We start from the raw sequence: 57,058 nt of genomic DNA on the forward strand, positions 1-57,058 counted from the left end.
TCGGAACTGGACGGCCTGACCCGCGACCTGGCGACCCTCGAGTCCCTCGGCGGTGAGGTAAGCCGGACCATGCTTAAAGGACTCGAGATCCGTAAAGCTAACCTCGAGGCCAGGCTCGGCGGGGTGCTGTACGCCATCGAGAACCGGCAGGATACCGGTATCAACTTCCAGGAAATGAACGTCGGGCACCTTTTCGTCGATGAATCGCACAAATTTAAGAACCTGACCTTTACGACCCGGCATAACCGTGTTGCCGGATTAGGAAATCAGGCCGGCAGCCAGAAAGCGCTCAATATGCTCTTTGCCGTCAGGACGCTTCAGGAAAGGTTTAACAGCGACCTGTGCGTGACCTTTCTTTCCGGTACACCGATTTCCAACAGCCTGACCGAGCTCTACCTGATCTTTAAATATCTCCGGCCGAACGAACTGGAAAAGCAGCAGATATCCAGTTTTGATGCCTGGGCTGCGGTTTATGCGCGGAAAACCGTCGATTTTGAATTTACGGTCACCAACGTGATCAAGGCGAAGGAACGTTTTCGCCACTTTATCAAACTGCCGGAACTGGCCCTGTTTTATAACCAGATCACCGATTATAAAACGGCGAAACACATCAAACTGGATAAGCCTGTCACCGAAGAGTTGCTGGTCAATATCCCGCCGACACCCCAGCAGCAGGACTTTATCAAACGCCTGATGCAGTTCGCCAAAACAGGGGACGGCACCGTGCTCGGGCGCAGACCGCTTAACCGTGACGAGGAAAAGGGAAGAATGCTCCTGGCGACGAACTATGCCAAGAAAATGGCCGTTGATATGCGCCTGATCGATGCGGAGCAATATGGCGACCATCCGGGCAATAAGATCAGCGTCTGTGCCCGTAACGTTGCTGCCATCTACGGGGAAAGTCAGGAGCACCGCGGTACGCAGATCATCTTCAGTGACATCGGCACGCCACGCCCGGATGGTTTTAATGTTTATGACGCGCTGCGCGATAAATTGGTCGCCGAATTCAATATTCCCGCTGTCCAGATCGCTTTTATCCACCAGTGGGAAGGGAAAAAGCGGAAAGAACTCTTCAAGCTGATGAACAGCGGGATGATCAGGGTGCTCATCGGCAGTACCGAAAAGGCCGGGACCGGGCTGAACGTTCAGGAGCGTATCGTCGCTATGCACCATCTCGACATTCCCTGGAAACCTTCCGAACTCGAACAAAGGGACGGCCGGGGGGCGCGTCAGGGCAACTGGCTGGCCAAAATGTTCTTCGGCAACAAGGTCCGCACCTTTATCTACGCGGTCGAACAATCGCTTGATAACTACAAGTTTAACCTGCTTAAGAACAAGCAGCACTTCATCACCCAAATGAAGAGCAATGAGCTGAGCCTGCGCAAGCTGGACGAGGGCGCAATGGATGAACAAAGCGGGATGAACTTCTCCGAATACATCGCCATCCTTTCCGGCGACACGACGTTGCTGGAGAAAACACGAGTCGAAAAGAAGATCGCGGTGCTCGAGGCCGACCGTTCCGCGCATCATAGGGAAGTTGCCCGCAGCCGTTATCTGCTGGAAGACCTTGAGAAAAAGGAAAAGAGTACTTCGTCAACGCTCGAAATGGTCCGTACCGATGCCGCCATGTATGCGAAGGCTTTGCAGCATAACGCCGATGGCGTCAAATTGAACCCGGTCGTGCTGAAGGATATGCCCGGAACAGATGCGGTGGCGGTCGGCCAAAAACTGATCTCCCTGTACAAGAACTATGAACCGGAAAATTATGAGGCCCCACAGCTGCTGATCGGGGAACTTTACGGCTTTAAACTCTTTGTCCGGCGGCAGTATACGCTGGACGATGCTTTTTCAGGCACGGCGACACAACTGTATGCGGAAAGCCCCGCAACGGGCATCAAATACATGCAGAACTCGGGTGCGCCGACACTGGATAACCCGAAACTCGCTGCGCGGTATTTTCTGAATGCCATCGACAGGGTTACCGGTATGGCCGAGAAATATGAAAAGGAACTTGGCCGGATCAGGGAGGAGATACCACAGGTGCAGGAACTGACCACGAAGACTTTCACTAAGGAATTTGAACTCACCACCCTGAAAGCGGAACTGGCCGGGCTGGAAGACCAGATCAATCAAAATATCAGGGAGCGCGAAAAGGCAGCTAAAGCCGAAACGATGCCTGAACTGGAAGAACAGCCGGAAATGGTAATCGAGGTTCCGTCCTCCCTCAAACGTTAATTTTTAGAATAATTTATGGATGTCGGTAGTGATTATTATGGCCCGTTTCCCGTATTGGAACTGGACGGCACGCAGTTTCTGATCGATGCTTTCCGGCATGAACTGATCGAGCTGGGCAATGAAACCAACCGAATGGACTGGTATCATGACATGCTCTACCGGAATGATCACGTGGAATTACTGTATGATTCACATACGAAAAATGTCTTTGCGGGCGACCGCAGCCGGCTGCCAGACCACGTGAAACTGTACTGGCTATACCCGCTGGACGCCCTTGACCCGGATGCGACCAGGGCGCGGCTCGACAGGGTAGTGCCGGGTTGGGAGGAGAACTTTCCGCGTGATCTGCCCATCGTGCAGATCGCAGGACAGGATTTTTTCGCGGATGCCCGGCGCAAGGAATTTCGGGATACGGAGAATCCGTGGAAAAGCATACCGTTCAGCGAAGTACTCCTGGTTGACGGGAACCCCGGCATTTACCTCGATACCCGCGTGATGCAGGTGCCCTTCCCGCATATCTTTAACCCCTTCGAACAACCGGAATGCTTACCGGAGCATATCGTTTTTGCAGCAGTTCCCGATGCAAGGGCCCTTGCGCTGTTAGTATCTGACCAGTATACCTTTCATTATACCGGGAGCTTCTCCGGTGAACAAAGTGCCGGACGGTTCTCGCGTTAGCGGCCGGTGCTTCTCATACAAGCCGCGGGTGTGTGCCTGCGGCTGCCTCATTTCAAATTCTTTTTATGGAGGAAACCAGGGATCAGCAGAAGCTCCATGGCTTCCTGCAATGCGGGATCTACGTGTCCATCGCACTGGAAGCCGCTGTTTTGATTTACCGTGATGCCCCTTTCTGGGGCATTTTTTATTCCGTGATCCTAAAGATCTCCCGCCTGCCGGTTTATCATGAATTGATTTATAGTAAGCTGTCCACTTTCTTACTCATTTGTATCGTGAGTGTGGGGACGCTGGCAAAAAAGAAAACCGACCTTGACCCCAAAAAACATATCGTCTATCCTTTAGCGATTGGTATGGTTTTGTTTTTTGGGAGCCTGCTTTACCGGGGGAGGGATTCGCCGGTGGTGCTGCCGGGTACCAGGCTTTATGACCTGCTCTATATGAGCTGTTCTTTTTTGGGGGCGCTGCTCTGCAGCGTGGCGATGGATAACATTTCCAAGATCATCCGTTCGGGGCTGGGTAAGGATAAATGGAATACCGAAGCGGAAAGCTTCCTGCAGCCGCAGAAAATTAAGGTGACCCCTTATTCGGTCAATATTCCCATGCTGTTTTATTTCGACCAGAAGGTACGGCATGGGTGGATCAATATCTGCAATGTGTTCCGCGGTACTATGGTCATCGGAACTCCCGGATCGGGCAAAAGCTTTTCCATCGTCAACCCGTTTATCCGGCAACTGATCGCCAAGGAATTTGCCGTATGCCTGTACGATTTCAAATTTCCTGACCTCGGCCAGATCGCGTATTTCCATTACCTGCTGGCCAAAGGACAGGGGAAGATGAAAGGTTACAGCTTTCATGTGCTCAACCTCAACGACGTGGAAAAGAGCAGGCGGATCAACCCCTGGCGGGCCGATTATATCCGCTCGCTGGCGGATGCCTCCGAAACCGCCGAAGCGTTGGTGGAGGCGCTTAAAAAAGGGGACAAGTCCGGGGGCAGCGACCAGTTCTTTACCCAGTCCGCCATCAATTTCCTGGCCTCCTGCATTTATTTCATGAGCAAGTATGAAGGAGGTAAGTATTCCAGCCTGCCCCATGTGCTTGCCCTGCTTAACCGCTCGTACGAGGAAATATTCAATACGCTCACCTCCGAGCCGGAACTGCGTGCGCTGCTTTCGCCCTTTATGACGGCCTTCAACGCCAAAGCTTTCGACCAGCTCGAAGGACAGATCGGTACGCTGAAAATATTTATCAGCCGCCTGGCGACGAAAGAAACCTTTTGGGTGTTCTCGGGCGACGACTTCGACCTGAAGATATCTGCCAGGGAAAATCCCGGCGTTTTGGTGCTGGCCAATGACCCGAATACGCAGAACATCAACTCTGCCTGCTATTCCATCATTATTAACCGGCTGACCAAACTCATCAATACCAAGGGCAACCTGCCCTCGGCGCTGATCGTCGACGAGGTGCCGACGCTTTTCGTGCACAAGGTGGAAAACCTGATCGCCACCGCACGCAGTAACAAGGTGGCGGTGCTCATGGGACTACAGGAACTTCCGCAGTTCAGCCAGCAATATGGTAAGGACACGGCAGCCACCATCACCGCGGTCATCGGCAACGTGCTTTCCGGTTCGGTCCGCAACAAGGAAACGCTGGAATGGCTCGAGCGCCTGTTCGGTAAATCCAAACAGTTAGGGGAGGGGCTCTCCATCGACCGCAACAAAACCTCGACCTCGTTCAACGAGAAACTCGAAGCGCTCATCCCCGCAGGCAAGATCGCGTCTCTCAATGCCGGGGAAATGGTGGGCGTCATCGCTGCGGACGCCCAGGAGGTGTACACCGGGCAGTTCGAAACTTCTGCCGTGAACTGCCGCATCAACCTCGATATGAAAGCGATCGGCGAAGAGGAGAAAAATTACAAGCCCCTGCCCAGCTATTATGACTTCGGCGGAAAGACCGACGAAAAATTACGTCAGAATTATGACCGCATTACCCGCCAGGTACAGGAAATGGTACTGGCATTTAAACCGCCGGCACCGGTAACTCCTGCCACCGCCTTTAACAAAAGACCTGATGCAAAATCAAAAAAACCTGTTTAACCTGCCGGACTGGGTCGTCGTCGACCCCGCGCTGGCGGACGATCCCCGCCTGAGGGCCGGGGAAATAGGTCAGCTGACCTATGCCATTGTCAATTTCGATGAGTTCTATGTCGGATTCGAGGATGTGAAGGTCCGTGTTTACGGAGCGGCCGATTTGTTGATGGTCAAAGACGCCAACGCGCTTTTTCAGTATGTCGAGGATTTCGGACCTACGCTCAACGAATACGAGACCAATGCCATCCTCAACGCCGCCCTTCTCGAGATCTATGCCGCAGACTCCGGCTACCAGAAGGAAGCCTTGAAAATTGCCCTGCAATACCCCTCGCTCACCGATGCCATGCTGATCAGCTTTGAAAGCAAGCTGAAGCTCGGCAGAGGGGCGAAAACAGGACGTTGATCGTAGCCCGGCTGATTTTTTAATACCCATCCCCAAAACTTTAATTGAACGTTCATGAACACGGAAAACTTAGACGGTACACTTGTTCTTGTTAAACCGGAACCCCATAAAGGAGAAGACCAGTATCGCATCGGGGTGTTAACTTATGCCTGGTGGAGGGAAAATCCTTACGTCCGTTTCCTGGACGGTGGCAGCATGGATTACAAAGCCGGCCATGTGATGATGTTCAAGAGTAAATACCAGCTCTACGAGCACATGACGATTTATGGTTTGGCTATGAAACCCGAAGAGCTGATGCCCATGTTCAAGATATTCATGCTGTTGGAAAAGTGTTCAATCCAATCGCTGATCTGGGCTATGGAAATTGTGCGTGACCATCCAAACCTGCATCACCGCATACTGGACCTCATCAATTTGGAACAAACGATCATGCCTGACAGGGGAATGGGCCTATCGTAATCATGCTGATTTGCCGGCACATAAATCCCATATGCGCCGAGGTGAAATGCGTACATCAATTTAACCCAGGCCCGCGTAACGGGCGATAAACCAATGCCGGAGCTTGCCTGCACCGGCCGATCAATCATTTAATTTTTTATGAACAGAGAAAATTTGCAAGCCAGCATCGTCATGGTGCATCCCGACCTGCAGAATGATGTCCTTAAAAATCAGGGTAAGATCGCCGTCGTCAATTACGACCGTGACCTGAACAATGACATCTATGTGGCTTTCGAAAACGGCCAGGAAGCTGTCTATCATCCCTCGGAGTTGCTGGTCCTGAAAGACAAGCAGGAGGTGTTCAACGACCTGACGGCCAACGGGTCGAAAATGGAGCCGAATGATTTCAGAGCGCTCTACAAAATTATGTTGTTACAGGAACGTAACACGCCCCAGGCGAACTGGGATGCGCTCCTCATCGCCCGCGATAATCCCGGCGTATGGGAGCACGCGCTCGAAACTCCAGGCCGGAAGAACAGCGTGGAACTGAACAAGGCCTTTACCCGATGAAGCTGCTCATCAGCCTGTGCCTGGTCTGCCTGCCCCTCAAATACCTGCGGCTGAATTCACCATTCGGTTACCGGAACCATCCGCTCACCGGTATACGGAAGCTGCATGACGGCGTGGACCTGCGGGCGAGAGCGGACACGGTTTACGCCATTATGAACGGTCAGGTCAGTGCGACGGGTTACGCAGATAAATTGGGGATTCATATCCGCTTGCAGCATGGCGCCACGCAATCCGTTTACGGCCACCTGAGCCGTGTTCTGGTCAGCCCGCAGGATTCGGTTTCCGCAGGCGAGCCCATCGGCATTACCGGTACGACCGGCCGCGTGACCGGGGAGCATCTCCACTTCAGTATCCTTTACTGGGGGCGTTATATCGATCCCATTCAATTCTTATATCAAACCATTTTACACCATGGAAAAACCCAGAAATTATAAGCCCTTCTATCTCCAGGTGGCGGAGAAACTGACCGCTGCCCTGAGTGCCGGAACCTCGGCGTTTCAACAGCCTGTCAAAGAGAACGGACAGCCTGCCTATATCAAACCGATCAACCCGACGACGGGTAAAGGTTACAGCGCCCTGAATGCATTGGCACTCGCCCTCAAAGGACATGAAGACCCAAGATGGATGACAGCTGAAGCTGCAAGGTTTGCCGGTTACCTCGTCAAAAAGGATTCCAGGGGCACCATGATCACGTTCCCCAAAACCAGCGACATCCAGGCGATCCGTAAACCGGACGGTTCCAAGATCACTGACGAGGCAGGGGTGACTCAGACCCGTCTTGTCGAATATGAGAAACCCGAAAAGGGCGTTGCTTTTTTGTTCAACGGTTCGCAGATCGATAAGATCGAGCCGCTGGAAGAATTCCTCGCTAAGGAGGCGGAAGGTCAAACATTATCTCCCATCGAACGTGCGGATCAGCTGATCAAAGACAGCAAGGCCGTCGTCATCGAAGGAGGGCAGGAAGCTTATTACGATGCTAAACGGGATGCCATCTTCCTACCCGAAAAAGACCAGTTCCCAAGCGAGACCGCCTATTACCAGACTGCTATCCACCAGCTGGCCCACTGGACCGGCCACGAAAGCCGTCAGAACCGGCCGATGGAAGGTAAATTCGGTTCGCAAGAATATGCTAAAGAGGAGTTTCGCGCCGCCATGGCTGCCATGATCATCGGCGCTGAGCTGAAGCTGGGGCATGATTTCGGGCCGCACAAAGCATATACCGGTCAATGGGTAAAAATGCTGAAAGAGGAGCCTTACGAGATCGCCCGCGTGGCGAAGGATGCCCAGCGCATCGCGAATGCTGTTCTGGGCGTTGGGAAAAAGCAGGAAGTGGCACAGGAAGTGGTGCAGGGCGAAGCCCCGGCCGTGAGTACGACGCTGAAAAAGGGCGATGCCGTCGTGCATAACAATACTACCTACACCGTGTTGGCCAAGAAAGGCAAAACCCTGGATATGGAAAAAGCCGATACCGGCGAAAAGTTCAAACTTAAACCCACCGATGCCCTGTACGGAAAATTGGTGGAAGCCAAAAATAACCCCGTAGAAATACAGGTCGCTGAGGAACAGGACCAAGAGCAGGAACAAACCCGGGAACAGGAACAGGTTCAGGAACAATCTTATTCAAGAGGACGATAAACGATGAGATTTCAAAGATTCAAAGAAAAGGAACTGCCCATGCAGGACCTTGAAACGATCGGGCTGGCCGCAGGCGGTCAGCTCCTGTTAAATGTCGACGACCTGAAAGCTTTGCTTTCCGGGGGACGGACCAGCCTGATGCAGCTCAATAACCTCGAGGCCGAGAACATAAAGATCAAGTCCCTCGATGCCAAGTTATCCCTCCAGCCTGATGGTAAAGGCAAGGTCAACCTGCTGATCCACCCGGTGTACCGCAGGGCCGTTAAGCCCGACTTTATCAGTGAGGAGGATGCCCTTCAATTGCAAAAAGGTGGACTATCGAACCTGTTGAAAGTGTCGACAGACGGGCAGGGGCGCCGTAAAGAATTATTGGTGGAATATGATGCCGATACCCGGGAGTTCATTGTTTCCGATGTCGAAAAGATACTGGCCCCCGATATGGTGAACGGTGACTTTTTGACGCCGGCCCAAAAGGAAGCATTTCGTAAAGGTAAAGAAGTGCAGATGCCTGATCATACCGCATTCGCCTACACCGCGGTCAACGCGCAGGGTATCAGGGCCAATAAGCTGGCATTGATCGCCTCAGTCCTGATCGACGGCGGCCTGAGTTATGCCCTGTACAAAGGATTGAACGCCCTGTTCAACCAAAAGCATGATGCTGATGCTGGAAAATTGAGTGCGGGCTACGATAACGCTGTCCGGGATATGGAGGAACAGGTCAACTTTCATCATCAGGAAGCACCGCTCCCTAACCGCATCACCCGCTGATGAATGAGCTCTTGACCAGGCTTGGAGTGCCACCGGCATTACAAGCCTGGTTCAATTGTGAACAGCATACCACTTTCGATTACGGCGGCGCAACAGAAATTTTTGCGGCCGGGTTTCATAAGGTGCCGACCACGCCCAACGTATGGCTCGCGGGAAACCGTTCCGCATCCGAAGTGGTCATCACGCATTCGGCGATGGAGGCCATCGCTTACCTTTCTATTCACCTCGATCATTACCCTGACCTCGATAGGGTAGCATTTATTGCGACCGGCAATCTCCCCAGCGCCGGTCAACTGCAATGGATCAGGTCCAACTTCAAAAGACGAAAATTTACCTTAGTGTTCGGGAGTGATCTCCTAGGTACCGTTACGGACATCAAAGTAGCAGCAGCCCTTAAAGGGCGCTCCGCTAAACTGTTCCTGAAAGATGACAGCATCCTATGCCAGACAAATGGACTTAGCCACAACATTCCTTTTTCAAACCTGAGTTTACATGTCTTTGAAAAAGACTTTGGGCTCAGAACAGGCAACAGGACAAGGAAACCAAAACATTTTTTAAGCTTTTTAGATCAGCTTCAAAGCGACCGTTTAGATACCTTGATATAATCAAACACTTAAATTATACGTTGGAAAAAAATCAATAATCCGGCCTTAAATACTTGTTTTTGGCTAATAAAATTAGTAAATTTAAATACCATGAAAACACTCCTGCATCTTATTGCCACATTCTTTATCTCCACACTTGCGCTATGGGGAACCTTAGGAAAAGGAAATCCTTGGCCTTGTTACGCTGTAGCTTTAGTCACATGGCTGTTGTTTTTATGGCGGTACGATGTCCGGCTTAAACGGGAAGCCCGTCGAAAGCGGTTTGAACCTGACTTTTTTCGCAGGTAGTTAAATGCATCAAGGGCATTTATCAGGTTAGGCTTTTTAAACCACGCTAAGACTTATATTTGCGCGATGAGAAATTTTACAGCGGAAGCGGATGGCGCAAACTTTGAGTTCGTCACAATGAATATTCAACGCATGCACCTGTTCCAGGTTTATGTGGTTCATGAAGGCCGGAAAGTAAGGTTTCACATGCAGGCGGACCCGAACGGGAATTTCAGGATCACAGACCCGGCGTCCTGCCCCGAAATTTATCACCGGACAGAAGAACAATTAAACAACGCGATAAGAATTTACGGAAAGGCATAAAGACGCCTTTTAAGCTTAGTTCGTGTTTAAGGCGGCCAAACGTTCAGCGGTTGCCTGAAGTAACCCGGTGTTGAGGGTTGCGCTGGCTACCGCCGTGGTGAGTACCCTGTAATTCCCTTCTTCATCCGGTTCAAAAACAAATGTCTCATCACCGATCAATACCGAGAAACGGTGAGTATACCCCCAGCGCTCGAAGCGGGCAGGAAGTTCATACGCCTGTCCCGAATAAGTTACATGCAGATGGAACGGTTCGTTCATATCAGAAACGGATCAGGTTCTTGTCGGTAATAATGATCTCAGGCTTCCCTTTATAATCGATCACCTGACCGGTTACGGTAACGTTCTTGCCGTCTAATTGCGTTCCTAATGTTTGAGCATCTCCTTTCAGCGCAAGGGTGAGCAATTGGTTGGGGAACGCCGCACCGAGGTTAACCAGCACCATAGAGCCGATGTCTTTGCTGCTAAATACCTTGCCGCTCACGGTAACCGTTTTGCCGGTATAGTTCTTTACTTCCTCCAGTTTAATCACCGGGATCGTTGTTGCAGCTGATGCCGAATTGCCCGCTTCAGGCTGGGGTAATGGAACGGTGACGGTCTTCACTTTCAGACCCGCCAGCAAACGGTTCAGCTCACCCGCCAGGCGGATACCGGCCTGGTCAATCCTTCTGCGGACAACCGGAATATATTTCTGATAGTAAAGCTCGTCGATGCTTTGCCCCGGTTTAGCATTCGCGTATAACTCGGTCGTGATCTGGTAGCTTTCCCATAACCATTCCGTCGGGCTGTCCGCCTGCCATTTTTTGATGTCCGCAGGTGTAGCCGTATCATAATTCTTGACGATGTCTTCCTGGCTCAGCCCTTCGTGGTCGATCAGTTTGCTGTCCCAGAGGCTGTGCAGGTTCGTACCTTTATCCTCGAACCGGAGCTGTATGGTATTGCCGCCCTTGTCTTCCTTACGGCTGACGTGCATCGGCTGATGCGCATCGCCTACAAGATGGATCAAATATTTCAGGGCCTCATTCCTTGCATCGGCCGATGTATTCACATCTTTTAAGGTGGCTTCAGTTTTCAGAATAGCGGTATAAACATTGTTATCGCTTTCCTGTACCGCTTTTACGAAGGCATCATGTGAGAGGCCGAGCGGCAGGTTGATATAATGCCACGGCGCAGTCTTCGGGTCGCGGTTCTCGTCTGCCCAGGTACTTACCGCTTCCATTTGCTCACCCTTCAAATAAGCTGACACGACATAGGCCGTATTTGAATTCAAATGTTTCTGTGCAATGGTCGCCACGGCACGGTGACCCTTAAATCCCCAGGAGACAAGACCGAAAGCTGCAATCGCAAGGCCGGTGGTCAGAAAAGTTGTTTTTTTCATGGTATAAATCTGCTGCAATTTCGGAAACACAAAGCAAACATGGATAGGTTTTATTAACCCTTTTACAAAAATATCAGCCAGCCAACGGATTAATTTTTAGAACCTGCCTATTCAATGTGTCATGGAAAACACCGGCTACTACAAACTTGCTGTACTTCTTTTTGTTGTAACTAAAAAGTAAAAATATGGACAACAAAGAAAATGTTGGCAATCCTGACAGAAGCAGGATCAACGTAAACGAGGAATACGAATTGAATCACTGGTCGAAAAAATTCGGTGTAAGCCATGACGAGTTAAAGGCAGCTGTTGAGGCGGTAGGCACCTCGGCCGATGCTGTGGAAGCATACCTTAAAAAGTAGCCGCCATGAGCCTGGAGAAATACAACGAGAAACGGGACTTTTCGAAGACGAAAGAACCCAAAGCCGGTAAAAGCAAGGATAAGGAGCACCTGATGTTCGTTATCCAGAAACATGATGCGACCAGGCTGCATTATGATCTCCGGCTCGAAATGGAAGGTGTGCTGAAAAGTTGGGCCGTGCCCAAAGGCCCGTCAACAGACCCCACCGTCAAACACCTCGCGATGCGCGTGGAAGACCACCCATTCGATTACCGCAGTTTCGAGGGCATTATACCTAAAGGTGAATACGGTGGCGGAACCGTCATCGTATGGGACCAGGGCTACTATGAGCCCATCGAAGAGATCAAAGGAAAAAAGGCCCAGGAAAAACACCTGCTTAAACAGCTCGAAGCCGGCTCCGTCAAAATTCGCCTGTTCGGCGAAAAGCTGAAAGGCGAGTTTGCCCTGGTGAAAACAAAGGGAATGGAAGGCGATTCCTGGTTGCTGATTAAACATAAAGACGAGTTCACCTCGAGGAAAGATATTACCCAATTGGACAAGTCCGTGCTTTCCGGCAAGACCATTGCGCAAATGGAAAAAACCGGCGATAAGGTGTGGAAAAACGGGCATGAGGAAACGGTGCGCAACACAAAGACAAAAGGCAAACAAACGGCCGAACCTGATACCGCTCCCGACGAACAGCTGGCCGAAAAGGTAGAAACGGAAGCGCTGCCCGACCTCTCTGTCGACAGCATTCTTAAGAAAGCACCTAAGTCCGATGTGCCCAAAGGCATCAAACCGATGAAGGCCACTTTAGTGGATGAGCCATTCGATAATCCTGACTGGCTATATGAGGTCAAATGGGATGGGTACCGCTCCCTGGCTTATGTGACCAAAAACGATGTGGAACTTATCTCCCGTAACAACATCCCGTTTTCCAAATATTATCCCATTGTCGATCTACTGAAGCAATGGAAAACCGATGCGGTCATTGACGGGGAACTGGTCGTGCTCAATGACCAGGGACTTTCCGATTTCGGGGCCTTGCAGAACTGGCGGAGTGAGGCCGACGGGCACCTGGTCTATTATGTCTTTGACATCTTATGGTACAAAGGCAAAAACCTGATGGAACTGCCTTTGGTACAACGACAGGCAGTGCTGAAAGAAATCCTGCCGGTGCAGGATGAACGCATTCGCCAAAGCCAGTCGTTTCGCGCCAACGGTGTCGAGTTCTTTGATGCGGCCGAACGGATCGGCTTGGAAGGCATCATGGCCAAAAAAGCAGAAAGCACCTATACTTCGGATCTGCGTTCCCGCGAATGGCTGAAAATAAAAGTGCAGCGCAGGCAGGAAGTCGTCATTGCCGGCTTTACCCGTAATGAAGGGACCAACAAACCATTCAGCGCCCTGATTTTAGGCGTCTACGATAATGGCACCTTGCGATATGCGGGTAAAGTAGGTACCGGTTTCAACGGAAAGCAGCAAAAAGAAATGATGGCGCAGTTCGGGCCGCTCATCACCGACAAGGTACCTTTCGAAACGGTTCCCGATGTCGACAAACCTTCGCGTTTTCGCCCGCAGCGGCTCGGCGCTAAGCCGACCTGGCTGAAACCAAAGCTCGTAGGCGAGGTCAATTTTGCGGAGGTGACGGATGAGGGGGTGTTCCGGCAGGCCTCCTTCAAGGGCTTGCGCGAGGATAAAAAAGCAACAGAGGTGATTCTGGAGAAGGAGCAGCATACGCAGCAGGCCGTCAAAGCGGAGCAGGAAAGCCGCCCGCCTAAAGGTGCGGTGCAGCCGCCCAAAAACAAGGAACGCAAGACCTTGCTGAACCCGACCGAGGAAACGCAGGTCAGGAAAATATGCGGTCATGATCTGAAGTTCACCAATCTCAGCAAAGTTTACTGGCCCGAAGACGGCTTCACCAAGCGGGATATGTTTAACTATTATTACCGGGTAGCCGATTATATCCTGCCTTACCTGCTGGACCGGCCCATGTCGCTGAACCGTTTTCCCGGCGGTATTCACGGCCCGAGCTTTTACCAAAAGGATGTTAAAGGCAAAGCGCCTGCATGGATGACCAAGACCTTTCCTTATACGACCAGTGACGGGGAGCATAAGGAATACCTCGTCGGCTCGGACGAGTCTTACCTGCTGTGGATGGCCTCTTTGGGGTGTATCGAGATGAACCCCTGGTTCAGCCGGGTACAATCACCCGATTGCCCGGACTTTTGTGTTATAGACCTTGACCCGGACCAGAACACGTTCGAACAGGTGATCGAGGCGGCGCAGAAAGTCAAGGAAGTTTTAGATGCCATCGATGTGCCTTGTTATCCGAAGACTTCAGGTTCGACCGGCATGCACTTGTACATCCCGCTGGAAGGTCAATACGACTATGACCAGTCACAATTATTTGCCAAAATCATCGTAACTGAAGTTCATAAACAACTCAAATCCTTTACCAGCCTGGAAAGGCAGATCAAAAACCGTAAAGGCAAAATGTACCTCGACTTTTTGCAAAACCGGCCGGGCGCGACCATTGCCGGGGCCTACTCGCTCAGGCCGAAGCCGGGAGCGACGGTGTCGATGCCACTGAGTTGGGATGAAGTGAAGCCGGGGCTGACCATGCGGGATTTTACCATCCATAACGCGTTAGACCGCTTGAAAGAGACCGGAGACCTGTTCAAAGGGGTATTGGGAAAAGGCATAGACCTGTTGAAAACCATTCAGAAGGCACAGAAGACGTTTTAAATATTAGCGCGGACAATCCATTAAAATGTTACCTGTTGCAAATTTTTCTGCTGTACAGTTGCCGGTGAGGCTTGCCGCAATGGAGTTCTTTATTTCTTGTAAAATCATTCCGAAGCATTGTACGGATAGCCTCCCCTAATTCGATCAATTGCGCAATTTTAGCATATCTATTTAATTGTTTAACTTGTTTGGTAATAAATGATTAGTGATATGCGAATCTGGCTTAGTACACTTTTTCTATTAGTTTGTTGCTGGACCTATGGTCAACAAGCTAACCAAACTTTTGCTGATGCTGCTTTTGTTTACAAAGGTTTTATCTCAGGAGGAACGAACGCAGGGTTAAGGGCTTACAGTTCTGTGATTGACACGTCGGGGAGTGTCAAAAAAATACGACTTAACACATCTTATCTTGACACACTTAACTTTTTAATCGGAAAAGTTAAAGCCAGGAGGCACAGGCAACAAAAGGTAGGCCGAAGTTTTTGCGCAAGTATTTTAAAAGATGGAAAAGAAAGGAAAATTGCCATCGTGCCTGATTACGCTATCATTGATTTACAAAATAGGAAAGAATACATATTCGCAAGGACAGAATTTTTAACATTTACACGCGATTTATTGCCAGAAACTATTATTAAAGGTCGTATTCTGTTATCTTCTCAGCCTTTATAATTCTTGAGCAGAAATAATATCTATATTAGTATTCATAAGTCATTTTATAATGAAAAACCTTGTCACCTTGTTGGTCGTAATCTTGTTCCTAAGTGCTTGCGGGGACAAGAAAAGCGCACCAGAGCCTGAAGCTCCCGTAAACACTACCCCTAAGAATATCACCCAGGCTTTCATCGGCCCGGAGCTCCCTGTCCAGCAAAGATCATCCGCTTTTTATGTGGGTGTCAGATATTTCAAGGACTACTCCAGTGAGGATCAGGTAACGCTGACATTTAACGGCCAGAACGGTGTTTTGCAAAACACCTACAAAACGGAACAGGAAGGAACCAACCTACTATATTTGTTCCAGCCGGCAGGCCAGGCTGTGACCGGTAAATTGAAGTTGAGTATTAAGAACGAGCAGAAAACTTTTGAGAAAGAACAGGATTGCCGGATCACTGATGATCTTACGCTGAAGACTGTATGGAACGCCTTAAGCAAAACCTACCTTTCCGGATTTGACCGCCATATTGAGCGGCTGAAGACCGGGACATTTGCATTGAATTCTCAATCAACTACAGTTCTCGGTATTTTCCTCGATAATGCTTCTGTTCCGGGAGACCGCTTTGGCAGGACATTGATACCAGCCTTGCAGGGCAGGTATGAACTGACTTACGCTGGAGATGCTTTGTCTGAAATCAAAATTATCCATGGGGAGCCTCTGTTGAACCAAGCATTTTCGTCACAGAAGACCTATACTGACCTGGGCACAGTCTACGGAAACTTCACATCCCGCACTCAGCAAAATGGCTACGAGGTAACTACGTACAATACAAGCGAATTTATACTTACGACGTATCTTAATCCTACGATCATGTATACCATCATCCGGAAGAAATAGCATTCCGGCGGCTACTTATCGTAAAATATATTTTTTAACGATAACCCTGCCTTTAGCCACGGACAGGGGTTTAAGCATTCTCAGGATTTTGAATTCAAGAAATTAGGCTCAGATGCAACGCTTGCAAAAAACTGGATGACGTGGACGCAGGGCAAGTAAAGGCGCCCATTGACTTTAAAATTGGTCTTTTGCATAGCAGATCAATTGTACCCCGGTCAACATCCGGGCAAATGGTCGCTGGATCTTATTCCCGGTTAACTTTCAATGTGTCGCCTGAGGTAAGGCGATTGCTTTATTAACTGCCGATTTCTTTTGGAAGAGAAATCCCAGCATGAGCGAAACCAGGAGCAACGGTACACTCATCCAAACAACATTTTGGACCCCATAATGAGAAATGACGAAACCTCCCAGAAAGGTCCCCAAAGTAATTCCGGCATTGAAAAATGAGGGCATGAGACTGTTAATAAAATCAAGCGAACTTTCCGGTTGACTATGAGTAAGCTGAACGTTTGTGGCAAGAAAGCCTCCTGTATGAATAAAGCCCCAGAAAGAAAGAATGATGACCATCGGAATGAAATTACCACCAAACTGATAAGCCATTAAATGGATAACGATAAGGGCAATGAGGAATATGCGCGCTGTGAGCAATACGTTTTTGCTAAGGGCGATACCCATCAACCAATTACCCGCGATCCCGGTACAACCGAAGACCAGTAATAAGATGCTGATCTCAGCACCTGTCATATGGGTGACCTTGGCCAGGTATTCTGCCAGATAACCGTAGGTAGCGAACATTCCGGCCAATATCAGGACCGTGGCGATCAACTTTACCCATAAGCTCACGCTTCGTAGTAGTGTAAGCTGGTTTTTCGAACTCTTTTGTGTAACAGAGACAGGCATAGACGGCCCCAACAATGCCAAAGCACCCAACGCTACCGAATTGATCGCGGCCGAAAGAATGAATGAAGCCCGCCAACTAAAAAGATCAGCCATGTAGGTGGTCAGGGGAACGCCGATGACGGTCGCAACGCTGAGACCGGCCATAACCGTCGCTATAGCTTTCGGTGCCTCTTTAGGACCCGCTAGTTTTGCAGCTGCAGTAACTGCCACCGCCCAAAAAACCGGATGAAGGAACGCCGGCAAGATCCGTGCGATCATGAGTACGGTGAAGTTCGGCGCAACGGCAGAAAGCAAATTAGAAAACACAAATATGCCAAGTGCCAGGGACATGACCGTTTTGCGGTTCATTTTGGCAGTGAGCGCGTTGGTAAAAGGCCCGGTAAGCGCAACGGTAAGGGCAAACCCACTGAGTAACCATCCGGCTGTATCTACCGTGACGTGGAAATTTTTGGCCAGGTCTGGCAAAATACCAATTACGCCAAACTCAGTGGTGATGATACCGAATGCACCAAGCGCCATGATATAAATTAATCTATTCATTTTATTGATCCATATATTTGAACGTTGCTATACATCATCGTTGTTGTTGATCATGAGATGACATGTATATTCGCTTGTGGGTTGTGACGTTACGTTAGCCCGATCTACCGTGAGTCTGGATCTCTCGATAGCTTTAACTTTTACCGCCACAACCCGGTTAGTTTAAAGAACGAACTTGCTCCCAAAGGTGCAAAGCTATTCCTGTCTGGAGTAGGTGACTTTTGAATCAGGGAACAAGTATGACCGATCCTGTTGTTTCCCTGTTTTCGAGTTTACGGTGTACATCCGCTGCGGAAGATAGCGGGAATCTGGCCGGGTTGAATTCCCCAAACGTTCCTTCTTTATACTTTTGATAGACCTCGGCGGATAGTTGTTCAAGATGTTGTTGCGAACGGATATAACGACCAATATCAGGGCTGGTAAACTGTATTTGTTTCTGTCTCAGGCTTTCCTGGTCAATAGTTGGAAAACCCGAGGCGAAGCCGAATAGGACAGCATTGCCGCCGTTTCTTACCAGTCCGATCGACTTGGTAAAAGTAGCGGCACCAACACCATCATACAGCACATCGACCTTACGTCCACCGGTTATCGCTAATACCCGCTCGGAAAGATCTTCTTCTCCCAGTACAATTGCGCCGTCAAGATCTGCTAAAACGGCCATTTTCTCCCTTGTTCCTACCGTACCGATAACGATCGCCCCTAAAGATCTTGCCCACTTTGTCAGCAGTGAACCTACGCCGCCGGCAGCGGCATGCACCAATAGGATATCTCCCTTTTTAACCTGATAGACCAGATTGACCAGGACGTTGGTGGTCAAACCTTTTGCCTGAAGGGCTGCAGCAGTTTCAAAGGAGATCCAATCGGGTAGGTGGACCAGGTTGTTCGTACTCATTAACCTGCGCTGTGCGTATGCACCCATGGCATGATGGTAAGCGACCCGATCCCCCGTTTTAAAACGCGTAACGCCGGAACCGACAGCTTCGATGGTGCCGGCTGCTTCTACACCAGCCCCTGTGGGAAGGCTCGAGATGGGGAAAGTGCCGCTGCGAAACTGCGTATCGACGTAATTTACGCCGATGGCGGCATGTTTGATCAATACCTGACCTGCCGTAGGAGCCCCGACTATCTCCTCCTCATATTGCAAGACGTCCGGAGGGCCCTGTTGGTACATTTTTATAACCCCGGATACTATGTTATTACTACTTTCTTTCATTTTCTTAAACTTAAATTGATGATTTTGAAATGGAAATTTGCTTTTTCCTTCCGGATGTATGCCGGTAATAGATCATCACCAGCATGCTCCTGATCAATACTGTTCAGGACCGATCATTTCAGAGATCAAGTCTGATCAGGTTTTTTGAGATAAGTGATCCGCCAAACTCCTGAAGTCGTCCTCCTTCATCGATCTTACCCAGGTCAAGTGCGCTGAACCCAAGTTTTTTCGCAAAGTTGATGACCTGTTTCTTAGGAACTTCCTCATCACCGGCAACAAATATGACCCTCCGTCCCCCGTCGCTTTCCGGGTCTGATGCCAGAATAGCGGCAGGTAAAGTGTTAAAAGCTTTGATTAGGGATGCCCCTGGGAAAAATTCAGCATTTACCTTACTTGAGGTCCTTCCACCCAGGTCTGCTGGTTTGAATTGAGGAAAGACAATTGCATTTGTGGTGTCAATGACGATCCGTCCGGCCCAATCGATCCCACGGGCGGCTGCCTGGACCTGATCGAATGGGACAGCGATCAGCACAAGATCCGAAGCAGCGGCTTCCGCAAGCGTACCTGTTTTAACCCGCTCGCCTAAAGAACTTGCAAGACCGGTCAATTCAGCGGGGGCTCTCCGGCTGCTGATGGTCACCTCGTAACCTGCCTTAGCGGCGTGGCGGGCTACCGCCTGGGCGATGTGCCCGGCACCTAAGATCCCGATCGAATTTTGTCCTGACACCTTAGTGCCGGTTGTATTATGATTTTCCATTTTTTTATATAATTATCACCTGGCCTCTTTGTGGCCTGACCTGTTCACAAATGGCCAGGCCGCCAAAGGCCGCGGGTGTCATTTGAACTGCCTTGTATTTGATTCCGCGTATGATATTACCAAGGGAAAGGACCGTCAGGACCTGAAAACAGGACTGCCGGGTCGTTTTCACCAAGAGCGGCACGGACAATGTTGCGTGAACCTTCTTCCACGGTCTCGGTACCCTGAAAATTGTTCAATGCAGTGGCCGTGAAGCCCGGGCTGGCTGCCTCCACCCGGATATTGGTGTCTTGTAATTCGATCGCTAAAGCCAGTGTGATCGCGTTGAGCGCTGTTTTGGAAATGCCGTAAACTACCCCAAAGCCCCCACGGAACGGAAATGCAGGATCAGCATTCAGTGTCAAAGAGCCCATACCACTGCTTACGTTAACGATACGCGCTGATGGGGCTTCGCGTAATAAAGGAAGAAAGGACTGTACCGTGGCAAGCTGTCCGAATACATTGGTTTCCCAAACGGTACGCACCTCGTCCAGGGACGCCCCTAAGGCCGTTCCTGATCCAAGTATCTCTTCCAACGACCTGTTAGGATCTCCGGCGTGCAGAAGGCCGGCATTGTTAACGAGCACGTCCAGCCTTCCGAAATCCGCTTTTACGCGCTCGGCAGCTGCCTTGATACTATTCTGATCGGCGACATCGATCACCAGACCGTGGGCATTTTCACCGATCTCAGCGACAGCTTCGCTGGCATTCTCCAATTTGCGTGTTCCCACGAGGACGATAAAGCCGCGTTGAGCAAGCTCTTTAGCGACCTGACGTCCGATACCGCGATTCGCACCGGTGATCAGCGCTACTTTTTTTTCTCCTTTGACTGCTGATTGCGCAGTTCCTGTTACTTGTGACATGTTATAAAAATTTAATTGTTAATAAATAATATTTGAATGAACGCTCAAGAATTATGAAAAAAATTTTTATTTCCTGAACAGATCGAAAAAATTTTCGATGACATTACTGATGCGTTTCTTATCCTTATAAAGAATGTAATTCTGGCCGAATCCAGGCAATGCAGCGACCATGATCTGTGCCATGTATTCAGCATTTAATTCTCCCTTGAGGGCTCCTTCCTTTTGCGCATCACTGATCATTTTTTCAAAAATGGCCAGTAATTTATCCATGCTTTCTTTCAGGACCTCGTGTATACTTTGGTCTTCACCTGCCAGCTCAAAGCAGGTCTTTGCAGAAAAACAGGAGTCGCCATTGATGACGGTATTGGTGACGATCTCCAGAAAATAGGATTGTAACCTGTGATAGGCGCCTTTTGGTTTATCGTCATTCGCCAGATCAAAAGATGCGATCGGAACGAGGTAATCTTTCAAACACAACAGGAACAATTCATGCTTATTGCCAAAGGTATTATAGATACTACCCGGGTTCAGGCCTGTCGCCTTTTCCAGGTCTTTCATTGATGTCGCATTGTAGCCCTTTTTCCAGAATACGCGCTGTGCTTTAGAGATCATCGTGGATTCATCAAATTCTATAATTCGTGGCATGCTGTCGATTTTTTTTGTAAAGGTGGTCTTTTTTGAATGAACATTCAAAATAAACCGGCTTATATGACATTTCATCAACGATGCAATTGAAACTGGTATATATTTGCTGAATTTTCAGACATCTGCCTCAGATCTCCCCGATATACTCATCCCATTCCACCATCTTGCCGGAGATCGGGAGAGCTTTTATTAGCACAAGTGCTGTTACGCCGGCATTATATCCGTCCTCTTCCTTTTTGTTGCCGGCTTTAACAAAGGCCAGAACTGAAAGGCTTATGAAAACAACTCCACTTCCTACAAGGAACTTGTTTTTGTTGGCTATAGGTAATATCATGATCATTTAGTGTTTGAATTTTGACCTGTAATGAAAACGATCATCAGGCTGGATCCTGAGCCTGATCATAAAGCAAACATAGGGTCATCCCAGATCAACGCACTTGATCTATGGTAAGAAATGTTGAAAGCTGATAAATTTTATTTTGTTGTTGCTGTGCTACCGCTTATATATAGCTTCCTTATATCTCCGCAAGCCACGGACCTATATTAATCCCCGTTGACATCGGGGTAGCGCAGCACCGGACGACTGATCGTTTCTCAGTAGTGGTGATAGTGGATCAACATCCAGCCCGTACTACAGACCAGCGTACCGGTCCTTTTTCTCAAAGATCGATCAACAACCATGATCTGTGGTTTTGCCGGGCAGTCCGAAAAAGTGGTGAGGATTTACTATTATGAAGATCAAATAAATGAACCTTCCCGGTATGAACTGACCATTCCGTTAACCGGTATACTGCACAAAAAAGGGCGGAAACCACACGGTAAACCTTGAAAAGTCCCAAATGAATATATAAATGCGTGCTTTCGATATTCCCTGAAGGTAAACTAATAGGAAACTTTACATCACTATCGCGATGAGGTTTGGGAGGTCGTATAAAGGTAGAACATCGCGAGACCTTACATTGATCTATAACATCAGTCTATGCAGGAATTTAAAAATTATTTACAGCGTTTCACAACGATAACTGACGAACAGTTCACTGATCTATCCAGCGAACTAAAGATCAGGGTGGCGACCAAAGGAGAGGTATTAACAGTCACCAGTTCTAAGACCAGATCATTTTTCTTTGTGTGTAAGGGCTTGCTTCGCTCTTATATCTTAGATCGGTATGGAAAGCAGCACATTATACAATTCGGCGCTGAGAACAGCTTCATTGGCGACCGGAACAGCGTGGGCTTTGAAGAATCAAACCGGTTCTATGTTGAAGCGGTCGAAGATTCCACGATAGTGGTGGTCAATCTTAATTTCATGGATCTTGCCGTTGCCAGCATCGAGAATTTTGCGTTGTTCAATACCCGCCGGCTAAATGATTTCATCGGAGAAAGTCAACAGAGAATAAGTTATTTGCTGTCAGACAGTGCAGAAGACCGATACACTCATTTCATCAAACTTTTCCCGCATCTGAATCTGCGTTTACCGCAAACGATGATCGCTTCCTACATTGGTATCACACCCGAATCGCTGTCCAGGATCAGAAAGAATCTTGTAAAGAGGAACATTGAGCCTGTCCCGGCCAGGGTGGCTCATGTGGGATAACAAAGGACCTTCCGGCGCTATCCGCCGGCAATGCGGATCAAAAGGATAATAAACCGGCGATCAGCAAAAGCATACCGGCGATAGGGGGGAGCAGGTCCCGAAACGACATATTGTTGAGACGTCCTTCTTTTTCCACCTCCCCATTGTTGAATGTTCGAAGAGGGAAGCGTTCCCGCGCTTGCTCGAATACGGGTGATAATGCGTAAGCAAAAATGACCAGTGCACAGCCGGCTTTTATAATATGGGTGAAGACAAATACGTAAGTTTCCATATGTTCATCGTATTAAGGTTGCATATTTTTTTAGGTTTTCCGAAGACCGGCCGCAATTTGACTGCGGCGTCCTCAGCCTGTTCATAGGCAAACATAATCAGATTAAAAGCCAGCGCACTTGATCTATGGTAAGAAACGCATTGACGTGATAGCACTGAGCAGCTGCTCACGGCTGGACAGGTAACGTTTGATAACAGCTGTTATTGCCGTGCTAATATTGTAAAACTGTTCTTTTAACTTTGCTGCACTGAACCCACTATCATCAATTAAATATGCAGTCCCCCCTTTATGCAGGCCCGGCCTACAAATACATCAGCGCTGAAAGTTTCAAAAAGCTGCTAACCGGTCGATCTATCTGGTATACCAGAGGAGATCGCTTCAATGACCCTTACGAGGCAAATCCCTACATGGTGCCGGTCGGCTGGAAAGATATGGTGAAGCTGGATAAAAGCAATGTACAAATGAACCTGGCACTGGCCACCAGTGCTTTTCATCAGCTATTCAGCAAGCTCTACATCACCTGCTTTTCAATGCGATCAAATTCACAACTGATGTGGTCCCACTATGCCGATGCACATAAAGGTATATGCTTTGGTATGGACCTGCCTGGAAACAACCCCGAAATTTACACGTTGGGGGACCCGGTCCCCGTAGCAGTGACCTATTGCAAAAGCCTGTTCGACGAACGCGAAAAAAGGCATATGAAGAGCGAAGACCTACCGCTTTACATGTCAACATTCAAATCGGATGAATGGGCCTATGAACAGGAAGTGCGTATGGTACTGCATACCGGAAATGACATCGAAGGTCGCTTCAAGATCATCAACGATGGTTATCATGCGACCGTTCCGCTCGACATAAAAAGGATCAACAAGGTGATCTTCGGCGCACGTTTAAGCGTAAAGGATGAAGACGATATCGTCAAGCTGTTTTGTAACCAAGGTCATCTGCCTGAATTTTACAGAATGGACCTGAACCCGGTCACCCTTGAATTCTTTGAAGAGAGGCTGCCGATCCGTGAGGCGATCATGGCATTCAACAAAAATTCAGGGAATGGTGAAGGTAAAATTGCATGAGCGTATGAAGTGATAGGGTTCAGGTATTATTTGGAGTAATCCGAGTAGACCGTCTCAACACTGGTCGTTACGGTCTTGCCCAGGAACGCAGCCTCCATATTTAAGAGGTCTTTTAACGGGAGGTACCGCCGGCCTGTGCTATCGTAGGTAAAGGTCGTTAAAATGCTGAATTTCCCGGCGGTCAGCGGACCGATCTTGACCGGCTTTTCATTTACCAATCGCAGTGTCACCAGTTGTTTGGTCCGGAGATCCACCGTCAGTAGGACCCGGCAATCCTTAAGGAATAACGCATCCATTGGGATCGACGCCGCGTCAAGTTTATAGCTGATCACCAACTGGTCTGCCGTCTCGCCGTCTATTCTGTAAGTTCGCTCGTCTGGTTTGTCTACCGGCGCCTTTTCCCGTATATTACGGAATATATTTGTTTCATAAAGGGAGGGGGCTTTGCCATCCACAGCAACTACTTTCCATTGCTCGCGGCTGGCAGACGACGGGTCGAACCTGGCCTCAAGTACTTTTGTTTTCCCTGCAGTGATGGTAGATTCTTTCAGGGCGAAAGCACGGTCGGTAGGTGTCCGCAGGTTCACCGGGTCAAGAAAAGATCCGTCAAGGCCGTATTTTATAACAGCTGCAGTGACCAGTGAACGCTGCGCAGAGACCTGCGTTGCGGACGCTGATAATATCAAAAAGGCACACAGCCCAATGATGCGTTTAAATGTGCGGAATAAAAGCATGTTGTCTTTCATCATTGTTTGTTTTTTTGCACAGCTCGCGACCGGTCCGCAAAGGCGACCGTTTATAGCACGGCCATGACACCTCTGCAAGAACGCGGTCCGTAAGCTGATATCAGAAATTGTTGACGGGATCAGTTGGTCGTATGATCAGGGGGTGCCGTAAGCATTTTGGTGTTAATGAACTCCAAAAATTCTTTTTTATAAGCGTCGCCGATCGATAGGGGTCGCTCTTCATTCAGGATCCTGACCATATTGCCCTCTACTGCCGTCAGATGACTGAGTGAAATAATGAAAGACTTATGGATGCGCACAAAACCTCTCGCAGATAAATGTTCCGAAAGCTCTTTCAGCTTGAGGTAAGTGATGATCTTTTTCTGATCATCCATATGTATGATCGCATAGTTACTCAATCCTTCGATATAATTGATCCTCCGCGAGTCGATCTTCAGAAGTTTTCCCTTTTGTTCCGTTTTGACGAATACATAATGGTCCTGCTCGGCAACCGGCTTATTATTGTTGTGGATCGTCCACAAACGGTTGACCGCTTTCAGAAAACGCAGGAACGGGACCGGCTTCAGCAGGTAATCCACTACCGCATGTTCAAACCCTTCCAGCGCATATTCTTTATAGGCCGTGGTCATGATGATATGGCTGTCTTTGCTGATCAGCTTCAGCATCTCAATGCCGGTCAGATGCGGCATCTGCACATCGAGGAACACCAGTCCGGGTTTGAGGTCGGTGATCATCTGCAGTCCCTTTACCGGATGGGTAGCTGTACCCACGACCCGCAGAAAATGTACCTGGCTGATATGCTCGAGCAGCAGGTCTATCGCATGCTGTTCATCATCTATTATTACGCAGTCTATCATACCGTAAATTTTACTTTTAAGTTTACGCGGAAATATTCACCAGTCTCCCGGATCATGAATGAGGAGCGGTCATCATACGTCAGCTTCAATTGCTGCCGGATATTCTGCAGCCCGACACCATTGGACAGTTCCCGGATCCCTTTACCTTTCTTGTTTTCAATACAGAAGTCAAGCTCGTTCACCGTGGTACTGATCAGGATACGCAGCGGATGTTCCGCGTCATGTAGGTCACCGTGTTTGAAAGCATTCTCGACCAGCGTGATCAGTACCAGCGGCAGGATACTAATGGACTGGTCATCGATCTGTTCTTCATAACGGATATTCAAAGCATGGTTGTGACGGCGCTGGTTGATCTCGATCACATTTTTGAGATGCTCCAGTTCATCCATGATATTGACTTTGCCATCTACACTTTCACTCGTTCCTAATGCATAGCGCATGATATTGGCCAGCATCAGCACGGAGTCCGCTGTTTCTTTGTCCGTCCTGATCACCTTCCCGTAAATGAAACTTAACGAGTTGAACAGGAAATGCGGATTGATCTGGTGTTTCAATGCCATCAGTTCTGCTTCGGACCTTTGCTTTTCGAGCATGATGCGCTCCTTACTTTTGTTTACCCATTCCACCAGCAGCGCCACCGAAAGACCGCTGACCAGCGTAAAAAGATAGGAGATCAACAGTATCCAGCCTAACGAGTCTTCGGACAACTTGCTGGCGGCCGCGTTGCCGTTCTTACTTCCATACAGATAGTCACCGTAGTTGACACAGAACTTTACAGCGAACAGGCTCACCGTGATCAGCAAAGCATCTCTCCGGCTGCGGTGCCCGTGCATTGTGGGAAGGATCACCACGAAGATCAGTATATAAAGGGTGATGACCGACTCTGCGACAAAGCTCAGGATGCCCAGGGCAAGCCCGTTCTGGCCTGCGAAATTTCGCAGCGTTCTCTCCGGGGTGACCAGATAGGACAGCATAAAGAATGAGCCGTAAATGAACAGGGAGAATACGGTCAGTAACAGTAAACGCCTGCTCTTATATTTAACGAAATTCAAAGTTGCCCGTATCATCGTGTGCTTATCAATGGGTGCAGCCGATCCGGCTTTATTCGTATTTGATGAAAGTAGCCATTATCTTTTTCTGTTTGATGTCCATCGTAGATGAACTGCTCGTGCCGATCACATTCTTCTTCTTTGAACGGGTGACCACGCCCGTACCTGTTTGCGATGTTGATACCACTTCTTCAGTGAGGACCATGATCACGCCGTCAGCCCCTTTGGCCTTTCCCAGCTCGATCACTTTTTGCTGAGCAGTCTCCAAAGATCCGAATCCTTTCCCGATATCGGTAGTACCCATGGTCGTAAAATTCTTTTTGACATCTTCCTTGGCCAGGTAAACATCCACGTTCGATGTCGGCGCATAGGTTTTACCAAAATACTTTGGTGAAGAGCATGCGGTCAGCAATCCCGCGACCAGTAGTGTAAGCATTGCAAATGTTGTTGCCTTTTTCATTTTTGATTCTTTTTAAATAATGATCAATAAACAGATGTTTTTTGGGTGGACCCCTTTTACGAATGTTACTTCGCCAGATCCATGAACAAAAGTATCAGGTATCAGACCGGCACGGAATTCTGTTATGCTAACGGGCATTTTGTCTATGTCAAACCGGAAACCGGGCCGGCAGCCGAGCAAAAACTTCATGATAGTGTAAGGATTGTAAAAACAGCTTGTAGGTATTTAGGTAATTCCCTAAGTTTGTGCTGTGAAATTACTGGAAGTGATCAAATCATTGTCGAATCAAACCCGTTTGGATATCCTCACCTGGTTGAAAGATCCCTTCGCTTATTTTCCGGCCGATGAGTTAACTGACTTTAAGCCGGAATTAGGGGTTTGTGTCTCTGATATAGCTAAAAAGGCAAAAATGTCTGTACCTACGGTCTCCGTATATCTAAAGAACATGTCGGCAGCTGATCTTTTGGTGGCAACAAGAAAAGATCAGTGGACCTACTATAAACGCAATGAAAAAATGATCCAGGAACTGGCTCAGGTGATCAGGGATACTTTATAAAAAAAAATTTCACGCAATACTTAGGGATTTAGCTAAATGTATAAATTACTAAATACATATATATCATGAAAGCAGCAGTGCTTAACGAGTTCGGCTCGACAGAAAAATTTGAAATAGTTGAAGTGCCAACCCCGAAACCAGGGGTTGATGAAGTATTGGTAAAAGTGATGGCAACATCTGTCAATCCACTGGACTTTCAGGTCCGGCGGGGAGATTACAGGAATGAACTGCAACTGCCGGTCATCACCGGGCATGACGTGTCGGGTGTGATCACGGAGGTCGGCCCCGGCGTAAAAAATTTTAAAATAGGCGATGAAGTTTATTATACACCGGAGATATTCTACGGGAACGGAAGTTATGCGGAATATCATGTTGCCAAAGAAACTATCATCGGAAGGAAACCGAAAAACGTAAGCCACCTGGAAGCGGCTACGTTTCCTTTAGCAGCCGGCACGGCCTGGGAAATGCTTTTTACGCGGGCTCAGCTTAAGACCGATCAAACAATATTGATACATGGCGGCGCAGGCGGCGTTGGGATACCAACCATTCAATTGGCTAAGTCTATTGGTGCCATAGTTTACACAACGGCCAGAACCGTACACCATGAGTTTCTTAAAAGCCTTGGCGCGGATCATGTCATCGACTATGAACGAGAAGATTATATCGACGCTATCCTGAAGCTGACCGCAAATAAAGGCGTAGATGTGGTGATAGATACTATAGGCGGTAACACCCTATCCGACAGTGGTAAGATCCTGGCTCAGATGGGACACGTGGTCACTTTGGTCGATATTGAAAGACCGCAGAACCTGATCCACGCCTGGGGCAAAAATGCCACCTATCATTTTGTGTTCACCAGGCAAAGCAGGAACAAACTGGACGAACTCACCAAACTGATTGAGACCGGAACGCTGAAACCTGTTTTAAACAAAGTCTTCCCTTTGGCTGAGATCGGAAAAGCGCATAACCTGCTTGAATTCAGAGACAGCGACCCGAACTTTTACGGTAAAATAGGTATCCAGATAGGTAACTGATCATTATTGAACAGACAGAAATGGACGATCAACCGATCTTTTAAACTGCGGATCAAGCGCTGGTTGAATGGCTATATGAAGAATTCATCGCTTACTGTGCCGAAGCCATCACCTAAGAGAACGTAGGCAAAAGCACATTCAACGGAAAGGCCGAACTGCTGAGTTATATAAGCTCGGCCTATGAAGGAATGACTTTCACCACTGAGATCTCCGGCAAAGAAAATGATATTATCGCCGAACCTGGCCGGATCGTGCTCTGGAACGAAGAAAATGCAATAAGCAGTTCTTATTGCGACGTCTGGAAGTTTAAGGATGGCCTGATCGAACAGGTGACCTCATTGGTGATCAAACGTTATGCAACAATAGGTCGTACTGCGACCTATTGCCATTTTTACGTAATAAAAAGGTCCAAAACGCAAATTATATTGAAACGATAGGTTTAATATAGCTATATTTGAACCATCATGCCGAGAAATAAGGAATTTGATTTTGACGAAAAACTGGTGACAGCCCGCGATCTTTTTTGGAAAAAGGGCTATAACGCAACGACGATGAATGACCTGGTTGATCATATGCAGATCAACCGGAGCAGTCTGTATCTTGCCTACGGTAGCAAGCACGATCTTTTTTTAAAGGCCCTGGCGAACTACATCCGGCAAAAGGATCAACAGTATACTAAGGCTGCCAAAAAAAGTGAAAAACCTTTGGAGGCTATCCGTGAGATCATCTATTCGGTGCTCGCCTCTGCGGTCGAAGATACCAACTGCCTGTTCACCAATTCGGTATTTGAATTGGGCACCACCGATCATGAAGTCGCAGCCATGCTTAAAAAGCAGACCTTGAAAGCGGTCACTCTGTTCGAGCAACTGTTATTACAGGCAAAAAAGGACGGATCACTACGGTCCGCTAAGGAGCCGCGTGCATTGGCCAACTTTTTAGTATCCGGACTGGTCTCGATCTACAACACGCAGATCCTATTTTCAGATGCAGAGTTAACGAGACAGACCGCTGAAATTTTGGTAGGTGCTATAGACCAATAAATTTTTTTATCCTATATTGAAACGATAGGTTTAGTTTAATGGTTAAATTTCGAGGATTTTCGCCTTTCAAGATCTGCCAAGCTCCATTCAACGCTTAAAACAAAATCTAAGTATACAATGCAAACAATTAAATTGAACAATGGCGTCGAGATGCCGCTTGTAGGATTAGGGGTATTCCAGATACCGGACCTCAATGAGTGTGAACAAACCGTTTTGACCGCCATCAAAGCGGGCTACCGCCTGATAGACACGGCCTCATTATACCAAAATGAATCAGCTGTAGGCAATGCCATCAAGAAAAGCGGCGTACCGCGCGAAGAACTCTTTATTACTACCAAACTATGGGTGCAGGACGCCGGCTATGAGAGAACTAAAATAGCTTTCGAAAGATCGCTCCGGGAGTTACAGTTGGAATACGTTGACCTTTACCTGCTACACCAGTCGATGGGAGATTATTACGGTTCATGGCGCGCGATGGAGGAACTGTACCGCGATGGCAAGATCCGCGCTATCGGGATCAGCAACTTCTTCCCCGACCGGGTGGTTGACCTGATCGCCCACAACGAGATCGTCCCCGCCGTGAACCAGATCGAGATCAATCCCTTTTACCAGCGACCTGCCGAGCACGAACTGTTGAAGAAAAATAACATCGTAACACAGTCCTGGGCATCTTTTGCGGAAGGGAAGAACGAAATTTTCAGCAACGAGGTGCTGACTGCTATCGGTCGTAAATATGGTAAGTCGGTAGCACAGGTGACCCTGCGCTGGTTGGTCCAGCAGGGGATTGGCGTGATCCCAAAATCGATCCGCGAAGAACGCATGATCGAGAATTTTAACATATGGGATTTTGAGCTTACCCAGGAAGATTTCGAGGCCATAGCAAAGCTGGATACCGGCAAAAGTGTGTTCTTTGATCACCGCGATCCGGAAACGGCTGAATGGCTGACCAAACTGACCTTCTGATACGCCGTCAGGCCAGGATTAAAAATCTACCGGTGCCATGATCATAAGCGGTCATGGCATTTTTTAACCGATAAAACATGGAAAAGATCAGATTAAGTAACGACGCAGTAATGCCCATGCTGGGGTTAGGGGTATACCAGTTGACAGACCCGCAGGAATGTGAACGGGCGGTCATCAACGCCATTGATGCGGGTTACCGGCTAATAGACACAGCGTCTGCTTATGGCAATGAAAAGGCTGTGGGCCAAGCGATCAAAAATAGCGGCATCAACCGGAACGAGCTCTTCATTACCACAAAGGTCTGGGTCTCGGATGCTGGCTACGGATCAACGAAAAATGCGATCGAAAGATCACTACAGCGACTGGATGTTGATTACATCGACTTGTACCTGGTTCACCAGGCGGTGGGAGACTATTACGGATCCTGGCGGGCAATGAGTGAATCAAATAAAAATGGCACGATCAGAACGCTTGGCGTCAGTAATTTCTTTCCGGACCGGATCGCCGACCTGATCGCACACCATGAGATCAAACCAGCGGTCAATCAGATAGAGGTTCATCCTTTCTATCAACGTGCGCATGAACATCAGTTCCTGCAGCGGAACGATGTGCAGGTGCAATCATGGGCATCATTCGCGGAAGGCAGAAATGATCTGTTCCTTAACGATCTGCTGGCTGGAATAGGAAGACGATACAATAAGTCGGTTGCGCAAGTGACGCTGCGCTGGCTTATCCAGCGTGGCATCGCTGTTATTCCAAGATCGGCCCGAAAAGAACGGATCAAAGAGAATGCAGCAATATGGGATTTCAGCCTTACTGCGGAAGAAATGAGTGCAATCGCCACCCTGGACCGGAAGGTAAGTGCCTTTTTTGACCACCGGGACCCGGGGATCATTGCGAAATGGGTAGATCGAAAATTCTGATCATTTATTTATTTAAACAGGAAAGATCATGAGAACAAACACACTGGGAGAACTTAAAGTTGGTCGCATAGGCCTGGGCACCATGGGTATGTCTGCCTATTACACCATGGGCGAACAGAACGAAAAAGAGGCTCTCCGGACCATTCACCGGGCGATCGAACTAGGCGTGAACCTGATTGATACCGCAGAGGTCTACGGACCGTTTACCAATGAGATACTCCTTGGTAAAGCTTTGCAAGGAAGAAGGGACCAGGTAGTGCTTGCCACTAAATTCGGACTGATCTCCCACGCTGACGGCGGATCTAATACCATAAACAGTAAGCCCGGGAACATCCGCAAGGCAGTAGAGGGATCGCTCAGAAGACTGAACACCGATCATATTGACCTGTACTACCAGCACCGCGTTGACCCCAACACTCCTATAGAAGATACGGTCGGCCTGCTATCCGACCTGGTCAGGGAAGGTAAGATACGTTATATCGGTCTGTCAGAAGCTGGCGCGGAAACTATACGGAGAGCGCACGCTGTTCATCCGATCACCGCGCTTCAGAGTGAATATTCCCTTTGGGTGCGGGATCCGGAACGGGAAATATTACCTGTCTTGCGGGAACTGAATATCGTTTTGGTTGCCTACTCACCTTTAGGCCGCGGCTTTTTTACAGGAAAGATCAGGTCGCGTGACCAGATAGCGACTGATGATTTCCGCAGAAATAACCCCAGGTTCAGAGGAGAGAACTTTAACCAGAACCTTGAACTATTGAAGGAAGTGGAAGCCGTGGCAGAAGACGCCAATGCTACACCAGGCCAGGTGGCATTGGCATGGCTGCTCGCACAGGGGAGCGATATCGTTCCGATACCAGGGACCAAACAAGTGCAACGATTGGAAGAAAATGTTCATGCAGACCACATCGAACTTTCTAAAGTTCAAATTGCTGCGCTGGATCACCTCCGTCCGGCCGCCGGGGAAAGATATGAGGAGATGCACATGTCCTGGATCGAAAAGTAAATATGGCTCGCGCGCAGGACCACGCTTCCTGGAATAAGGATGATCGCGCTGATCTTTTCTTGGCCGGCAGCGATGCACAGGCGTTGGCATATACAAACGGCTGGTTCACATAATTTAATTTTTCGGTCAGGACAGCCCGATTACTTTCGGCAACGATCTCTCCGTGGCGATATGCTCCACTTAACAGATCAGGTTTATTGCTCAACATCAACTGATATGAAATCCATGAAACATTTTAAACTATACGCTGTGATCAGCGTAACTGCCGCTATCTTCTTTTGGGGCTGTAAAAAAGATTCCGACCAGGCAACAGACCCTGATCCGTCAGGAAATGATCCGATCGGCTGCGTGATCGATAAGAATGCCGAACGGGATATTGCGTTCAGGCCGGACCCGGGCAAGCAAAACCGCGACCTGCTGCTACGCGGGATGGGCGTCGAGCCCACACCCTGCAGTGTGGTAACGCCGATCAATATCTGGCTGGTCAAACAGTTCACCGGCTGGAGTCAGCCCGCAAGGGACCTGACCAGCAGGGAGGACCTGAAAATGCCCTATCTTGCGATCTATGTCGCTGTGTTGTTCGAAAAGAATATGCAAGAGCAATATTTCGGTCTTAACGGTGAATACACCGATCAAATAAAAGGGACATTCAATGATCTGAAACGCTTTTGGGACATTGAAGCAAAAAATATTGGCTTGGTCGCTGCTCATGGTTCCCAGTTGCGTGACAGGGATAAAGTGTATACTGTTTACAGGTCACAATTCGGTTTGAGTCCCGACACTTCCCGGTCATATGCTGATGAGGTGATCGCTTCCCTTAAAAAATATCCGGAGTATCTTAATGGCAATCATCCGTTCTTGACTTTCAATGCTTATGCCCATCAGGAAAAGAACTATAGCTGCGTCGGCCAGGTCCCGGATAAGGTGATCCTCGGTGATGGCTTCTTGCGGGCATATGATCAGTTGGGGTATGGTGATATAGCCCCTCAGGCGATCTTAGCCCATGAGTTCGCCCACCAGATCCAATACGACCTGGGCATTATGGATCATAGTATCAAATATACCCCGGAACATAGCCGGCGCACAGAATTGATGGCAGACGCCTATGCGGCTTATTTTCTGGCACATCAGGAAGGAAATGGCAAACAATGGAAAAGGGCTCAAAAATTCCTCGACATTTTCTTTAATGTTGGGGACTGCGACTTTAAGAACAACCTGCACCACGGGACGCCTGATCAAAGACGCGCTGCGACGGTATGGGGCGCGAACCTCGCAAACAGTCCTCAGGATGCAAACCTTATACTTTCCGGTAAAAGATTTGCTGAATTGTTCGATGCCGAACTACCGGATCTTGTCAAACAATGAAAAAACGCAGATCAATATCGCTATAAAATAAGATGACCGGGTTTCGATCCGGTCATTTTGTTTTATAACAATTCAGACGCTTTACAGGCTCAGCTATTTCATCATCCGGTTAAAATGTTTTAAGTATAGCGCTGCGCGATCTCCGAACGCGGGGGCATCGCGAACATTTGTGACGTTGTTCGCCGTATAACTACCCATCAGGCCGTTCACCCTGATATCGGCTACGTGCCGGCCGTCGCTTATGGAAGCCATCATTACATTTCCGGCCCAGGCCGTGGTGCCGGTCATCTCAGTTATCGCTTAGCAAGCACCATTCATTTTGAAGTGTGAAGGTGATATACCGGTATGGTTCTTAAAAAATTTACTGAAGAAGAACTGGTTGCTGAAATTTAAGCGATCGGCCACATCACCGATCGTCAGTGACGGCGCATCCAGTAAGATCCTGGCTTCCGCAATTACCATCTCATCGATCAGCTGACCGACAGTTTTTCCGGTGACCTCCTTTATCGCTCTTGATAGATGCTTTGGTGTAACGAAGATCTTATCAGCATAGAACTGAACACTTCGCTGGGTATAAAAATGTTCGGAGAGCAATTTAAGAAAACACATCAATAATTCCTCCTTTCGGGTAAACCTTGAAACCGCATCACAACGATGCTTTTTAAAGATAGCCGCCGCTTCCAGCATGAAAAGGTTAAAGGCATGGAACATGACATCATCCTGAAAAGCATGTTCCTTATCCGAATGACAGTTCCTTAGCATTAACATCAGTTGATGTAAAGTTTCCGCTTCAGCGGCACTTAACTTGAAATGAGGATCATTGTCAGTGAACAGGATGTTGAATACTTCTGAGTGTTTTTTATGGATCAGAGACCCGGAGAAAAAGTCTTTGGTGAAACCGGCCCCGATCAGTTCGCCGTCCTTTTCGGTATGAAACTGATGGATCACTCCCGGTGAAAGAATGAACAGGTCGTTCTTTACGATCTCATAATCCAATAAACTGTAGGTCATGTTGGTTTTCCCCTCAAGCGCAAGCAGGAAAACAAAATGGTCCCCCTTTACCGGCTTTTCATATTTTGGGATACCGGACAACTCACTGCTCCTTGTCACATGGAACTCATTGCCGAGCGTATTCTTCCCTGAGGAACTATTGATCTCGCCAATTGATAGGATCGGTACTGATCTGAAAGTATCATTCATTATTATCAATTAATCATCCGGCATTGTAAGGCCTTTAAGGTAATACGTGGCAGTAGTTTCTTTCGATACAGCCTGGCATTGCCCTTTAAATATAACCAACTTGATCGAAAAGCGCAAATCAGATATACTAATGCGCCGTTTCGCCATTTGATCTGCAGCCTCGTTTTAAAACTTTTGTACCGTCTCACGTACACTAATATTAAACTTAATGGCAACGAAAAAAGTAGATCAAGAGGCCGGGACCCAACATATTCCGCCAGCGTACACGCATATAATCGTCGGTGGCGGCTCAGCGGGGGCAGTGCTTGCCAATCGATTGAGTGAGGATCCTTCATTGAGTATCCTGCTGCTTGAAGCAGGGGAAACATTTGAGGAAGACAAGTACCCGGAAGTTTTGGCCAACAGCCAGATACTGGGCGCTAACGGCGATAGCAGGTATGACTGGGGGTATCGGTCCGTACCTGACGATACGGGCTATTCCATCCAGATCGCCCGTGCTAAAGTACTTGGCGGTTGTTCAGCGGTCAACGGCGCCGTAGCGGTCAGAGGTATCCCCAACGACTTTAAGCGCTGGACCGAACTTGGTTTGAGCGGGTGGTCCTTTGAACAGGTATTGCCCTATTACAAGAAACTGGAAAGATCGGACCTGGATGATGATCGCTGGCACGGACGTGACGGCTACCTGCCGGTCAATCAGTTGACCCGTGACGACCTTTCTCCCATGCAAACGGCGTTCATGGACGCTGCCAAAGCGATGGGATTTGACGAGATCGCTGACTTCAATGGAGAAAGGCAGTATGGCGTCGGTGCCTATCCTGCCAATATAGTTGCCGGTATTCGCATGAACACCGGCATGACCTATCTTAAAGCGTCTGTGCGCCAACGTACTAATCTTACGATATTCGGCCATGTGCTCGCCGACCGGGTGTTGTTTGAAGGCAAGACAGCGATCGGCGTGCTGACCGCTGACGGTCGGGCTTTTTTGGCGACACAGATCATTTTATCCGCAGGCACTTACGGCAGTGCGGGCATCCTGCAGCGCTCAGGAATAGGGCCGTCCGACGTGTTGGAGCCGCTTGGTATCCCGGTCATCGCTGATCTTCCGGTAGGCAAAAACATTCTCGATCATCCCTTTTATTTCAATACCTACTCGGTTGACCCTGAAAAGATAGGACGTCTATCACCGGTAACCGGCGTCAATGTCTGGACCCGTTCTTCTTATGCCGGCCCGGAAGAACTGGATATACATATCACGGCAGGGCACCTTTTTGATCCTGCACAAAGTCCGACCGGCGCAGGTTATGTGATCGGTGTGGCGCTTACCAACCCAAGTTCCAGGGGAACCGTCAGGATCAGCAGCAAGAACGCTGTTATTCCTCCGGTGATCGATCTGAACTTTCTGGCAACGGAAGAGGATGAGCAAAGACTGCTTCAGGGTGTAAAGCTCTCCCGGCAACTGGCGCGAACCGCACCGTTGAACGGCTTGACCATTGACGAACTGGCCCCTGGGCCGACGCGAACAGCGGACGAACTGCTCCTCACTGCCATCAGACAGACCTTGAATTCTTACAACCACGTCATAGCATCTGCCCCTATGGGAGTAGAAGGAAGTGACGCCGCCGTTGTGGACTCAACTGGTGCAGTATATGGCATACAAGGATTACGGGTCGTGGACGCCTCCATCTTACCGGACTTCGTTTCTACTGGTCCTAACGTGACCGTGATCATGGCAGCGGAAAAGCTGGCAGATATCATCAAGGCTGATAAACAGATTGAAAACCCCGACAAATTAAATATTACAGCATGAGTAAGGACCTATCAGCTAACCTGTCATCCGAACCTAAACTCAATTGGATCAACGGCGAATGGGTGGACAGTCGGACCTACAGGGACAGTTACGATCCTGCCACCGGAAAACTGATCGGCCGATACGCGGACGGCGGTCTCGACACAGCAGTACAGTGCGTTTCCTCGGCAAAGGCAGCCTTCTATAACAGCGACTGGAGAACTAACCGTCAACTGCGTGCTCAGGTATTGAATGAACTTGCAGCCGCATTCGAAAACCATACCGAAGAACTGGTTGGCATGCTTTCACTGGAGAACGGCAAGATCGCCGCCGAAGCCCGTATGGAGGTAAGCGGCGTTCCACCTAAACTGCGTTACTATGCCGCGCTGGTCCTGACGCAGAGCGGTCGCGCTTTGGAGACGACCGCCGGCAGTTTCAGCATGGTGCTGGAAGAGCCTGTTGGCATTGCCGGCATCATCGCGCCATGGAATTCTCCGGTCATTCTAATGATCCGTTCACTGGCCCCGGCATTAGCCGCCGGCTGTACGACAGTTGTTAAAATGCCTGGCCAGACCGCGCAGGTCAACGCTTTGATCTGCGAAATATTTCACTCGGTCAATAGCCTGCCGAAAGGAGTGATCAACCAGTTCACCGAAAGCGGGTATGAGGGCGCTGCCTATCTGGTCAGTTCACCGGACGTACCGTCGATCAGCTACACCGGCAGTACAGCGACCGGAAAGATCATGATGAAGAATGGCGCAGATCATTTGAAACGGTTCGGCTTCGAACTAGGGGGGAAGACGCCCATGATCGTTTTTGACGATGCGGACCTGAATAAGGCAATACCAGTGCTTGCCAAAGCGGTGACCCTTTTCGCCGGGCAGTTCTGTATGACCGGCAGCCGGATCCTGGTGCAAAATAATATTGCAGATCCATTGATAACGGGTCTGACTCAGCGGTTGTCCGCGATCAGGGTTGGCCCCGCCTCAGACCTTCAAAGTGAAATGGGGCCGCTGATCGATAAGGGCAGCACAGAACGGGTCGACGGCCTTGTTGAACAAGCCATTGCGAGTGGTGCGAAAGTATTGCTTCGCGGGGGCAAAATAACGGGTAGCGAATTATCGAAAGGTGCTTTTTACAAACCGGTCCTACTACAGGTGACCGACCATACCCTCAGCATCGTACAGGAGGAGACCTTCGGCCCGGTAGCCACTATTCAGGTCTTTGATACGGTCGAGCAAGCGATCATGCTGGCCAATGACAATAAATATGGACTGGCAGCCTCTGTCTGGAGTACTAATGTCGATCTTCCTTTACAGGTAAGCAGGAGACTGGACGCAGGTACGGTTTGGATAAATAACTGGGCAAGGATACATGACGAGTTCGAAGAAGGTGGTTTCAAGATGAGCGGACTCGGCCGGTTGAACGGAATGGCTGCCATGCATGACTTCATTCAGTTCAAGCACATTCATCATGAGGCCGGTGTAGGTCAACCCTGAAACCGAGCCAATTCACCCTATCAATCAAAGCCAAATGTCAGCAACCGGATCAAGAACTGAATTACCATTACCCGACCGTTTACCCGTGATCACGATCGTAGAACTGAAGCCCAAAGTGCCAATGGCGGGTGAAGCCCTTGGTTCAATTTTCCATATCATAAACGCGGCCTCAAGATTTGAGGGTTATCAGGCGGCAGACATTTACAGGAAAGTTATGACCGGCGCGCCAACGGAGTATGCCATTATTCTGCGATTTGACACCTATGATCACATGCGTGAATGGAACAACTCACCAGTCAAGGCACAGCACATTGCATTGAGTAAGCACTTTTTCGATGAAGTGAAACCGGAACTGTCCCTGACCGGCTTGGATTTTTGGTTTGACAATAAACCGCAGGGCACGACAACACCGCCCCCTAAATGGAAAATGCTCCTGGTCACTGTCGTGGTCATTTTCATCATGCTTAACGCGGTCATGCCTTTGATCGGCAGGATACTTAGCTATTCCGGCTTACCCGGGCTGTTCAACACACTGATCGGTGTGGTCGTCATGGTATCTATGATGACCTACGTGATCATGCCCGCGGTAACAGGTTTACTGCACCGCTGGTTATTCACCATTCAAGATAGTCAATCGAAAAATTAGAACTTAAAAAACAACGATCCTTATGAAAGATTCAATGAAAGAGCAAAAACAAGGTCTTCACGAAGACTTCTACTTTACCAAACACGGCTTTGAAAAAGCAGATTGGCACGACCATGCCCCTTCACCGCAGCATTTCCAGCCAGCGTACCTGAGTACGCCGGAATTCCAGAAGAACGGTTATCATTGTGAAGAACTGAAGGATGGTTTCTATTGGGTGACCAGCGGCGGGTATGATGCCGCTTTCTTTGTGACAGACGAAGGAGTGATCGCTATAGACGCCCCGCCGATCCTCGGAGAGAACATGTTGGCTGCGATCGAGTCGGTAACCGACAAGCCCATTGTGAAGGTCGTTTACAGTCACTGGCACTCCGACCACATCGGCGCCGCATCCATGTATCCTGAAGGTGTCGAGATCATTGCCCATGAGATCACCCGGGAACTGCTCACCCGTTTCCCCGACAAATTGCGTCCGGTGCCGACCCTCACCTTCGAGGATAAATATGTGATCGAATTTGGCGGTAAAAAACTCGAACTTACTTATAAAGGGGCTAATCACTGCCCCGGGAATATTTTCATCTATGCTCCCGTACCAAAAGTACTGGTTAAGATCGATATCGTCAGCCCGGGTTCTTGCGCATTCATGCACTGCGACGCATCGGAAAACATCAGCGGCTGGGTCGAGGCACATGACCAGATACTGGAGTTCGATTTTGATTTTCTGATCGGCGGACATATCACCCGTTGGGGTACACGGCAGGATGTGATCACCTCAAGGGAATACTTTCATGACATGCTTGCATTCGCCGATGAGGCATTGATGCAATGGAGTACACCCAATGGTGCCGGTATATTCTTTGCAGCCAACCCCGTTGATCAATACTCTGTCGGAACGGTGAACTGGATCAATTCGATGGTGAATTATGTCACTGAAAAGATGCTGTCCAAAGTAACGTCAAATGGACAAAAATGGGAGGAGCGCCTTGCTGGTGTCACGACCAATACTAAGTATCACGCTTACACGATAGTAGAATCAACCCGTACAGAGCGTACGCACAAAGGCTACCAAAAGCGTGGAACGGGCGGCTCAGATTACTTTATCTGATCCAGGATCCTCCCACTTAACTGCCGCACTGTCTCTTCCAGGTAGTGCGGCATATGAACAAATTAAAAATAAACAAGATAAAATGCCAGATCAACATATCATCCAGCGTAGGGTAAAAAGCAAGTGGTCAATGACCGTGCACAAAGATACTTTGATCCATAAAGCCGGACTCGTGCTACCCCCCGGGAACTGGAAAGACTTTGACCCGTTCCTGGTGATGGCTGAGGACCGTATGCGCCGGGGGGCTTTTGACTATCATCCGCACCGGGGCATTGAAACGGTGACCTATATGATCGATGGGGTATTGAACCATAGCGACAATCGCGGTAACCAGGGGAAGTTGAAACAGGGAGATACACAATGGATGTCTGCAGGAAGCGGTCTGCTGCACCTGGAGGAGGCACCTGAAGATGACATCGCTCATCTTTTACAGCTATGGGTAAACCTGCCCGCTGCAAATAAGATGGACACGCCACGTTATCAGGATATCCCCTATGAGAGTTTGCCGATCCGTCTGGAGGATGGCGCCGAGATCCGGGTGATCTCAGGCTCCTCGGGAGGTGTTCGTTCTGCAACGGCGAACTATGCGCCCGTTATCATGCTGGAAATATTACTCCGGAAAGGACATACCGTTAAACAAGACCTGCGTGCTGACCTCAACGGATTCATCTATGTATTGGAAGGCTCCGGTGTATTCGGCTCGAACGAAATGGAAGGTCGTAAGAACGATGTGCTATGGCTGGAGCCTTCGGTCGACCATCCTAGCGAGGTCGCGATCACGGCTACGGAACCATTAAAGCTGTTGTTGTTTGCCGGTGAACCCTTGCGGGAACCGGTCGCTGCAAGGGGGCCATTTGTGATGAATACGGAAGCGGAACTTGACCAGGCTTTCAAGGACTTCAGGGATGGGAAGTTCGGCAGTTGGAAAGATCAGCACTGACCGCTATCCATTTCTTATTTGTTGATACTTATTTAAAAGTCAATGCCTGAACGTAGTGTTTCACAAATTATCGGTCCGCGACCCACTCGTGGCTTCTTAGGTGAAGGCCATGTCGCTATACCCCTTCTTGAAGGCAGGGGACTTGAACAAACGGATCCCTTTATCCTGCTTATGGATGATCAGTTAGATCTCCCCGGACAAGTGATCGTCGGAGGCCCACATCCCCATGCCGGGTTCGAGATCATCACTATCGTGCTGGAGGGACAGGCCGGTGAAGGCAGTCGCGCTTCGTCTGCTGGCGACCTCGAATGGCTGACCGCTGGCAGCGGCATTGTGCATACGGAAGAGATCAAAAGCCGGGTAAAACTGAGGATCCTGCAATTATGGCTGCAATTGCCGAATGGCAAGATCTGGATGGAACCGCAATGGCAAAAATTATCGCTTCAAAATGTACCAGTGATAAAACAGGGCAGGTCAGCGGTACGGGTATACAGTGGTACTGCATTGGGTTTGACGTCTCCCGTTATCAATCAGGTTCCGACGATCATCCTGCATGTGGAACTTGCTCCGCATGATGAGATGCCCATTGAGATACCGGCGTCCTATAATGGGTTGATCTATATGCTCGAAGGCTCGATCAATGCCGGACGGGATAGGATGACCATTGCGCATTCGCAGGTTGCCTGGCTGGACCCGGTGACCGGGTCAGCAGATAGTAAGCTTGTAGTTAGCGGAGGCGGATCCGGCGGTCGATTTGTTCTATACGCAGCTGAGCCTCAAAATGCGGTGATCTACAGCAAGGGCCCGTTCATCTCGGATGGGCCGGACGATTTTCAGCACTTATATCACCGCTATAACACTGATAAGATGCTTCCTTTAAAAGACCTGCCGGAGAGCAGGAAATTTCAACGTTAAACAAAGTGTGTTTTTCATTTTATACCGGCCATTTTAATATATGTGGTATTAGCAAATTTTTTTCTGCTGCCTGTAGCTGAAAAAATACGAGTTTACGAAAATCAGGGTGCCGATTATACCAGCATATTAAAGATTATCCATTTTGCGGTGATAGCCTTTGGTGTTACCTATATAGCGCTTTCTTTATTATTACTAAAAGAACATCGTAGGAAAATTTCCGATCAACTTTCCTACGTGGAGAAGATCAATTTGAATTGGCTAAACATTCTAATAATCGGCATGGGTGAGATCTGGATGTCTGTTCTTGTTGGCAACGATACGACCACCTTTGCGTGTTTAGCCCTGTTTATCCTATACACAGGGTATTTTGGCGTAAAAAAGGTGGGCATTTTTACTAATAAGTTAGAGGTTCAGGCACAGCAATATGAGGAGGCAACATCGCCTGTCGAATACCAGAAATCAGCTAAAGGAGAATTACTTCTATCAGAGGTGCATCTGGAGCTGTTAAAACTGATGGATCAAAAAAAGCTCTTTAAAGATCCGGAGTTAAGTTTGGACACACTCGCCACACAGTTGAACGTCCATCCAAATAGCCTATCTCAGGTTATCAATACGTTACAGCAGAAGATTTTTTACGATTATATAAACGAACTAAGAATTAATGAATTTAAAACGAATGCTCTACTACCTGAAAACCAACGGTTCACATTGCTGTCATTGGCTTATGAAGTTGGTTTTAATTCTAAGACTTCATTCAACAGAAATTTCAAAAAGATAACAGGGTTATCGCCAACGGCTTATTTAAAGCAACAGCACGTACAATTACAAGCCGCAATTTGAGTCAAAATAAGTGCCACCTTACAAAGTGGAACTATTTAAAGGACCATGTAACCCATTTTTGTGCATAGTATTGGACAGGCTTTTTTTAAGTATTGTCCGGTCGGCTTGAACTTGATTAATTGAAATGAAAATAGATTGCTTGGGTGTTGTTTGCTGTATTGGCTATTCTTATCGGATTGTGCCTGCTTAAATATCTCTCAAATGAGGGGAAAATTGGAATATTGAATAGTAAACCTGATTGGCTCCTGAGTAGCGTGATCTGGAAGATCTCCTTTTATACACATATTGTTTTCGGCGGAGATGATTACATGATAAGACCAGATCTTTTCCTCGTACAGTTTGTTTTCATTGGCCGACTTTCTGGTCAATCTGTAATTTAGATCCGTGACGACAGAAGCGCAGGCTGCGACCACCGGACTACATGCACTGATCAGAATGGAGTAATTGATATTCATGGGGTTTAGTTTAAAGCCAATTTAACAAAACACCATTTACCTATTTGTATGGCCTTAGCGCTATGAAACTAATCTCAAGGTTGGTGCCCCGCCTTTTAAAATCAAGTGAATTCTTGATTTCGTTTAGATCAAATTTGAAATCAGCTATTTTTTGCGGAGCAGTCCCCTCTTACTGAAGCATAACTCAGCAACGATCAAAAATTATGTAAAGAATAAGCCGGACTTACAAAAATAAATATCGACCGCTTAATAAAAAAGGCCAAGTGTTTCCACCTGACCTTAAAGGTGATTTATATCCTTAAATTATTTATGAAGAGTTGAATCAATAAGCGTCTTTAAACGATGTTTGATTGCGTTTGTCTGTTTTCTTTAATAGGCTTCTTCTTACCCCATTTACGATTGTACCAGATAATGGTTCCGGTCACCGGCAAGCTGGCCCCAATGATACAGGCAATGAATGCCAGGATCTTTGTAGGTAACCCGAGTATCTGTCCGGTATGAATGTCAAAATCCATGCGGTAGACCTTTTCGCCAAACGAAAGTTCATCATAACTGCGTTCGTCCTGCGTATTAAGGTAAATTCGTTTCAGTGAAAACTGGTCATAATAATATTGCGCGCGGTTATAAATGAGCGTACCATCGCCAAAAAAAGCAGTAGCGTGATAAGCCCCTTTGGTATTTTCCGGCATGTTGATCATCACTCGGCTGTAATCGGGATGTTTTTGCTGCATATCCTGCCAAACCAGATCGTTTTTATTATGAAGTACGGATTTAACAGCCAACAAAGTATCAGAATGCGGACCACCTTCTCCAAGCCGTTCATGGGTTTGCCAGGTTAAGGTCTTGTACAGCCCATCAGCGAACCAGTGGAAAGAAAAAGTAATGCCGGTAACGGTCAGTAGCAAAACGAACAGCAGTGAATAAAAACCCAGTACGTTATGCAGGTCAATATTCAGACGCTTCCACTTAGCATCCCATTTGACCTTAAAGCTCTTATCCCGTGTTTTCTTGGTCCACCTCTTTGGCCACCACCAAATAAGGCCGGTTGTGAGTATGACAAGGAAGATGATGCAGCCGCTACCGACAATCGGGCTACCTATTTTTTGCGGCAGCCATAGAAAACGGTGACCAGCCCGCACTACAATGAAAAACATTTCAGCCGGTGATGGTTCGCGCTTATCAAATACCACATGACCGGTGTACGGATCGAGATAGAGCATAGCGAATTTTTCGGCGGGCAGGTGGAAAGTTAAGATAGCCGATTTGCCCTTGCCATAGGTAATATTCATCAACACGCTACCTGTATCCTTGTGGGCATTCAGATAATTCTTTCCCTGCTTTTCCAGCACTGAGGGTTGGAGGAAAGCCCGCTGCTTTTCCTCCAACCGCTGGTACTTTTCGGTAAAATAAAAGACCTCATAACGAAATACCCATAGCCCGCCTGTCAGGCAAACCACAAACACAATGATGCCGGATATCAAACCCAGCCAAAGGTGCAGCCACTCCGATACTTTTCGGAAGATAGACTTCTTTTTCGCGGTCTTGATCTCCATGCCTAAAATTTGAAGGTAACACTACCCAAATACTGGCTCAGGGTTTCTGATATGCCCCAGTTGCTCCAGTATTTGACATTGCCGACGTTATTGCCTTTAAGGCCAAAACGCCATTTCGGCTGATCGAAAAATACTGTTGCATTTACGATCGTATATCCCGGTATCGTGATAATATTGGCCGCATCGAAAAAGCTGCTCGATACGTGGTTACCACCTACGCCCAAGCCGAAATTACGCAGGGCCGTCCGGGTAAACTTATAACTGATCCAAAGGTTGGCATACTTGCCCGGCACCTGCGCCTGCATTTTGCCGATGGCTGCCGGTGCTGCGTTAAGTATCTTATAATTGTTGGTGGCATAACCGGCAATGATATTCAGACCAGTTACCGGATTGGCGATCAGTTCTGCCTCAAAACCTTTGCTTTTAGAGGTAGCATCCTGAATGGTGACGCCATTATCAATACGAGTATCCTTGCTTATCTTGATATCATAGTAACTGAAAGTGGCGTTAAGCTTTTTGTCAAACAGTTCAAACTTAGCACCGCCTTCCCACTGGTTGGCCTGACGAGGCTTAAAGACATCGATCACACTTGAGCCTGGTTGTGTCACCGGTGCTACATTCTGAAAACCATTCATGTAATTACCGAACAAGGATACCTGATCTTTCACCAGTTGATACACCAGCCCGAACTTGGGTGAATACGCGGTTTGAGCATATGCCGTTGTATTATTGATCACGCCGTTGGCTAATGTAGGGTCATTGGTAAAACGGTCAATGCGCAAGCTCAGCATGGCAGCCAAGCGGTCGGTTACGTTAAATACGTCAGACACATAGGCGCTAACGGCCGATTGGGTAGACTCTGTATTGGTTTGTGTGGCATTAGCCATTAACGCATTCACTTTCTCAAGATTAATAGCCGGTATTGGTGTCGTGCTGTTCGGATATATCTTATCATAAATGCCTGTTGCGGTAAACCGCAGGAAGCTGCGGAAATTGTAAAAATTGGCGCCGGCTACAATCCTGTTTCGAAAGCTGCCGATCTTAAAGTCACCGGTAAAGTTCTGCTGCAGGTTCAACGAGGTAAATATGCGGGGTCCGTAAGTGGAAATGCTGCGGTTAAAGAACACCCCACCTGCGTCATTGCCCCACTGCGGGTATATCTGGTGACTATGGTCGATCTGGTTCTCTCCGTAAGCCACATTGGTAGTAGACGTCCACTCTTCGGAAAGCTTATATTTAGCCTCACCCAGGATGTTGGTGGCAGACAGTTGGGCATCCAGGTTGGCACCGCTTAATGACCGGTTAAAGTCCAACGGGATATCCTTAAAGTTGGTCAGCCCAGGAACATTTTGCAGGTTTTGGTGATAAGCTATAGTAGTACGATTGGTTTTGTTCAGCTCTGCTTCCACGGTGAACGTCAGCCTGTTGCTGGCTTTATACAGGAAGCTGGGCGCGAAGGTAACCATGCGTTTGTAACCAAAATCCTGGAAAGAGTTTTCGCGGTGCGTGGCGGCATTGATGCGTAGCAGCGCTGTTTTATCGCTGTTTAACGGTGTATTGATGTCCGCGGTAATACGGCTTAACTCATATTTACCCAGGGTAACGTTCACTTCGCCGCCCAGCGTTTCGTAAGGCTTTTTGGTCACCTGGTTGATCAGGCCCCCAAAGCTTACGATGCTCGTGCCGAACAGGGTGCCCGATGGACCTTTGATCACTTCTACACGTTCAAGGTTGATCGGGTCTGATTGATAGGATTGGATAGCCATCCCATTGCGAACCGTGGTAGTAGCGGTAAAACCGCGGAAAGTACCACCAGTACCACCTGCCGGGTTATTATTAGGTACCACACCAGGTACATTGCGTAGCGACTCTTTAAAGTCCACCACGATCTGCTCGTTCAAAAGTTCCTTGGGAACAGCCGTATACACCTGTGGATTCTCCAGGTTTTCCAGGGGTTAATCGGGCCACATAATCGCTTTTTTTGGCAGCGAACTTATTGTTTTTAGTCCCGCTGATAACAACTTCCTGCAACTGCTCCAGGTTTTCGCTGAGCATGAAGTCGGCTATGGTAATTTCATTGGGTTTAACTTCCACGACCTTACTTTGCGTGGTCAGGCCAACAAATTTTGCGGTTAGGGTATAAGCGCCTGCGGCAACATGGTTGAGCTGGTAAGTGCCCTTTTGATTAACGGTAGTACCTTTAGTGGTGCCATTGAGACCAATACTCACAAATTCGGCGGGTTTGCCGTCTGACGTGGTAACGGTTCCTTTAATAGTACCGGTCTGGCCATAAACGACCGCGCTGGCGATCAGAAAAAGAAAAGTAAACGAAAATTTCTTAGTACGTAATAAAGCATACATCTTTGTTAAAATGTTTAATGGGTTGAAGGATCTGTTGACATTGGGCCGGTGGGAAGTTTGGCGACGGATCACCGGCTTTTTCAATTAACATTGCGTTGGGTTAATCACATTAGCTATAAATTTCCGCAAATTAAACGTTTATTTAGATTAATTACAAATAATGGCAATGGGTTGTTTTGCTTGATCTGTTCTTTTGCGCGCCCATGATATCGACCATTGAGCGAGAAATCCCGGCTGCCGGTCTTGTCGATCATGGATTGCGGTGTCCATCGACTGTACATCTGCTGGTAAATAATTTATCTGCGGCCTGATCATTGGTATAGCTATCCGCGATCAAGCGTGGAACGTCTAACTCCCTTTTAGAAAATTCAATATTGGTAACTTTTACGGATTGATCCGTTTGCCAGCCGCAGATACGCCGCATTAACTGGTCGGACAATTTCGGACATAAGTATCTTTTTCCACTGGCCACCTGCCTGACGGCATATACCAATTCCTCGGGATCAGCGGTTTTGAATACATAGCTTTTTATCCCGGCCTGAAAAGCGTGCTGGGATATGCTCTTCTCCTTCAATCACGGTTAATAAAACCACTTTAGTATTAGGGGATTTGTCGTCCACAGGCTTGGCCAGTTGCATCCGTCCATAACGGGCATGCTCAGATCCGTCAGTAAAACATTGATTTCCAAACCCTCTGTTAGCATTTCCAGCGTCTGCTGCCGATGTTCCGCTTCGCCTGCTATCGTGAGATCCGGCGCTTCTTGTAGGAATTGCCGTAATCCAAACCACTAAAGATCAATACCTACTTTTCCAATTACTTCATCTGATAGTAGGCCGCCAAGTCGGTAGATCCGAAATCGGAATAGCCTGTCTGACGCAACAAGGTAACGAGCTGCCCACGATGGTAGGTTGAATGGTTAGCAACATGGACAAAGCTTTAATAATAAGGCATCTGGCTGGTTTTGCCGTTTGGATAAACAAAAGTCACCGGTAACTCAAGCTCATGTTCAGGATAATTGCTGATAAAATTGAACAGCTCGTCGTTGGCTTTTTGCCATATCGCAATCAATTCGTACCTGCTAACCAGTCTGCTCATTGAACGAAGAGAGGACTCTAATCCAACCGTTATTGATAAAGCATCAACTGTTCAATTTTTAAATGTGGCACAACACGCTGAATGCAATTAGCCGTTTCGTCATAATACACGTCTGCGTAAAAGCTGTTCAGGCTGTAACATTGCACCCATAATCCCTTTTCCCTACGTTCGCCAAGAAAAGTTCCCTTCCATACGGCCTCGAATTGTTCCGGCTCGCTCATTTGAAGGAAATCGAAGTAGGTGATCATCATGGCAAGATACGCTTTATTTTACGACCCGAAAAGTAAGGTTGACCCTTGGCCGCATGAATTTCGGTGACTTCGCAATGCGGTGCTCCCAGTTTTCCTGAAGGCCGCCTTTCATCAGCAGGAAAGAACCGTGTTCCAGTCTGACGGAATATCTAAGATAGTGGTCATCTTTGTGCCGGATGTCGAAGCTGCGTACCTGCCCGAAACTTACTGATGCGATTACCGGATTTTTGCCCAAAATATCTTCCTTATCGCTATGCCAGGCAACCGAGTCATTGCCGTCACGGTAATAGTTCAGCAGTACGCTGCTGAACGTTACGCCCGAAAGCGGCTCTACCATTTTTTTAATCGCTGATAATTCCGGTGTCCAGTTAAGCGGAACCGTTTTACCCAGCGATTGGTAATCGTAAATATCGGGGTCGCCATACCAGGCCGTTAGCCGCGGCGTTATAACTTCCTTTGTATACATCCTGCGCACCTGCTGTTTCCACGGTGTCTCTTTAACCAGTTTATCCAGCAGAAAATCGCTTTGTTCTTTATTGATCAAGCCGGGAAAATATTCAAGGTACTTCACAGGCAATCCCTGGCTTTGACCAGCCTCTGCAAATAGCGCTAATTGTTCCATCGATAATCTTCTTTACTTTCCTCTTAAAATGAATTGAGCCACCTGTTCCTGTTCTGTTACCGATAGATGGGCTCCGTCATAAATCCAATAACCGTTGCTGTCAAATAAGATGCACCCTAAGTATTCGGGCTGCTCGTCAAATGCCTCAAACAACGCATAATTGGGGATGATATTTTTGCTTTGACTATCCGGTATGATCTGCACGATCATCACCTGGTCTGACCTGCGCTTTAACCAGATTTTAGACTCCCGGGTCAGGTGTGTTACTGTAATCATCTCTTCAAACTGTGTTTTGAACAAAGATATTATATACTAATAAATTTAGCAAAAAGTAAGCCGTTAATTTTCTTTTAATCGCTTAAAGACTGATTTACCTTATTTAATAGTTTATTTGATTTGTCTTATATGTATTTGTAGTCAGCATGATATGAAAGTTCTCCACAGCCCTGTGTAAAATTCAGCCCAGCAATATGGATAAATGCTAATAATATTAGTATTAGTTTTGTAAAAATATTGCCATGAATTATTTCCATATCGACGTAGAATTAAAGGCGGAACCGGTCCGCATGCTGATCGCGGACACGGTCCCGGTAGTGCCCGGTGAGCAGAAGGAGATCAGTTTCCAGGTGCATTATACTTTACCAGGCGGTAACCATGAACTGTTACTGGTGTTGCGTGAAAATGGCTGGGTCAACGAATCGGCACGTATAGCACAGGCTGGTCTTCCCTTACTGTGGCAGGCTATGCCGCAACTGATCGAACCGCATTTACTGCCGGATGAAAAACTGACCGATGTCTCGCAGGAGGAGGTCGACCGTATCGGTGCCAGGATCAGTGAATATATGATGCCCGGATTGCGTCATGAGCTGGGCCTGTACAATAAGAATCTGGCCAATAGTTTTTCGGATAAAATGGGACGCTATGCAAAGCTTTAGCATACATACATTTCTGGGCGGTGCTATGATTCCGATGTCCGTGCGGCAGCTGGGTTCCATAACCGAAGATGACCTGATGGAACACGAGGTTTCTTATGACAACGATGGCGAAGCGCTGCACTGCGTGTTGACCCTCGATGTTTCCAAATGGTATCCGCCCATGTACCTGGGTGAACCTCATCCGCCCATGCATGTTCCCGAGGTATTCGTCTTTTGTCCTGACGGGCAATTCAACTACCGGGAAGCTCAGGCCATAGGTCAAGCCATCATGCGTCACTATGATGCAGGTATACACGCCGAAAGTAAACGTGAACGAGACCTCTTTGGTCCTCAAGAATGATAGGATGACTACCAAAAGAGAACTGATCACTGAACTTCAAAAAAGTATCCGGTTATGGGAAGGCTTTAAACCTTCACCTGCAGGTGCAAAGGGCATTCCCGGTCTGGAACCGATAGAGGCTGCATTTCCTAACAGGGTGCTGCCCAAAGGTGTCATCCATGAATTCCTGTGCACGGTCAGTGAAAACGCGGCAGCTTGTGATGGTTTTTTAAGCGGCCTGCTCAGCGTTTTGATGGATGGCGGCGGTGCATGCCTTTGGATCAATCGCTCCAGGCAAACCTTCCCGGTATCGCTGACGATGTTCGATGTGGCGCCGGAACGTATTATATTCATGGATCTGACCAAAGAACGCGATGTGCTATGGGTGATGGAAGAAGCCTTGAAATGCAAGGGGCTTGCTGCCGTCATCGCTGAACTGGACGGGCTGAGTATGACCGAATCCCGTCGTCTGCAGCTGGCAGCTGAAGAAAGTCAGGTCACCGGGTTCGTGCTGCGGACCAATGCCCGTAATATCAATACGACCGCCTGCGTTGCCCGCTGGCAGGTTATCCCTTTGCCCAGCGAGACAGAAGATGACCTTCCGGGCGTAGGCTTTCCGCGCTGGCAGGTCGATCTCCTGCGTGTGCGGAACGGTAAGCCCGGTAGCTGGATCATGGAATGGTCGGCGGACCGGTTTACGGCAATTCCTATGGAAGATCATACAGGTCATCAACGACACACCGGGGTTGAAGTCCCACTGCGAAAAATCGGATAAATGACATGTCCAAACGCTATGTTTCCTTATGGTTTCGCCACCTCGTGGCGGACTGGCAGCTTATCCGGCGGCCGGAACTGGCAGGCGTGCCTTATGTATTTGTCGTACCTGACCATGGCCGTAAGCTCATCACGGCAATAAGCCCAATGGCAGAGGCCGCCGGTATTCACGCAGGTATGCGGGCCGCCGATGCCAAAGCCATCTGCCACGGCCTGGAAATTTTTGATGAAAAACCGGGTAAGGCCGAAAAATTGTTACTGGGAATCGGTGAATGGTGTATCCGTTTCACGCCCATTGTTGCCGTTGACCCGCCGGACGGCCTGATCCTGGAGATCAGCGGTTGCACCCATCTTTGGGGAGGGGAGCGGCCTTACCTGAAGGACATTCTTACCAAACTTAAAGACAAAGGGTATACCGTAAGGGGGGCGATGGCCGACACCATTGGTGCCGCATGGGGCATTGCCCGCTTTGGTCAGATAACCCCCATCATACCGGCCGGTGAACATATTCGGGCGCTGTTACCCTTGCCGCCCGCCGCACTCCGGCTGGATGAGCTGACGCAGCAAAAAATGCGGAAGCTGGGCTTTCGCACGGTAAACAGCTTTGTAAAAATGAAACGCTCTGTTCTGCGCCGGCACATCAATGATCATTTGCTGCTGCGCATCGACCAGGCGACCGGTCAGGAAAAGGAATTTATCATCCCCTTGCAGGTGCCGCCCGAGTATGAGGAACGGCTGCCTTGCCTCGAACCGGTAATTACGGCGGAAGCTATCAAGATCGCTATCGAAAAATTACTGGAAGCACTGTGTAAAACCTTACAAAAAGATGGCAAGGGCCTGCGTTCCGCAACGCTAAAAGGCTACCGCATTGATGGCCACATCGAAGAGCAAAAGATCGGCACTAACCGTCCATCCCACAGCGTCAGCCACTTGTTCAAATTGCTGGAAATGAAGGTGCCTTTCATCACCCCGGCTCTGGGTATAGAAGTTTTCACCCTGGCCGCGACGAGCGTCGAAGATATATTTACCCGGCAGGATGTGCTCTGGGCTGCGAAACCGGGCTTGGATGATCTGGAAGTAGCGGAGCTGCTGGATCGGCTGGCGGGGAAAGTTGGCGCACACACCATTCGCCGCTATCTTCCCGATGCACATTACTGGCCGGAACGTTCGCTAAAACCTGCCCGTTCCATACAGGAAAAGCCGGCCATGGATTGGAATACCGATCAGCCGCGACCGACACGCCTTTTACCCGAACCGGAAAAGATCGAGGTCATGGCACCCGTACCGGATCTGCCGCCCAAAATGTTCGTTTACGCAGGGCAGCGTCACGAGATCACCAAGGCAGACGGCCCCGAACGCATCGAACGGGAATGGTGGATGGATGAAGGGGAACACCGGGATTATTATTGTATCGAAGATAAACAGGGGAGACGGTATTGGGTGTTCCGCTCGGGACATTACGACAGCGAAAGTCCCCTTTGGTATTTACACGGCTTTTTCGCCTGAGAGGAGGTTTTAAATGCGTTACGTTGAATTACAGGTCACCACCAACTTCAGTTTCTTAAGAGGGGCATCCCACGCCGAGGAACTGATCGAACAGGCTTACGAGTTCGGGTATGACCGTATTGCCATCACCGATCGCAATACACTCTCGGGTATCGTACGTGGTCATGCAGCGGCGAAAGCACGGGGCATGAGTATCATACCGGCCTGCCGCCTTGACCTGCTCGACGGGCCGAGCTTACTGGCTTATCCTAAAGACAAAGACGCTTACGCCCGGTTGTCCGCATTGCTCACCGTGGGGAACCTCCGCGCGGAAAAAGGAAAGTGTTTCCTGTACAGGTCTGATCTGTATGATTACCTCGAAGGGATCATTTTCGTGGTTCTGCCCCCGGAGAAACTGAACAGGCGCTTCGATTTCGGTGAAGGCTTTAAGGATGCGTTAATAGAGTACAGGAAATTTATAGGAACATCGCTGTACCTGGCGGCCAGTTGTTATTACCTGGGTAATGACCAAAAGCGGATCCACCGCATCGCCCGCCTGGGGCAGGAACTGGATATACCCATAGTCGCCACCAATGACGTGCATTATCATCATCCGGATAAACGGGAGTTGCAGGATATTCTGACCTGCGTTCGGGAAAAGTGTGTCATTCATAATGCCGGGTACCTGCTGCACCAGAATGCGGAGCGGCACCTCAAACCGATGACGGAAATGGAACGGCTTTTCCGGCAGTATCCCGAAGCCATCGAAAATTCTGTACACATCGCAGATGCCTGCACCTTTTCGCTTGATGAGCTGAATTACGTTTATCCGAAAGAGATCAATCCCGGAGGCGAAAACCCTTATGATGAATTGGTACATCTCACCTGGAAAGGGGCAAGTGACCGCTACGGGGTAGACGTTCCGGAAAAGGTGGTGAACAGCATCCTGCACGAACTGAAATTCATCGCGGAAATGGATTTCGCGAATTACTTTTTGTTCGTGCACGATATCGTCCGCGAGGCCCGCAGCCGCAGGATCTTATGCCAGGGCAGGGGTTCAGCAGCCAACTCGGCGGTATGCTATTGTTTAGGTATTACCTCGGTTGACCCGACCAAGTTCGACCTCCTTTTCGAACGCTTCATCTCGTCTGCACGTAACGAACCGCCGGACATCGATGTGGACTTTGAACATGAGCGCCGGGAAGAGATCATTCAATACATCTACGGGAAATATGGACGTGACCGTGCGGCCATTGTAGCGACCGTTACCATGCAACGGCAAAAAGGCTCTATCCGCGATGTGGGCAAAGCCATGGGGCTTTCCGCGGATACCATCGAACGGCTTTCCGATTGTATCTGGCAATACACCGACGAATGGTTTGACCGGGCAAAGCTTGCCGAACAGGGGTTAAATGCGGAAGATCCTTTACTCAAGAAAACCCTCGAACTTACCGGCCAGATGATGGGGATGCCGCGGCAGTTGGGTCAGCATACCGGGGGCTTTATCGTCACTGACGGTCGGCTCACCGACCTGTGCCCGATACTCAAGGCGCGCATGAAGGACCGGACCAATATCGAATGGGACAAGAACGACATAGAGGCGCTGGGCTTTCTGAAGGTCGATGTGCTTTCCCTGGGTATGCTGACCTGCATTCGCAAGGCCTTTGAGTTTGTCAAAAAACACTATGGCAAAGACTTGACCCTGGCGAATATTCCGCAGGATGACCCGGCCGTGTATGCCATGATCCAGCTGGCGGACACCCTTGGGGTATTCCAGATTGAAAGCCGTGCACAGATGCAGATGCTGCCGCGCCTGCAGCCCAGATGCTTTTACGACCTGGTGATCGAGGTGGCTATTGTCCGGCCCGGCCCGATACAGGGGGACATGGTACATCCCTACCTGCGCCGCAGAAATGGTGAGGAAGAGGTCACTTACCCGTCCAAAGAACTCGAAGAGATCTTAGGCAAGACCTTAGGGGTGCCCTTGTTCCAGGAGCAGGCCATGAAGATCGCCATCGTTGCCGCCGGGTTTACGCCGACCGAAGCGGATGCCCTGCGCCGCAGCATGGCTACCTTTAAGTTTAAAGGCATGGTCAACCAGTTCGAGAAGAAGCTCATCGACGGCATGATGAGCAAGGGCTATACCGAGGAGTTCGCCTCACGTATCTTCCGGCAGTTGGAGGGATTCGGCAGCTACGGTTTCCCGGAAAGTCATGCGGCCAGTTTCGCCCTGCTCGTGTATGTATCCTGCTGGCTCAAGCATTACTACCCCGAAGCTTTCTGTGGCGCTTTACTCAACAGCCAGCCCATGGGCTTTTACCCGCCCGCACAGATCGTCACCGACGCCCGGCAGCATGGGGTGACCGTACGCCCGATTGATATTAATTATTCTAACTGGGATAACCTGCTGGAGGAAAAGACCGGGAATTACCATGCGGTACGTTTAGGGTTCCGGCAGATCAAAGGAATCCGCGAACAGGATATACAGTTGTTGATGAAAGGCAGAAGGGACCGCTTCCGTACGGTGACGGAACTGCGCAATGCAGGAGTATCGCAAAGTGCGTTGGCTACTTTAGCGGATGCCGATGCTTTTCGTTCCATTGGCCTGGACAGGCGGCAGGCGCTTTGGGAAGTTGATGCGCTCAAGGATATCCCCATTGAACTCTTTAAAGACCAGCCTTCGGAAACGGAACTTGAGACCGGTATTCAGTTACCGCTCATGACTCCAGCAGAGCATGTCGTGCAGGATTATGTCAGTACCTTTTTATCATTGAAGGCACATCCGGTCAGTTTTGTGCGCGATAAGCTGCGGCAGTTCGGTGCCAAGACCACGCGTGAGATCAACCATGAAACGGAAAACGGGGAGTTGGTCAGGGTCGCCGGATTGGTGTTGGTACGGCAAAGGCCGGGGACCGCAGGTGGCGTTTGTTTTATGACCATAGAGGATGAAAAGAGTTTTGCCAACCTCGTTATCTTTGAAAAGCTGTTTGACACATTCCGCAAAGAGATACTCGGCGCCAAGCTCATTATGGTCGAGGGCAAGGTACAGCGGGAGGGCAGGGTCGTGCATGTCATCGTCCGGCGTTGCTTCGACGTTTCTTCGCTATTGCAGGACCCTGGTGAAAGCAGATGAGGACTTGCTGGTGCCGGTGCCGTCACGGGCAGATGAAAAAAGTGCGCCTTATCCAGCAACCAATAAACGGACGCAGATACGGGAAAAAGTGAATGAGGAAGCTTTTGCCAAGGCAAGGAATTTCAGGTAAGGTTAAAACGGCCAGCGGAGGAATCACTATTTCTCCGCCGGCAAATATTTACAAACTATGAAGGTTTAAGCTCTTCACCGTTTCCGCAAAAATACGGTAAGAGTCGAGCCGCGCCTGGTGGTCAAATACATGCGAGGTGGCCATAACCTCGTTGACCTGGCTTTGCTGCAAAAATGCGGATAACTCCGACCTTAGCTTTTCCGGGCTGCCTACAAAAGAATAAGCCAGCATGCGTTCGGTCGCAACCCGCTCGTGGTATTTCCAAAGGCCGTCCATGCTGTCTACCGGCGGCTGAAGCGGTTTTCTTTTGTCACTTACAATGCCCAGGAAGAACTGCTGTAATGAGGTGAATAACCGGTCCGCTTCCTGATCACTCGCAGCGGCAATTACGTTTACGCAGGCCAATACATAAGGCTCTTTCAACCGGCCAGATGGTTTGAAATGTTCACGGTATAAGGCAATTGCGCTCATAAAGTGTGCCGGGGCAAAGTGGCTGGCAAAGGCATAAGGCAAACCCAGCTCAGCGGCTACAAAAGCGCTTTCGGGGCTGGAACCTAATATCCATAATGGGATGTCGAGCCCCTCACCTGGGATTGCCCGGACTTTACTGGTGCTGTTTTCGCTTGAAAAGAACTGCTGTAAACGCCTGATGTCTCCGGGAAAGTCCTGTTCTACACGAAAATTCTCGCCGCGGATAGCAAAGGCGGTCAGCTGGTCCGTCCCCGGTGCCCTGCCCAGTCCCAGGTCAATGCGGCCGGGATAAAGCGATTCCAATGTTCCGAACTGTTCGGCTACGATCAGCGGAGCGTGGTTGGGCAGCATCACACCGCCGGAGCCTACCCGCAGGATACGCGTGCCGCCTGCGATATGTCCGATCAATACCGCCGTAGCAGAGCTGGCTACATTCGGCATGTTATGATGCTCAGCCAGCCAGAACCGTTCATAACCAAGATGTTCCACATGACGGGCCAGGTCGAGGCTTTTCTTAAACGTATCTGCCGGCTGATCACCTTGTATCACAGTCGCCAGATCTAAAACTGAATATTTTATGTTCATGAAATTCGAAAGCGTTAGCTTACAAAAATGAAGTTTTTGCGAGCT

General features: G+C 48.8%; 62 protein-coding genes and 1 pseudogene. 38 read left to right on the forward strand and 25 right to left on the reverse strand.

The genetic code is table 11. The features are described 5' to 3' along the window. Nucleotides 1–810: 810 nt before the first annotated feature. From QE417_RS01760 to QE417_RS01810, 11 genes are all read left to right on the forward strand, one after another. Nucleotides 811–2,235 (forward strand): helicase C-terminal domain-containing protein, encoded by a 1,425-nt coding sequence (locus QE417_RS01760; RefSeq protein ID WP_311954567.1) that lies wholly within the window; start codon nt 811–813, stop codon nt 2,233–2,235. Between the two features lie 15 nt (nt 2,236–2,250). Next, a complete protein-coding gene (locus QE417_RS01765) occupies nt 2,251–2,913 on the forward strand; it encodes a hypothetical protein (protein ID WP_311947146.1) in 663 nt (220 codons plus the stop codon). 65 nt (nt 2,914–2,978) lie between these two features. Then, complete coding sequence (locus tag QE417_RS01770; RefSeq protein WP_311947147.1) at nt 2,979–5,006, forward strand: type IV secretion system DNA-binding domain-containing protein; 2,028 nt, start codon at nt 2,979–2,981, stop codon at nt 5,004–5,006. After that, nucleotides 4,981–5,403, forward strand: coding sequence for a hypothetical protein (locus QE417_RS01775; RefSeq protein ID WP_311947148.1), 423 nt, complete (start codon nt 4,981–4,983; stop codon nt 5,401–5,403). The genes QE417_RS01770 and QE417_RS01775 overlap by 26 nt, the downstream gene beginning before the upstream one ends. A gap of 54 nt (nt 5,404–5,457) precedes the next feature. Beyond that, on the forward strand, nt 5,458–5,862 hold the full coding sequence (locus QE417_RS01780; protein ID WP_311947149.1) for a hypothetical protein: 405 nt from the start codon (nt 5,458–5,460) through the stop codon (nt 5,860–5,862). A 138-nt stretch (nt 5,863–6,000) separates the two neighbouring features. Continuing rightward, nucleotides 6,001–6,411 carry a hypothetical protein gene (locus QE417_RS01785; RefSeq protein WP_311947150.1) on the forward strand — a complete coding sequence of 137 codons (411 nt, stop codon included), beginning with the start codon at nt 6,001–6,003 and terminating at the stop codon, nt 6,409–6,411. Then, nucleotides 6,408–6,845, forward strand: coding sequence for a M23 family metallopeptidase (locus tag QE417_RS01790; RefSeq protein WP_311947151.1), 438 nt, complete (start codon nt 6,408–6,410; stop codon nt 6,843–6,845). Before QE417_RS01785 ends, QE417_RS01790 begins: the two co-directional genes overlap by 4 nt. Next, nucleotides 6,823–8,046 (forward strand): zincin-like metallopeptidase domain-containing protein, encoded by a 1,224-nt coding sequence (locus tag QE417_RS01795; protein ID WP_311947152.1) that lies wholly within the window; start codon nt 6,823–6,825, stop codon nt 8,044–8,046. The genes QE417_RS01790 and QE417_RS01795 overlap by 23 nt, the downstream gene beginning before the upstream one ends. 3 nt (nt 8,047–8,049) lie before the next feature. After that, nucleotides 8,050–8,814 (forward strand): DUF4099 domain-containing protein, encoded by a 765-nt coding sequence (locus QE417_RS01800; protein WP_311947153.1) that lies wholly within the window; start codon nt 8,050–8,052, stop codon nt 8,812–8,814. Next, nucleotides 8,814–9,419: a hypothetical protein gene (locus QE417_RS01805; protein WP_311947154.1), complete on the forward strand. Its 606-nt coding sequence runs from the start codon at nt 8,814–8,816 to the stop codon at nt 9,417–9,419. The genes QE417_RS01800 and QE417_RS01805 overlap by 1 nt, the downstream gene beginning before the upstream one ends. 405 nt (nt 9,420–9,824) lie before the next feature. Beyond that, a complete protein-coding gene (locus QE417_RS01810; RefSeq protein WP_311947155.1) occupies nt 9,825–10,010 on the forward strand; it encodes a hypothetical protein in 186 nt (61 codons plus the stop codon). A gap of 15 nt (nt 10,011–10,025) precedes the next feature. On the opposite strand, the gene QE417_RS01815 is transcribed toward QE417_RS01810, so the two are convergent. Both QE417_RS01815 and QE417_RS01820 read right to left on the reverse strand, forming a co-directional pair. Further along, nucleotides 10,026–10,268: a hypothetical protein gene (locus QE417_RS01815; RefSeq protein WP_311947156.1), complete on the reverse strand. Its 243-nt coding sequence runs from the start codon at nt 10,266–10,268 to the stop codon at nt 10,026–10,028. 1 nt (nt 10,269) lies between these two features. Continuing rightward, nucleotides 10,270–11,385 (reverse strand): S1/P1 nuclease, encoded by a 1,116-nt coding sequence (locus QE417_RS01820; protein ID WP_311947157.1) that lies wholly within the window; start codon nt 11,383–11,385, stop codon nt 10,270–10,272. 185 nt (nt 11,386–11,570) lie between these two features. Here QE417_RS01820 and QE417_RS01825 point away from each other — a divergent pair, with 185 nt between their 5' ends. The 4 genes from QE417_RS01825 to QE417_RS01840 all read left to right on the forward strand — a co-directional run bounded on the left by QE417_RS01825 (nt 11,571) and on the right by QE417_RS01840 (nt 16,019). After that, nucleotides 11,571–11,744 carry a DUF3606 domain-containing protein gene (locus QE417_RS01825; protein ID WP_311947158.1) on the forward strand — a complete coding sequence of 58 codons (174 nt, stop codon included), beginning with the start codon at nt 11,571–11,573 and terminating at the stop codon, nt 11,742–11,744. Between the two features lie 5 nt (nt 11,745–11,749). After that, a complete protein-coding gene (gene ligD, locus QE417_RS01830) occupies nt 11,750–14,470 on the forward strand; it encodes a DNA ligase D (protein WP_311947159.1) in 2,721 nt (906 codons plus the stop codon). Between the two features lie 210 nt (nt 14,471–14,680). Next, nucleotides 14,681–15,139 carry a hypothetical protein gene (locus QE417_RS01835; RefSeq protein ID WP_311947160.1) on the forward strand — a complete coding sequence of 153 codons (459 nt, stop codon included), beginning with the start codon at nt 14,681–14,683 and terminating at the stop codon, nt 15,137–15,139. A gap of 49 nt (nt 15,140–15,188) precedes the next feature. Then, nucleotides 15,189–16,019, forward strand: coding sequence for a hypothetical protein (locus tag QE417_RS01840; protein ID WP_311947161.1), 831 nt, complete (start codon nt 15,189–15,191; stop codon nt 16,017–16,019). A 261-nt stretch (nt 16,020–16,280) separates the two neighbouring features. On the opposite strand, the gene QE417_RS01845 is transcribed toward QE417_RS01840, so the two are convergent. The 6 genes from QE417_RS01845 to QE417_RS01870 form a co-directional block, all read right to left on the reverse strand. Further along, on the reverse strand, nt 16,281–17,459 hold the full coding sequence (locus QE417_RS01845; RefSeq protein ID WP_311947162.1) for an MFS transporter: 1,179 nt from the start codon (nt 17,457–17,459) through the stop codon (nt 16,281–16,283). Nucleotides 17,460–17,685: 226 nt separating this feature from the next. After that, a complete protein-coding gene (locus QE417_RS01850; RefSeq protein ID WP_311947163.1) occupies nt 17,686–18,672 on the reverse strand; it encodes a quinone oxidoreductase family protein in 987 nt (328 codons plus the stop codon). Between the two features lie 118 nt (nt 18,673–18,790). Then, nucleotides 18,791–19,429 (reverse strand): NADPH-dependent F420 reductase, encoded by a 639-nt coding sequence (locus QE417_RS01855; RefSeq protein WP_311947164.1) that lies wholly within the window; start codon nt 19,427–19,429, stop codon nt 18,791–18,793. Between the two features lie 116 nt (nt 19,430–19,545). Then, on the reverse strand, nt 19,546–20,331 hold the full coding sequence (locus QE417_RS01860) for an SDR family NAD(P)-dependent oxidoreductase (RefSeq protein ID WP_311947165.1): 786 nt from the start codon (nt 20,329–20,331) through the stop codon (nt 19,546–19,548). 66 nt (nt 20,332–20,397) lie between these two features. Further along, nucleotides 20,398–20,976 carry a TetR/AcrR family transcriptional regulator gene (locus QE417_RS01865; protein ID WP_311947166.1) on the reverse strand — a complete coding sequence of 193 codons (579 nt, stop codon included), beginning with the start codon at nt 20,974–20,976 and terminating at the stop codon, nt 20,398–20,400. Between the two features lie 127 nt (nt 20,977–21,103). After that, a complete protein-coding gene (locus tag QE417_RS01870; RefSeq protein ID WP_311947167.1) occupies nt 21,104–21,316 on the reverse strand; it encodes a hypothetical protein in 213 nt (70 codons plus the stop codon). 339 nt (nt 21,317–21,655) lie between these two features. On the opposite strand from QE417_RS01870, the gene QE417_RS01875 reads away from it, so the two are divergent. Both QE417_RS01875 and QE417_RS01880 read left to right on the forward strand, forming a co-directional pair. Next, complete coding sequence (locus tag QE417_RS01875) at nt 21,656–21,805, forward strand: hypothetical protein (protein WP_311947168.1); 150 nt, start codon at nt 21,656–21,658, stop codon at nt 21,803–21,805. 150 nt (nt 21,806–21,955) lie between these two features. Further along, on the forward strand, nt 21,956–22,570 hold the full coding sequence (locus tag QE417_RS01880; RefSeq protein ID WP_311947169.1) for a Crp/Fnr family transcriptional regulator: 615 nt from the start codon (nt 21,956–21,958) through the stop codon (nt 22,568–22,570). Nucleotides 22,571–22,607: 37 nt separating this feature from the next. Here QE417_RS01880 and QE417_RS01885 read toward each other — a convergent pair whose 3' ends face one another. After that, nucleotides 22,608–22,841, reverse strand: coding sequence for a hypothetical protein (locus QE417_RS01885; RefSeq protein ID WP_311947170.1), 234 nt, complete (start codon nt 22,839–22,841; stop codon nt 22,608–22,610). 272 nt (nt 22,842–23,113) lie between these two features. Here QE417_RS01885 and QE417_RS01890 point away from each other — a divergent pair, with 272 nt between their 5' ends. Further along, nucleotides 23,114–23,917, forward strand: coding sequence for a DUF2971 domain-containing protein (locus QE417_RS01890; protein ID WP_311947171.1), 804 nt, complete (start codon nt 23,114–23,116; stop codon nt 23,915–23,917). A gap of 26 nt (nt 23,918–23,943) precedes the next feature. On the opposite strand, the gene QE417_RS01895 is transcribed toward QE417_RS01890, so the two are convergent. The 4 genes from QE417_RS01895 to QE417_RS01910 all read right to left on the reverse strand — a co-directional run bounded on the left by QE417_RS01895 (nt 23,944) and on the right by QE417_RS01910 (nt 27,029). Then, nucleotides 23,944–24,666: a hypothetical protein gene (locus tag QE417_RS01895; protein ID WP_311947172.1), complete on the reverse strand. Its 723-nt coding sequence runs from the start codon at nt 24,664–24,666 to the stop codon at nt 23,944–23,946. Nucleotides 24,667–24,782: 116 nt separating this feature from the next. After that, nucleotides 24,783–25,520, reverse strand: coding sequence for a LytR/AlgR family response regulator transcription factor (locus QE417_RS01900; RefSeq protein ID WP_311947173.1), 738 nt, complete (start codon nt 25,518–25,520; stop codon nt 24,783–24,785). Then, nucleotides 25,517–26,494, reverse strand: a complete 978-nt coding sequence (locus tag QE417_RS01905) for a sensor histidine kinase (RefSeq protein ID WP_311947174.1) — start codon at nt 26,492–26,494, stop codon at nt 25,517–25,519. The genes QE417_RS01900 and QE417_RS01905 overlap by 4 nt, the downstream gene beginning before the upstream one ends. A 127-nt stretch (nt 26,495–26,621) precedes the next feature. Then, nucleotides 26,622–27,029, reverse strand: a complete 408-nt coding sequence (locus tag QE417_RS01910; protein ID WP_311947175.1) for a hypothetical protein — start codon at nt 27,027–27,029, stop codon at nt 26,622–26,624. Nucleotides 27,030–27,279: 250 nt separating this feature from the next. On the opposite strand from QE417_RS01910, the gene QE417_RS01915 reads away from it, so the two are divergent. The 8 genes from QE417_RS01915 (at nt 27,280) to QE417_RS01950 (ending at nt 33,916) form a co-directional block, all read left to right on the forward strand. Beyond that, the gene (locus QE417_RS01915; RefSeq protein ID WP_311947176.1) at nt 27,280–27,585 is read left to right on the forward strand and encodes an ArsR/SmtB family transcription factor; all 306 of its coding nucleotides are present in this window, start codon (nt 27,280–27,282) and stop codon (nt 27,583–27,585) included. A 65-nt stretch (nt 27,586–27,650) separates the two neighbouring features. Continuing rightward, nucleotides 27,651–28,619 (forward strand): zinc-dependent alcohol dehydrogenase family protein, encoded by a 969-nt coding sequence (locus QE417_RS01920; protein WP_311947177.1) that lies wholly within the window; start codon nt 27,651–27,653, stop codon nt 28,617–28,619. A gap of 188 nt (nt 28,620–28,807) precedes the next feature. Continuing rightward, nucleotides 28,808–29,056, forward strand: coding sequence for a hypothetical protein (locus tag QE417_RS01925; protein ID WP_311947178.1), 249 nt, complete (start codon nt 28,808–28,810; stop codon nt 29,054–29,056). Between the two features lie 27 nt (nt 29,057–29,083). Further along, nucleotides 29,084–29,659 carry a TetR/AcrR family transcriptional regulator gene (locus QE417_RS01930; RefSeq protein ID WP_311947179.1) on the forward strand — a complete coding sequence of 192 codons (576 nt, stop codon included), beginning with the start codon at nt 29,084–29,086 and terminating at the stop codon, nt 29,657–29,659. A 117-nt stretch (nt 29,660–29,776) separates the two neighbouring features. Further along, nucleotides 29,777–30,622: an aldo/keto reductase gene (locus tag QE417_RS01935; protein WP_311947181.1), complete on the forward strand. Its 846-nt coding sequence runs from the start codon at nt 29,777–29,779 to the stop codon at nt 30,620–30,622. Nucleotides 30,623–30,699: 77 nt separating this feature from the next. Beyond that, entirely contained in the window at nt 30,700–31,545 is an 846-nt protein-coding gene (locus tag QE417_RS01940) for an aldo/keto reductase (protein WP_311947183.1), read from the forward strand. Nucleotides 31,546–31,573: 28 nt separating this feature from the next. After that, nucleotides 31,574–32,551 (forward strand): aldo/keto reductase, encoded by a 978-nt coding sequence (locus tag QE417_RS01945; protein ID WP_311947184.1) that lies wholly within the window; start codon nt 31,574–31,576, stop codon nt 32,549–32,551. 216 nt (nt 32,552–32,767) lie between these two features. Further along, nucleotides 32,768–33,916 (forward strand): hypothetical protein, encoded by a 1,149-nt coding sequence (locus tag QE417_RS01950; protein ID WP_311947185.1) that lies wholly within the window; start codon nt 32,768–32,770, stop codon nt 33,914–33,916. A 300-nt stretch (nt 33,917–34,216) separates the two neighbouring features. On the opposite strand, the gene QE417_RS01955 is transcribed toward QE417_RS01950, so the two are convergent. Both QE417_RS01955 and QE417_RS01960 read right to left on the reverse strand, forming a co-directional pair. Further along, nucleotides 34,217–35,116 (reverse strand): helix-turn-helix domain-containing protein, encoded by a 900-nt coding sequence (locus tag QE417_RS01955; RefSeq protein ID WP_311947187.1) that lies wholly within the window; start codon nt 35,114–35,116, stop codon nt 34,217–34,219. A 9-nt stretch (nt 35,117–35,125) separates the two neighbouring features. Beyond that, nucleotides 35,126–35,263: a hypothetical protein gene (locus QE417_RS01960; RefSeq protein ID WP_311947189.1), complete on the reverse strand. Its 138-nt coding sequence runs from the start codon at nt 35,261–35,263 to the stop codon at nt 35,126–35,128. Between the two features lie 61 nt (nt 35,264–35,324). Here QE417_RS01960 and QE417_RS01965 point away from each other — a divergent pair, with 61 nt between their 5' ends. The 7 genes from QE417_RS01965 to QE417_RS01995 all read left to right on the forward strand — a co-directional run bounded on the left by QE417_RS01965 (nt 35,325) and on the right by QE417_RS01995 (nt 42,844). Then, nucleotides 35,325–36,923 (forward strand): GMC family oxidoreductase, encoded by a 1,599-nt coding sequence (locus tag QE417_RS01965; protein WP_311947190.1) that lies wholly within the window; start codon nt 35,325–35,327, stop codon nt 36,921–36,923. Beyond that, on the forward strand, nt 36,920–38,401 hold the full coding sequence (locus QE417_RS01970) for an aldehyde dehydrogenase family protein (RefSeq protein ID WP_311947191.1): 1,482 nt from the start codon (nt 36,920–36,922) through the stop codon (nt 38,399–38,401). Before QE417_RS01965 ends, QE417_RS01970 begins: the two co-directional genes overlap by 4 nt. Before the next feature lie 34 nt (nt 38,402–38,435). After that, complete coding sequence (locus tag QE417_RS01975) at nt 38,436–39,047, forward strand: hypothetical protein (RefSeq protein ID WP_311947192.1); 612 nt, start codon at nt 38,436–38,438, stop codon at nt 39,045–39,047. A 22-nt stretch (nt 39,048–39,069) separates the two neighbouring features. Continuing rightward, nucleotides 39,070–40,149: an MBL fold metallo-hydrolase gene (locus tag QE417_RS01980; RefSeq protein ID WP_311947193.1), complete on the forward strand. Its 1,080-nt coding sequence runs from the start codon at nt 39,070–39,072 to the stop codon at nt 40,147–40,149. Between the two features lie 82 nt (nt 40,150–40,231). Then, nucleotides 40,232–41,089 (forward strand): pirin family protein, encoded by an 858-nt coding sequence (locus tag QE417_RS01985; protein WP_311947194.1) that lies wholly within the window; start codon nt 40,232–40,234, stop codon nt 41,087–41,089. A gap of 42 nt (nt 41,090–41,131) precedes the next feature. Then, on the forward strand, nt 41,132–42,004 hold the full coding sequence (locus QE417_RS01990; protein ID WP_311947195.1) for a pirin family protein: 873 nt from the start codon (nt 41,132–41,134) through the stop codon (nt 42,002–42,004). Between the two features lie 42 nt (nt 42,005–42,046). Continuing rightward, the gene (locus QE417_RS01995; protein WP_311947197.1) at nt 42,047–42,844 is read left to right on the forward strand and encodes a helix-turn-helix domain-containing protein; all 798 of its coding nucleotides are present in this window, start codon (nt 42,047–42,049) and stop codon (nt 42,842–42,844) included. Between the two features lie 790 nt (nt 42,845–43,634). On the opposite strand, the gene QE417_RS02000 is transcribed toward QE417_RS01995, so the two are convergent. From QE417_RS02000 to QE417_RS02035, 9 genes and pseudogenes are all read right to left on the reverse strand, one after another. After that, a complete protein-coding gene (locus QE417_RS02000; RefSeq protein WP_311947198.1) occupies nt 43,635–44,852 on the reverse strand; it encodes a PepSY-associated TM helix domain-containing protein in 1,218 nt (405 codons plus the stop codon). Nucleotides 44,853–44,854: 2 nt separating this feature from the next. After that, nucleotides 44,855–46,753: a TonB-dependent siderophore receptor gene (locus QE417_RS02005; protein ID WP_311947199.1), complete on the reverse strand. Its 1,899-nt coding sequence runs from the start codon at nt 46,751–46,753 to the stop codon at nt 44,855–44,857. Further along, on the reverse strand, nt 46,725–47,297 hold the full coding sequence (locus QE417_RS02010; RefSeq protein ID WP_311947200.1) for a carboxypeptidase-like regulatory domain-containing protein: 573 nt from the start codon (nt 47,295–47,297) through the stop codon (nt 46,725–46,727). The genes QE417_RS02005 and QE417_RS02010 overlap by 29 nt, the downstream gene beginning before the upstream one ends. Before the next feature lie 166 nt (nt 47,298–47,463). Beyond that, nucleotides 47,464–47,787, reverse strand: coding sequence for a hypothetical protein (locus tag QE417_RS02015; protein ID WP_311947201.1), 324 nt, complete (start codon nt 47,785–47,787; stop codon nt 47,464–47,466). A gap of 239 nt (nt 47,788–48,026) precedes the next feature. After that, a pseudogene (locus QE417_RS23625) lies at nt 48,027–48,131 on the reverse strand (DinB family protein); the annotation flags it as partial. Between the two features lie 18 nt (nt 48,132–48,149). Next, nucleotides 48,150–48,308, reverse strand: a complete 159-nt coding sequence (locus QE417_RS02020; RefSeq protein WP_311947202.1) for a hypothetical protein — start codon at nt 48,306–48,308, stop codon at nt 48,150–48,152. 29 nt (nt 48,309–48,337) lie between these two features. Further along, entirely contained in the window at nt 48,338–48,559 is a 222-nt protein-coding gene (locus tag QE417_RS02025; protein ID WP_311947203.1) for a hypothetical protein, read from the reverse strand. A gap of 13 nt (nt 48,560–48,572) precedes the next feature. Further along, nucleotides 48,573–49,181 carry an alpha-ketoglutarate-dependent dioxygenase AlkB family protein gene (locus QE417_RS02030; RefSeq protein ID WP_311947204.1) on the reverse strand — a complete coding sequence of 203 codons (609 nt, stop codon included), beginning with the start codon at nt 49,179–49,181 and terminating at the stop codon, nt 48,573–48,575. A gap of 12 nt (nt 49,182–49,193) precedes the next feature. Continuing rightward, nucleotides 49,194–49,457: a hypothetical protein gene (locus QE417_RS02035; protein WP_311947205.1), complete on the reverse strand. Its 264-nt coding sequence runs from the start codon at nt 49,455–49,457 to the stop codon at nt 49,194–49,196. A gap of 242 nt (nt 49,458–49,699) precedes the next feature. Here QE417_RS02035 and QE417_RS02040 point away from each other — a divergent pair, with 242 nt between their 5' ends. The 5 genes from QE417_RS02040 to QE417_RS02060 are packed head-to-tail and all read left to right on the forward strand — an operon-like array spanning nt 49,700 to nt 55,827. Further along, the gene (locus QE417_RS02040; RefSeq protein WP_311947207.1) at nt 49,700–50,116 is read left to right on the forward strand and encodes a hypothetical protein; all 417 of its coding nucleotides are present in this window, start codon (nt 49,700–49,702) and stop codon (nt 50,114–50,116) included. Continuing rightward, nucleotides 50,103–50,456, forward strand: a complete 354-nt coding sequence (locus QE417_RS02045; protein WP_311947208.1) for a hypothetical protein — start codon at nt 50,103–50,105, stop codon at nt 50,454–50,456. Before QE417_RS02040 ends, QE417_RS02045 begins: the two co-directional genes overlap by 14 nt. 4 nt (nt 50,457–50,460) lie before the next feature. Then, nucleotides 50,461–51,210 (forward strand): ImuA family protein, encoded by a 750-nt coding sequence (locus QE417_RS02050; RefSeq protein ID WP_311947209.1) that lies wholly within the window; start codon nt 50,461–50,463, stop codon nt 51,208–51,210. 5 nt (nt 51,211–51,215) lie between these two features. Then, nucleotides 51,216–52,715, forward strand: a complete 1,500-nt coding sequence (locus QE417_RS02055) for a Y-family DNA polymerase (protein ID WP_311947211.1) — start codon at nt 51,216–51,218, stop codon at nt 52,713–52,715. A gap of 13 nt (nt 52,716–52,728) precedes the next feature. Then, on the forward strand, nt 52,729–55,827 hold the full coding sequence (locus tag QE417_RS02060) for an error-prone DNA polymerase (protein ID WP_311947212.1): 3,099 nt from the start codon (nt 52,729–52,731) through the stop codon (nt 55,825–55,827). 178 nt (nt 55,828–56,005) lie between these two features. Here the strand turns inward: QE417_RS02060 and QE417_RS02065 are convergent, their stop codons facing one another. Further along, nucleotides 56,006–57,013, reverse strand: coding sequence for an LLM class flavin-dependent oxidoreductase (locus tag QE417_RS02065; RefSeq protein WP_311947213.1), 1,008 nt, complete (start codon nt 57,011–57,013; stop codon nt 56,006–56,008). Nucleotides 57,014–57,058 lie beyond the last annotated feature (45 nt).

Origin of the sequence: Mucilaginibacter terrae, assembly GCF_031951985.1 — a bacterium.
GTDB classification, from domain to species: domain Bacteria; phylum Bacteroidota; class Bacteroidia; order Sphingobacteriales; family Sphingobacteriaceae; genus Mucilaginibacter; species Mucilaginibacter terrae_A.

Coding starts and splice junctions, on each gene's coding strand:
- QE417_RS01960 (WP_311947189.1), bottom strand. CDS start 35,263: ATGGCGAAACGGCGCATTAGTATATCTGATTTGCGCTTTTCGATCAAG.
- QE417_RS01980 (WP_311947193.1), top strand. CDS start 39,070: ATGAAAGATTCAATGAAAGAGCAAAAACAAGGTCTTCACGAAGACTTC.
- QE417_RS01985 (WP_311947194.1), top strand. CDS start 40,232: ATGCCAGATCAACATATCATCCAGCGTAGGGTAAAAAGCAAGTGGTCA.
- QE417_RS01930 (WP_311947179.1), top strand. CDS start 29,084: ATGCCGAGAAATAAGGAATTTGATTTTGACGAAAAACTGGTGACAGCC.
- QE417_RS02030 (WP_311947204.1), bottom strand. CDS start 49,181: ATGGAACAATTAGCGCTATTTGCAGAGGCTGGTCAAAGCCAGGGATTG.
- QE417_RS01945 (WP_311947184.1), top strand. CDS start 31,574: ATGAGAACAAACACACTGGGAGAACTTAAAGTTGGTCGCATAGGCCTG.
- QE417_RS01935 (WP_311947181.1), top strand. CDS start 29,777: ATGCAAACAATTAAATTGAACAATGGCGTCGAGATGCCGCTTGTAGGA.
- QE417_RS02060 (WP_311947212.1), top strand. CDS start 52,729: ATGCGTTACGTTGAATTACAGGTCACCACCAACTTCAGTTTCTTAAGA.
- ligD (WP_311947159.1), top strand. CDS start 11,750: ATGAGCCTGGAGAAATACAACGAGAAACGGGACTTTTCGAAGACGAAA.
- QE417_RS01860 (WP_311947165.1), bottom strand. CDS start 20,331: ATGTCACAAGTAACAGGAACTGCGCAATCAGCAGTCAAAGGAGAAAAA.
- QE417_RS01775 (WP_311947148.1), top strand. CDS start 4,981: ATGCAAAATCAAAAAAACCTGTTTAACCTGCCGGACTGGGTCGTCGTC.
- QE417_RS01990 (WP_311947195.1), top strand. CDS start 41,132: ATGCCTGAACGTAGTGTTTCACAAATTATCGGTCCGCGACCCACTCGT.
- QE417_RS02025 (WP_311947203.1), bottom strand. CDS start 48,559: ATGATGATCACCTACTTCGATTTCCTTCAAATGAGCGAGCCGGAACAA.
- QE417_RS01875 (WP_311947168.1), top strand. CDS start 21,656: ATGATCTGTGGTTTTGCCGGGCAGTCCGAAAAAGTGGTGAGGATTTAC.
- QE417_RS01785 (WP_311947150.1), top strand. CDS start 6,001: ATGAACAGAGAAAATTTGCAAGCCAGCATCGTCATGGTGCATCCCGAC.
- QE417_RS01970 (WP_311947191.1), top strand. CDS start 36,920: ATGAGTAAGGACCTATCAGCTAACCTGTCATCCGAACCTAAACTCAAT.
- QE417_RS02055 (WP_311947211.1), top strand. CDS start 51,216: ATGTCCAAACGCTATGTTTCCTTATGGTTTCGCCACCTCGTGGCGGAC.
- QE417_RS01975 (WP_311947192.1), top strand. CDS start 38,436: ATGTCAGCAACCGGATCAAGAACTGAATTACCATTACCCGACCGTTTA.
- QE417_RS01760 (WP_311954567.1), top strand. CDS start 811: ATGCGCCTGATCGATGCGGAGCAATATGGCGACCATCCGGGCAATAAG.
- QE417_RS01805 (WP_311947154.1), top strand. CDS start 8,814: ATGAATGAGCTCTTGACCAGGCTTGGAGTGCCACCGGCATTACAAGCC.
- QE417_RS01965 (WP_311947190.1), top strand. CDS start 35,325: ATGGCAACGAAAAAAGTAGATCAAGAGGCCGGGACCCAACATATTCCG.
- QE417_RS01885 (WP_311947170.1), bottom strand. CDS start 22,841: ATGGAAACTTACGTATTTGTCTTCACCCATATTATAAAAGCCGGCTGT.
- QE417_RS01870 (WP_311947167.1), bottom strand. CDS start 21,316: ATGATCATGATATTACCTATAGCCAACAAAAACAAGTTCCTTGTAGGA.
- QE417_RS02040 (WP_311947207.1), top strand. CDS start 49,700: ATGAATTATTTCCATATCGACGTAGAATTAAAGGCGGAACCGGTCCGC.
- QE417_RS01825 (WP_311947158.1), top strand. CDS start 11,571: ATGGACAACAAAGAAAATGTTGGCAATCCTGACAGAAGCAGGATCAAC.
- QE417_RS01880 (WP_311947169.1), top strand. CDS start 21,956: ATGCAGGAATTTAAAAATTATTTACAGCGTTTCACAACGATAACTGAC.
- QE417_RS01925 (WP_311947178.1), top strand. CDS start 28,808: ATGACTTTCACCACTGAGATCTCCGGCAAAGAAAATGATATTATCGCC.
- QE417_RS01940 (WP_311947183.1), top strand. CDS start 30,700: ATGGAAAAGATCAGATTAAGTAACGACGCAGTAATGCCCATGCTGGGG.
- QE417_RS01815 (WP_311947156.1), bottom strand. CDS start 10,268: ATGAACGAACCGTTCCATCTGCATGTAACTTATTCGGGACAGGCGTAT.
- QE417_RS01795 (WP_311947152.1), top strand. CDS start 6,823: ATGGAAAAACCCAGAAATTATAAGCCCTTCTATCTCCAGGTGGCGGAG.
- QE417_RS02035 (WP_311947205.1), bottom strand. CDS start 49,457: ATGATTACAGTAACACACCTGACCCGGGAGTCTAAAATCTGGTTAAAG.
- QE417_RS01850 (WP_311947163.1), bottom strand. CDS start 18,672: ATGAAAGAAAGTAGTAATAACATAGTATCCGGGGTTATAAAAATGTAC.
- QE417_RS02045 (WP_311947208.1), top strand. CDS start 50,103: ATGCAAAGCTTTAGCATACATACATTTCTGGGCGGTGCTATGATTCCG.
- QE417_RS01905 (WP_311947174.1), bottom strand. CDS start 26,494: ATGCTGTCCTATCTGGTCACCCCGGAGAGAACGCTGCGAAATTTCGCA.
- QE417_RS01895 (WP_311947172.1), bottom strand. CDS start 24,666: ATGATGAAAGACAACATGCTTTTATTCCGCACATTTAAACGCATCATT.
- QE417_RS01845 (WP_311947162.1), bottom strand. CDS start 17,459: ATGAATAGATTAATTTATATCATGGCGCTTGGTGCATTCGGTATCATC.
- QE417_RS01910 (WP_311947175.1), bottom strand. CDS start 27,029: ATGAAAAAGGCAACAACATTTGCAATGCTTACACTACTGGTCGCGGGA.
- QE417_RS01855 (WP_311947164.1), bottom strand. CDS start 19,429: ATGGAAAATCATAATACAACCGGCACTAAGGTGTCAGGACAAAATTCG.
- QE417_RS02020 (WP_311947202.1), bottom strand. CDS start 48,308: ATGAGCAGACTGGTTAGCAGGTACGAATTGATTGCGATATGGCAAAAA.
- QE417_RS01835 (WP_311947160.1), top strand. CDS start 14,681: ATGCGAATCTGGCTTAGTACACTTTTTCTATTAGTTTGTTGCTGGACC.
- QE417_RS01920 (WP_311947177.1), top strand. CDS start 27,651: ATGAAAGCAGCAGTGCTTAACGAGTTCGGCTCGACAGAAAAATTTGAA.
- QE417_RS01800 (WP_311947153.1), top strand. CDS start 8,050: ATGAGATTTCAAAGATTCAAAGAAAAGGAACTGCCCATGCAGGACCTT.
- QE417_RS02050 (WP_311947209.1), top strand. CDS start 50,461: ATGACTACCAAAAGAGAACTGATCACTGAACTTCAAAAAAGTATCCGG.
- QE417_RS01820 (WP_311947157.1), bottom strand. CDS start 11,385: ATGAAAAAAACAACTTTTCTGACCACCGGCCTTGCGATTGCAGCTTTC.
- QE417_RS01865 (WP_311947166.1), bottom strand. CDS start 20,976: ATGCCACGAATTATAGAATTTGATGAATCCACGATGATCTCTAAAGCA.
- QE417_RS01955 (WP_311947187.1), bottom strand. CDS start 35,116: ATGAATGATACTTTCAGATCAGTACCGATCCTATCAATTGGCGAGATC.
- QE417_RS01810 (WP_311947155.1), top strand. CDS start 9,825: ATGAATATTCAACGCATGCACCTGTTCCAGGTTTATGTGGTTCATGAA.
- QE417_RS01890 (WP_311947171.1), top strand. CDS start 23,114: ATGCAGTCCCCCCTTTATGCAGGCCCGGCCTACAAATACATCAGCGCT.
- QE417_RS01790 (WP_311947151.1), top strand. CDS start 6,408: ATGAAGCTGCTCATCAGCCTGTGCCTGGTCTGCCTGCCCCTCAAATAC.
- QE417_RS01780 (WP_311947149.1), top strand. CDS start 5,458: ATGAACACGGAAAACTTAGACGGTACACTTGTTCTTGTTAAACCGGAA.
- QE417_RS02000 (WP_311947198.1), bottom strand. CDS start 44,852: ATGGAGATCAAGACCGCGAAAAAGAAGTCTATCTTCCGAAAAGTATCG.
- QE417_RS01770 (WP_311947147.1), top strand. CDS start 2,979: ATGGAGGAAACCAGGGATCAGCAGAAGCTCCATGGCTTCCTGCAATGC.
- QE417_RS01765 (WP_311947146.1), top strand. CDS start 2,251: ATGGATGTCGGTAGTGATTATTATGGCCCGTTTCCCGTATTGGAACTG.
- QE417_RS01840 (WP_311947161.1), top strand. CDS start 15,189: ATGAAAAACCTTGTCACCTTGTTGGTCGTAATCTTGTTCCTAAGTGCT.
- QE417_RS01950 (WP_311947185.1), top strand. CDS start 32,768: ATGAAATCCATGAAACATTTTAAACTATACGCTGTGATCAGCGTAACT.
- QE417_RS02065 (WP_311947213.1), bottom strand. CDS start 57,013: ATGAACATAAAATATTCAGTTTTAGATCTGGCGACTGTGATACAAGGT.
- QE417_RS01900 (WP_311947173.1), bottom strand. CDS start 25,520: ATGATAGACTGCGTAATAATAGATGATGAACAGCATGCGATAGACCTG.